The sequence below is a fragment of the Lutibaculum baratangense AMV1 genome, assembly GCF_000496075.1.
Classification (GTDB): domain Bacteria; phylum Pseudomonadota; class Alphaproteobacteria; order Rhizobiales; family Tepidamorphaceae; genus Lutibaculum; species Lutibaculum baratangense.
In genome coordinates this window covers 57,466-113,126 of sequence record NZ_AWXZ01000037.1, presented here as the reverse complement: position 1 = coordinate 113,126, position 55,661 = coordinate 57,466, and the positions used below count along the sequence as shown (strand labels likewise).

Genomic DNA, 55,661 nt, shown 5'->3' with positions numbered 1-55,661 from the left:
GGTCGGCGTTGACGAGCTCCAGCGCCTGCGCCCGGAGCGATGCCAGGTTGTCCGGCCTGCCGGCCTCGGAACCAGGCAGCGAAGCGAAGGAAATGCAGCCGCTCAGGAGCACCGCGAGCCCTCCGGCGGCCACGGCCTTGCCGGCCTCGCTTAGACGCCTCTGCGTTCGAGCCATCATGTCCTTGATCCCAGCTGCGAAGGTTCGGCGGCACCCGCATGGGCGGATCGCGAAACGCGCCCGCGATGCCGCGGCGAATCGGAAAATGAAAAGCGCCCGGTCTTGGGGGGGAAGACCGGGCGCTATCCGCAATGTTGCATGCGGTCCGCCGAGAGGGACTTCGGCGGGCGACGGCGACCCGGTGAGACGGGGGGCACGACCTGAAGGACGCCGTCGTCGATGACAGGCAAATGGGGAAGAGGCCGTTTCGGTTCAAGCCGGGCCGGACGTGTCACGCGAATGTGACTTGAATCCGCCTGCCGCCGCTCAGTTCTGGAGGATGATCTCCTCGACGATCCTGAACGCCTTGCGGTCGACCGAGGCGTTCGCGACGGTCTCCCCGAGCACCACGGTCGTCTTCAGGCCCTGGACGTCTGTGATGGTCCAGCGGTCGAGCTTCACCGCGAGCGGATCGAAGTTCAGCGCGAGCTCGCTCCGCGCGCCGGCCTGTCCGCCCTCGACGATGACGGTCGTGAGGTTGTCGCTCGCATAGACCGCCTTGATGTCGGCGTCGGCCAGAAGGTCGATCTTGTCGTCGAGAATGAGCTTCAGGGGCGTCGTCGAGAGAGGGTACTTCTCCGTCGTCTTCAGCTTGCGATCCTGCACCGCGAGCCAGAAGCCGTCGGCGATCACCTGGAGCTGCGAGGGCGGGGCGTATTCGAAGCGCAGGCGGCCGGGCTTCTCCAGGACGAAGCGCCCTTCCGTCACGCGGCCGTCGGGGCCCTCCTGTGTGAAGCTGCCCTGCAACGTGACGACGCCGCGCAGCCAGGTGTTGAGCTGCTCGATCGCGGCGAGCTGGGCCGGCGAGAACTGCGAGGCGTCGGTCCTGGCGAGGCCCGGCGCGGTGGCGGCCCAAGTGATCAGGACAGTCGCGGCGATCGTGGCGAAGAGACGCGGCATCGGCCTTGGCTCCGTATTGGTCGTCTCGGGGTTCTTGAAGATGCGGTGTCGTCGGATTCTCCGGCGAAACGATGTCCGCCGAAGCTCCCTCATTCGTCCTGCTCGGCGCCGGTGAGCACCTCACGCTGGCCCTTGGAGTTCGGCCGCGAGATGATGCCCTCGTCCTCCATGCGCTCGATGAGCGTCGCGGCGCGGTTGTAGCCGATCTGCAGCCGGCGCTGGACGTAGCTCGTCGACGCCTTGCCGTCGCGCACGACCACCTGCACCGCCTTCTGGAAGAGATCGTCGGCCTCGCCCGACTGGCCCATGCCCGTCATGTCGAAGACGGTCGAGCCGTCGTCGCCGCCGCCCTCCTCGTCGGTGATCGCCTCGAGATATTCTGGCGTTCCCTGCTCCTTGAGGTGGGCGACGATGTCCTCGACTTCCTCGTCGGAGACGAAGGGCCCGTGGACGCGCTGGATCCGCCCGCCGCCCATCATGTAGAGCATGTCGCCCTGCCCGAGGAGCTGCTCCGCGCCCTGTTCGCCGAGGATCGTGCGGCTGTCGATCTTCGAGGTGACCTGGAAGGAGATGCGGGTCGGGAAGTTCGCCTTGATCGTGCCGGTGATGACGTCGACGGAGGGGCGCTGCGTCGCGGTGATGATGTGGATGCCCGCCGCCCGCGCCATCTGCGCCAGCCGCTGGACGGCACCCTCGATGTCCTTGCCCGCGACCATCATCAGGTCGGCCATCTCGTCGACGATGACGACGAGATAAGGCATCGCCTCGAGGGGCATCTCCTCTTCCTCGTAGACGGGCTCGCCGGTCTCCCTGTCGAAGCCCGTCTGGACGGTGCGGACGATCGTCTCGCCCTTCTTCGCGGCCTCCGCGACACGGGCGTTGTAGCCGTCGATGTTGCGGACGCCGAGCTTCGACATCTTGCGGTAGCGGTCCTCCATCTCCCGGACCGTCCACTTGAGGGCCACCACCGCCTTGCGCGGGTCGGTCACGACGGGAGACAGGAGGTGCGGAATGCCGTCGTAGATCGACAGCTCGAGCATCTTGGGGTCGATCATGATGAGCTTGCAGGCCTCCGGCGGCAGCCGGTAGAGCAGCGACAGGATCATCGTGTTGACCGCCACCGACTTGCCCGACCCCGTCGTGCCGGCGATCAGCAGGTGGGGCATGCGGGCGAGGTCGGCGATCACGGGCTCGCCGCCGATCGTCTTGCCGAGGCACAGCGGCAGCTTCGCCTTGGAGCTCTCGAACGCCTCCGACGCCAGGAGCTCGCGGAGATAGACCATCTCGCGCGTCGAGTTCGGGAGCTCGATGCCGATCGCGTTCCGCCCCGGAACGACCGCGACGCGCGCCGAGATCGCGCTCATGGAGCGGGCGATGTCGTCGGCCAGCCCGATGACGCGGGACGATTTCGTGCCGGGCGCGGGCTCGAGCTCGTAGAGGGTGACCACGGGCCCGGGGCGGACCTGGATGATCTCGCCCTTCACGCCGAAATCGTCGAGGACCGTCTCGAGCATGCGGGCGTTCTGCTCGAGCGACTGGGAATCGCCGCCCGGCCGGTTGCGGGTGACCTTGGGCTGGGCGAGGAGTTGCAGCGGCGGCATCTCGTAACCCGGGCTCGGCAGGAGCGAGTGCTGCGCGCCGGCGGTCGCCCGTCTGCCCTGCTTGAGCCGCGCCTTCGACGTCTGCACGCGCGAAGGACGCTCGACGTCCCGTTCGACCTGCGGCTCGTCCTGCCAGTCCTCCTCGTCCTCCGCGCCAGGCTCGGCCGTGGCGGCGCGGCGACCGGAGGTGCGCCCCATCTGCGGCTCGACGCGGCCGGCATGCGAAGGCGTCTCCGCCTCGTCGATCGAGCGCAGCACGCGAGAGAGGCTCGGCCGCCTCTCGGTGCGCTGCGACCGGCGGCGCAGCGCAGCACGCAGCGACAGCCACCAGTGGGTGATGGCGCCGAGCGGCATGAACCGACCCTGCGGCTCTTCCGCGTCGTCCTCGTCCCATTCCTCATCGTCGCGGCCGCGGCCATGGAAGGCCGGTTCCACCTGGCGCCGGCCACCGTCGTGGCGGACCGGCGGGCGCCGCCGGAAGAGGCCCGTGACGGGCAGGTCGCAGGCATGCCCGACGAGAAGCACGGCACCGAGCGCCGCGACGAGGCCGGTGGCGATCTCGCCGAACGGGCCGAGGACCGGCGACAGGAAGTAGCCCGCGAGGAAGAGTTCGGCGTCGCCGACATAGCCGCCGAGCCCCGTCGGCAGCGGCCAGCCGGGGCTCGGCGGGACCGCGGCCATGGCGGCGGCCGCCAGGAAGGTGCCGCAGACCGCCGATAGAGCGCGCGTGCCCACGAGCGTCACCGGCCGGTCGCGCATCAGACCATAGGACCACACGAAGAGTGGGAAGAGCAGGATGGGCGCGGCGAGCCCGATCATCTGCATCAGGAAGTCGGAGACGACCGCGCCGGGAAATCCCAGCAGATTGGTCGGTTCGCGGTCGCTCGCATGGCTGTAGCTCGGATCGGCCACCGACCAGGTGGCGAGCGCCACTCCGGCTGCAGCCACGAAGCCCAGAAGCGCCGCCCCCAGCGCCTGCGTCGTGATCCGCTCCGCCACCTCGCCGAGCCGGCGGAGGAAGCTGCGTTCGTCTGGATATGCGTTTGTCGCGTCCATGGTCCATCCGTGCGGGCACACCCCCAAAAACCGGGCCCGCGACAGAGAACGCTAGTGAACTGAGGTTAAGAGGCCTTTAACCAAGATCCGGTGGTTGCGGCATGAAAAAAGGCCCGGGCGGAACCCGGGCCTCGAGTTGGCTCTGGGAGGTAGACGTGGTGGTCAGAAACGCTGGCTGCCGCTCGCGGCGAACTCCGGATAGGCCTCGACGCCGACTTCCACCCGGTCGAGGCCCAAGACCTCGTCCTCGCGGGAGACCCGGATGCCCATCGTCGCCTTCAAGACGCCCCACACGACGAGCGCAGCGACGAAGGTGAAGACGCCGTAGGCGAGGATGCCGACGATCTGGGTGCCGAAGCTCGCGTCCGCGTTCGAGAACGGGACGACGAGCGTGCCCCAGATGCCGGCCATGAGATGGACCGGGATCGCGCCGACGACGTCGTCGATCTTCAGCTTGTCGAGAAGCGGCACCGCGAAGACGACGATCGCGCCGCCCACGCCGCCGACGATGACGGCCCAGAGGATGCTCGGAGCGAGCGGTTCGGCCGTGATCGAGACGAGGCCGGCGAGCGCGCCGTTCAGCGCGAAGGTGAGGTCGACCTTGCCGTAGATCACCTGGCTCAGGATCATCGCGACGATCACGCCGGAGGCTGCCGCGGCGTTCGTGTTGACGAAGATGCGGGCGACGGAGGAGGCGTCCTCCATCGTGCCGAGGGCGAGCTGCGAGCCGCCGTTGAAGCCGAACCAGCCGAGCCAGAGGATGAACGTGCCGAGCGTGGCGAGCGGCATCGACGAGCCGGGGATCGGGTGGACCTTGCCGTCGACATACTTGCCGTGCCGGGCGCCGAGCAGGATCGCGCCGGCGAGCGCCGCCCAGCCGCCGACCGAGTGGACGATCGTCGAGCCCGCGAAGTCGGAGAAGCCCATCTCCGAGAGCCAGCCGCCGCCCCACTGCCAGGAGCCGGTGATCGGATACATGATGCCGGTCAGGATGGCGGTGAAGATCAGGAAGGGCCAGAGCTTCACGCGCTCGGCGACGGTGCCGGAGACGATCGACGCCGTGGCGGCGCAGAACACCATCTGGAAGAACCAGTCGGACGCCGCCGCATAATCGCCGGTGTCGGCCGCGGGATCGGGCGTGACCCACCAGGTGAAGCTGCCGAAATAGCCGCCGTCGACGCCGTCATAGAGGATGTTGTAGCCGACGAGCCAGAACATGAGGCCGGCGATCGAGTAGAGCGCGATGTTCTTCAGGCACTGCATCGACACGTTCTTGGAACGCACGAGGCCGACTTCGAGCATGCAGAACCCCGCGGCCATGAACATGACCAGGAAGCCGCCCATCAGGAACAGGATCGTGTTGAACACGAAGGCCGTGTCTGCCGCGGCCGCCATCGCCGGAGCAGCCTCCTCGGCCGTCTCGACCGCCTCGGCGGCCTCCTGTGCGAGGGCGGGCTCGATCAGCGCTGCGAGCGGCAGCGCCAGGAGCGCCCAGGTGAACTTACGAGCAAGCGTCATCTCGTTTTCCTTCTGCGAATTTTCTCGAAGCTGGCTCACAGGGCGTCGACGTCCGTCTCGCCCGTTCGGATACGGACGGCGCGGTCGATGCCGTGGACGAAGATCTTGCCGTCGCCGATCTGGCCCGTCCGGGCCGCGCTGGCGATGGCCTCGACGACCGTGTCCGCCTGCTCGGCAGCCACGACGACCTCGATCTTCAGCTTGGGAAGGAAACTGACGGCGTACTCGGCGCCGCGATAGATTTCCGTGTGCCCCTTCTGCCTGCCGAAGCCCTTCACTTCGGTCACGGTCAGCCCCTGCACCCCCACGGCCGTGAGGGCTTCCCGGACTTCGTCCAGCTTGAACGGCTTGATGACGGCCGAGACAATCTTCATGTCGGCTCCTTGTTCTGCGGCGAACCCCTCGCGAACGATCCCCCCTCGGGATCGCGGCGATGACCCGTGTTCACGGGCCGTCGGGCTCCACAGAGAACAAGTGCCGTGCCAACCGGCGGTGAAACCCCGCAACCCGTTGGTGCCATTTCTCTTTCTCGCCGCCTGCCGCTTGTTGAGGCAGTGCGGGCGAGATCGTGTGTGGCTAAATATTAGGCAGAAGGCGCGAGGCGCTCAGGAAATGGGCGTCATGATTCTTTTTTCGGCGCGACCGGCCGGATGAGGCCCTCCTGGGCCACGGAGGCCACCAGCGTTCCGTCGCGCCGGAAGATCATGCCCCGGCTGAAGCCGCGCGCACCGGCGGCATTCGTGGAATCCTGCGCGTAAAGCAGCCACTCGTCGCAGCGGAAAGGCCGGTGGAACCACAGGGCGTGGTCGAGGCTCGCGGCCATCATGTCGGGATCGAACACCGCCTTGCCGTGCGGCAGGAGCGAGGTGTCGAGCAGCGTCATGTCGGAGGCGTAGGCGAGGATGCAGCGGTGGATCTGTTCGTCCGCCGGCAGCTCGCTCACGGCGCGGAACCAGATGTTCTGGGCCGGCTGCAGCGGCTTGCGCGAGACGTAGCGCTCGAGGCTGACCGGCCGGTACTCGATCGGTCGCTCCTGGGTGAGATACATCCTCAGGGCGGCGGGCAGCCGGTCGCCCGCCATCTCGGCCGCCTGTTCCGGCGAGGGCAGGTCCTCGGGCGCGGGCACGTCCGGCATGGGGGCCTGGTGGTCGAGCCCCGCCTCCTCCTTGTGGAACGACACCGACATCGAGAAGATCGCCTGGCCGTGCTGGATCGCGACGACGCGGCGCGTGGTGAAGCTGCCACCGTCCCGGATCCGGTCGACGTCGTAGATGATCGGCGCCTTGGGGTCGCCGCCCAGCAGGAAATAGGCGTGCAGCGAGTGCGGCCGTCGTCCGTCGACGGTCCGGGAGGCCGCGACGAGGGCCTGGCCGATCACCTGTCCGCCATAGACCCGGGGCCATTTCGTCTCGGGGCTGTGGCCACGGAACAGGTTGTGCTCGAGCTGCTCGAGATCGAGTATGCGGAGAAGGCCTTGCAGGGTATTGCTCATCGCGCGAACTTCCGGGACGGGATTGCGGGCCTCGGCCCATGAACGAAACCCGTCTCCGTTCACGGTGACGGACCTAACGGACGCGGAAGGTGAAGGGCCCATGAGCGCCAAGTCAAGACAGGTGCCGCAAGCGGACGTGATGATCGCCGGAGCGGGCCTCGCCGGGCGGGTGCTGGCGCTCTGCCTCGCCGAGGCGGCCGGCCGCGATCTCGACATACGCCTGATCGACGGCGCGCCTGGCCCCGGCGGGCACGACGACATCCGCGCCTATGCGCTGACCCCCGGGGCGAGGCAGATGTTCGAGATGCTCGGCGTCTGGCAGCGCTTCGAGCACGAAGTTCAGCCCGCGCACGAGCTGCGCATCGGCGACTGCCGCGCCGAGGAGATCATCCGGCCGATCCTTCTCAATCTGCAGGGCGACACGGAGTGGGGCGAACCGATCGCCTACTTCGTCGAGGCGCGCCACCTGGTCCGGGCGGTCGAGCAGGCCTGCGACGAGGCCTCGATCCGCCCGGCCTACGGGCGGCGCATCCGCGGCCTCGAGAGGGGGCCGCAGTCGATCGGTCCCTTGGGAGAGCCGCAGGCCGCGCGCCTCCTCGTCGGTGCCGACGGCGCGCGCTCCGCCGTCCGCCGGGGCGCGGGCATCGGGGCGGTCGAATGGCCCTACGAGCAGAGTGCCGTCGTGGCGATCCTCAAGGCCGAGATGCCGCACGAGGGCGCCGCCGTCCAGCACTTCCTGCCGAGCGGGCCGTTCGCGATGCTGCCGCTGCCGGAGGACAGGACCGGCCTCGTCTGGACCTTGCCGACGAAGCGGGCCGAGGCGGTGATGAGGCTCGACGCCGAGGCGCGCCGGCAGGAGATCGAGCGTGCCGCCGGGCCGGAGTTCGGCGCGATCGAGGTGGTCGAGGGGCCGCTGTCTTTCCCGCTGTCGCTCGTGCTCGCCCGCCGCTACGCGGCCGAGCGCGTGGCGCTGATCGGCGATGCCGCCCACCGCCTGCATCCGCTCGCCGGCCTCGGCCTCAACGTGGGCCTGCGCGATGCGGCGGCGCTCGCCGAGGTGGTCGTGGAGGCGGCGCGGCGGGGGGAGGATTTCGGCAGTCTCCACGTGCTCGAGCGCTACGCCCGCTGGCGCCGGCCCGACGCGGTGGCGATCGCGGCGGCGACGGACGGGCTCAACCGGCTGTTCGCCGCCGATTGGGGCCCGCTGCGCACATTGCGGGACGTCGGCCTCTCCCTCGTGGAGCGCGCGCCGCGCATCAAGGCGAGGCTGACGCAGGACGCCGACGGACGGATCGTGACGCCGCCGCGGCTCTTCACGGGGCTGCCGATCTAGAGCGGGATGAGGAGACGTGGGACCGGTTTGCCGCCCGCATCCCGCTCTGAACCACTTGAATCGAAGAGTTCATGATGTCTGGTCGAATCGGCCAGACATCATCGTGATCCAGCCTCGCTCTCGGGCAGGAAGAGCACGAGCTTCAGCGCGTGGAGCTCGAGCCGCCCCTCCGACCACAGGCCGCCGATCTCGACGATCATCACGCCGATGTCGTCGCCGGCGGGACCGGGCACCTTGAAGAACGAGGGGATCGAGACCGGATCCGTCTCACTGGCCGAAGCGTCGACCAGCGGTGTGAGATCGGCCGACAGCAGGGCGCCGGAGGGCAGGCGCGCCTCGAAGCTGCCGCCGCTGAGCCGACCCGCGCCGGCCGGCTGCGGCTGCTCGGGCAGGCTTGTGGGACCGATCGCCACCGCGTAGCCGGTGAGGTCGAAGGGCGAGGGATCGCCGGACGCGACGATGCCCCGCGGCCTCGCCGGCAGGGCGTCAGCGTCGATGCCGAGCTCCCCGGAGAAGGCTTCCCGCAGGTTCCGGCCGGGACCGACGATGACCGTCAGCGCCTCCGGGTTGTCGAATCGTGCGGCGAGCATGTCGATGCCTTCGAGCTCGGCGATCTGGTTCAGGATCGAGCGCGCCCGCCAGACGGGGCTGTCGTCGCCGCGCAGCCGCGTGGCGGAGGCTGCGGCCCGCAGCGCCGCCTCGTCCAGCGTGCGTCCGTCCGCCCAGCCCGATTGCCGGGCGAGCGTCACGAACTCGTCGGCCTGCGAGCGCGCGCTCATCGCCATGCCGCCCCAGGGGCCGAACGACCCGAGGACGACGAGCACCGCGAGGATGCCCGGTATGAGCCTGACGTCGCGCTCGAACCTCGGCCTGGCGAACAGGAGCGCCATGGCGCCGAGCCAGATCGCGATGAGAACGAGCGCGTAGCGCGGCGGGGTCAGCCCGTATTCCGAGATCCGGACATAGGCGGCGAAGGCGAGCAGGACGACCGGGACGATCGTCGCAGCGAACCACCAGCGCGTGAAGAACTGGACGAAGCGGCCGCCGTGGTTCCGCTCTGGGTAGAGCAAGAGCACGGTGAGCGCGCCGGCGACGCCGAAGGCGGAGACCATCCACCCGACCTGCCCCTCCGGCAGCCGCCACAGGAGGAGGATCTGCACGGTGTAGGCGAAGAGGATCACCGTGTAGGTCGTCAGCAGGGGCACGAGGATGAAGCGCGCCAGCAGCCGCACCGCCCGGTCGAGGAAGCGGTCGGGCTCGAGCTCGGATGTCTCGCCGAGCCGCGGGATCGAAGCGAGCCACATCAGCGGCGCGAGCAGGCAGAAGGAGAATGGGAAGACGACGTTCGTGACGATCTCCTGGAAGTCGATCCCGAACAGGATGTCGAGGCTCCGCTCGATCGCGAAGATGCCGATCGCGAAGGCGCCGGCGGCGAGAACGGCGATCCCCGCCGACACCCAGACGTTCTCGTTGAAGCGCCAGAACCGGTCGAGCGAGCTTTGCGGCCCGACGAAGCCCGCGACTCCGACGAAGACGAGGAGGCCCGCGATCAGCCCCGGTGTGAAGGCGCCGTAGGGAAGGGGCAGGAGGAAGAGCGTCGCCACGGCGAGGACGGCAAGGCCGTCGGCCACCATCCGGCGGGTGCCCTGCCATGACCGCCCCTCCGACAGGAGGTCCGCGCCGAGCGCCGCGAGCCCGGCTGCCACGAGCACCGAAAAGATCCGCTCGTCGGCCCCGGACAGGAGGGCGGAATCGAACTGGTCGAGCGACACCAGCACCGCGAGCAGCGTGGCGAACAGGCAGGGCAGGGGAAATCGCCGCAGCCCCCGGCCGAGATCCGGCGACAGCAGCGAGGCCAGGAACGACGTCCGCGGTGGCGTGGTCATGGGGTCGCGGGCGGGGCGGCCGGAAGGGATCTCAGTCCTCCAGCGGCCGTGCCTCCTCGCGCAGCATGATGGGGATGCCGTCGCGGATCGGGTAGGCGAGCTTCGCGGCGCGGCTGACGAGCTCCTGCCGGTCGCGGTGGTACTCGAGCACCGTCTTCGTGACGGGGCAAACGAGGATCTCGAGGAGCTTCGGGTCGATCGCGCGGGAGGTGGTGTCGTCCATTGTCTCGCTGCCGCTTGCCGTTACTGGAGGGATGAGCCGCTGTCGTCGTCGCCGCGGGCGAGTGCCATCTCCGTGACCGCGATCAGCACTTCGGCGCGCGTCGACAGGTCCTGCGCCTCGAGCAGGGCCTGCTTCTCGCGCACCCCATAGGGGCTCATCATCGACAGGGCGTTGACGAGCGTCTCGGTCGAGGCGCGCTTGATGGCATCCCAGTCGGTCTCCAGGCCGTTCGCGTCGAGATAGGCGCGGAACGTCGACAGGAGGCGCGTCCGGTCGACACCCTCCTCGCCGTGGCGCGGCTCGAGGTCGTCCACGAAGTCGGCGATGGAGATCCGGCACTGGCGGTAGGGTGTGCCCGTGTCGACCTCCTCCTGGACGCGGAAGCGACAGACGCCCGTCAGCGTGATGAGGTATCGCCCGTCGTCCGTCTCCTGAAAGGAGGTGATCCGGCCAAGGCAGCCGACATCGCTCAGGCGCGGCGGGTCTGTCTCCTCGCCGGGGCGTGGCTGCACCATGCCGATCACCCGGTCTCCCGCGAGCGCATCGTCGACCATCGCGACGTAGCGAGGCTCGAAGATGCTGAGCGGCAGCTCGCCGCGCGGGAGCAGGAGCGCTTCCGGCAGCGGGAAGACGGGGATGACGTTCGGCACGTCGGCCGGTCGCCTGGGGGATCGGTTCACCGCCAAGGACATCTCACGAGAAGAGGACCGAGGAGAGCTTGCGGCGGCCCGACAGGGTCGCCGGATCCTTCGGGCCCCATGCCTCGAAGAACTGCAGAAGCTGCTTGCGCGCGCCGTCGTCGTTCCACGCCCGGTCGCGGCGCACGATCTCGATGAGGTGGTTCACGGCATCGCCGCGGTCGCCGTGGGCGTTGAGCGCGAGGGCAAGCTCGAAGCGCGCCTCGTGATCTTCGGGATTGGCCTCGATGCGGTTCGCGAGTTCCGACAGGTCGCCGAGCGAGGCCGCCTGCTCGGCGAGGTCGAGCTCCGCGCGGGCCGAGGCGATCGCCGCGTCGCCCTGCTTGTCGGCCGGCACCGTATCGAGGGTCTGGCGCGCCCGGTCGAGCTCGCCGGCCCGCACCAGCGTCTTCGCCAGCCCGCCGAGCGCGGCCAGGTTCTCCCGGTTCGCCTGGAGCACCGCGCCGTAGGCTGCGGCGGCCTGCTGCAGGTCGCCGGCTTCGAGCGCCGCATCCGCCATCTCGAGAGCCTGCGCCTCGGGATCCTCGGCGCCGCCGTCGGGGCCGGCGAGCCGGTCGATGAACTGCTTCAGCTGGCTCTCCGGCAGCGCCCCCATGAAGCCGTCGACGGGGCGCCCGTCGACGAAGGCGAACACGGCCGGGATGGACTGCACGCCCATCTGCTGCGCGACGGCCGGGTGCTCGTCGATGTTCATCTTGACGAGCTTCACCTTGCCCTTCGCCTCGCGGACCACCTTCTCGAGCAGCGGCGTCAGCTGCTTGCACGGGCCGCACCACGGCGCCCAGAAGTCGACGAGCACGGGGACCTGCTGGGAAGCCTCCACCACGTCGGCCATGAAGCCCTGCGTCGTCGTGTCCTTGATGAGGTCGCCGCCGGCCGGCGCCGCCGCCTGTCCCGTCGAGAAGAGCTCCATGTCACCCCGTCCTTGTCTCTAGTGGCTGCCGCGGCTTGGCCTGCCGCGGTCGAACTTTCGCTGCAAGATGGGGCGCGCGGGCCCATTCTGCAAATGCTCCGGGACGCGATCGTCGCTCCCGCTTCAGCCGGCGTCGACCGTCGGCAGCGTGGCGACGAGCGGCGCGTGGTTCTCGGCCTTCAGAAAGGCGACGAGGTCGTCGCGGCCGATCGTCGTCGTCATCGTGTTGACGAGGGGGTGGAAGTTCAGCACCTCGTGGCCGAGAAGCTCGTCGGAGAGGACGACGCTCACCCGGCCGCCGGTGTCGTTGATGATCGCGAAGGGCGTGACCGAGCCCGGCACCACGCCCAGCACCTCCTCCATCAGTTCGGCCTTGCCGAAGCTCAGCCGCGCCGAGCCGATGGCGTCGGGCAGGCGCTTCAGGTCGACGGCGGCGTCCTCCGGCGCGACGACGAGCCACAGCCGGTCCTTCTTGTCCTTGAGGAACAGGTTCTTCGTGTGTCCACCGGGGATCTCGCCGCGCAGGGCCTGCGATTCCTCCACCGTGAAGAGCGGCGCGTGCTGGCGCGTCTCGACCTCGATGCCGAGCTCGTCCAGGCGGGCGAAGAGATCGTCGGGCGTGGCGGGCATGGGGTCCTCGAAGCGGCATTGGCGGGTTCGGCTGCCTCTCCTAGCCCCGTCGCACGCCCGTCACAAGTTTCGCCGATCAAGCCCCTTGCAATGCCCGTCCCCGTCGTGCATATACGGCCTCGCTCCGGCCGACACGGCCCGGACGCGACGGATGCGGGCGTAGCTCAGGGGTAGAGCACAACCTTGCCAAGGTTGGGGTCGTGAGTTCGAATCTCATCGCCCGCTCCAGTTTTTCTCCTTCGACAGAGACCGGGTAGAGACGGCCGCGCTGTGCGTCGGCCGTCGGCGTGCTGTCGATATGCCCGTCTCCGCGCCCGGCCGGGCACGTCGCAGCGGGCGGCAATCTCTCCGTGAAGACGTCCGCCGCACGGCCGGGCACGGTGTTCCTGCCTCTCAGTCTTGCTCCTGCGGCTCGCCCGATTTCGGCCAGTAGGTGCCGAAGCACCAGACATTGCCTTCGGGGTCGCGGCAGATGAACTCGCGGCTGCCATAGTCGCGGTCCGTCAGGCCCTGCTCGATCGTGGCACCCGCCGCTCCGGCTCTGGCGAACATCGCATCGACATCGTCCACGGCGACATAGACGGACTTGCCGCCGCCCGAGCCCGGGTCCCCGACGAGCGCGCCGTAGGGATCTTCGCGTGCCTGCCCCACCATGATCAGCGAAGAGCCGAAGGCGAGTTCCGCGTGGGCGATGTTGCCGTTCTCGTCGGCATACTCCACCCTGGGCTCGAAGCCGAAGGCCTCCTTCAGCCAGGCGGTCATCGCGGAGCGCAGGACGGCGAACCGCCGCCTGCGTCGCCGCGGCTTTCGGCCCGCTGAACCAGCACCTTGTCGATGCGGCGGCCGTCGAGATCGACGACCTCGAACTCCCAGCCCTGCCACACGAAGCTCTCGCCCGCCTCGGGAATGCGCTCCATGCGCTCCAGCATGAGACCTGCCACCGTCACGTAGCTTGCGTCCGGGTCGACGGCGATGCCGATGATCCCCTCGAGGCGGTCGACAGGCATGCGTCCGTCGAGAAGCCAGGATCCGTCCTTGCGCTGAACCGCCTCGGGGGCGTCGTCCCCCGGGCGCTCGGGCAGGTCGCCCGCGATGGCCGTGAGGATATCGTTCGGCGTCACGACGCCCTCGAACGCCCCGTATTCGTCGACCACGACCGCCATGTGCACGCTCGAGCCGCGGAAACGGTCGAGCAGCTTCAGCACCGGCAGGTTCTCGCTGATGTAGAGCGGCGTCTTCACGACGCGCTCGATGTCGTCCGGGCTCGGATGCGGGGGCAGAGCGATCAGGTCTTTCGCGTGGACGACACCGAGGAGGTCGTCCATGCCGCCGCGGGTGATCGGGAAGCGGGAGTGTCCGCTGGCGCGGATCTCCTCGAGAACCGTCGCCACGGGATCCTCGAGCGACAGCCATACGGTTTCGGTGCGCGGCACCATGATCGAGCGGACCGGCCGGTCGGCGAGGCGCAGAACGGCATTGATCATGTCGCGTTCCGCCGGCACGAAGACGCCGGTCCTCGCGCCCTCCGCGATCAGCGCCTTCACCTCCTCCTCGGACACGTCGCTGCCTTCGCGCGGGCGGACGCGCATGAGGCGAAGCACGAGGTTCGTCGAGATGCGGAGGAAGAAGACGATCGGCGAGGCGAGGCGCGACACGAAGAGCATCGGTGCCGCCGCGAAGGAGGCGATGGCCTCCGCATGGCCGAGCGCGAGGCGCTTCGGGACGAGCTCGCCCACGATCAGCGACACGTAGGTGATCCCGGCGACGACGAGGCCGAACGCGATCTCGCTCGCAACCGTCGCCGGCACACCCACCCCCGCCAGATGTCGAGCGAGAGGCTCCGCGAAGGCCGTTCCGCCGTAGGCGCCGGCGAAGATGCCGACGAGCGTGATCCCGATCTGGACGCTCGACAGGAAGCCCGTGGGGTCGTTCGCGAGACGGAGCGCGGTTGCCGCACCGCGATTTCCGGTGGCCGCCATGCGCTCGAGCCGCACCTTCCGCGCGGACACGATCGCGAGCTCCGACATCGCGAAGAAGCCGTTGAGCAGGATGAGGGCCGCGACGATCAGCAACTGCCAGAGAAGCATCGAAAAAGAGCTCTTCCGCCGCCGGTCGCGTGGGCCCCTTCACGCTCGGCAGCGGGACGATGGTCTGCTGGGGGCGGCCGCCCGATCGGCGACCGCCGCAGCAAGATAGGTGGCCGCCAGCCGTGCGGCAATGGCGGCGAATGGCCCGATAGCCCTACCTGCCGGCGCGGACGGCGCCGGCGTCTCTTCCGGATCGGGGAAGCGGCGTCAGTCGGACGCGTCGGATCCGTTCGGCCCCGCGTCGCCCTCGGCCGCGGCCGAGCTCAGGAGGTCGCCGAGCTCCGATGCGTCTTCCGGTTCGAACACGAGCCCGATCTGCTGGCCCGCGTTGCGCACGATCACCGCCACCTTGCCGTCGGGCAGATGCGTCACGCCCTGCAACTCCTCGATGAGGACGCCCTGGATGCCTTCTTCCGCCATGTCTCGCTCCGGCTCTGGGGTAAGAAGGGCCACCCCTACACGTCGCCGTCCGCGTGGCGCAACCCTGCGGGGGAAATTAGGGTCCGGCGACGAAAGGTCGACCCGTGGCGTCGCATGCGGCCTGCGCCCCGAGCTCCGCCAGCCGCTCGCGTGCCGCGGAGGGCAGGGGCGGCGGGGGGCTCTCTTGCGCGGCCTCGAGGAGAAGCCGGTCGCTCGCCGCCTCGATCCGGCCCTCGAGGTCGGCGATGAAGTCCATCCGCTCGAGGCCCGGCGGGATCGGCGGCAGGAACTCGATCACCGCCGTGCCGGGGAAGCGCCACGGGCTGCGGCGGGGCCAGAACAGTCCGGTGTTCAGCGCCACGGGAAGGCACTCGACGCCGCAGCTTTCGTAGAGATGCGCGATGCCGATCTTGTATTGCGGCGGCGCGCCCGGAGACCGCCTCGTGCCCTCGGGGAATATGATGACCTGGCGGCCCGATCGTGCCGCGTCGCGTGCCACGCGCGTCATCTCCTTGAGCGCCGCCGAGCGCTTGCCGCGCCGCACGGCGATCATCCGCATCCTCGCCGACCACCACCCGAAGAGCGGGATCAGGTTCAGCTCGTGCTTCAGGATGAAGGCCGGGTCTTCGAAGAAGGCGATCAGCGCGAAGGTCTCGAACACCGACTGGTGCTTGGCGGCGACGAGTGCCGGGCCGCTCCGCCGCCGCGATTCGCCGCGAACCTCGAGCTTCACGCCCCCCACGACGCGCAGGAGCCACACGCAGCTCTTCGCCCAGTTCGTCACGATCTTCATGCCGACCCGCCGGGGCAGGAGGAGCGCCGGCATGAAGACGATCATCTGCACGAGAACGTTGAGGTAGAAGAGCAGGTTGAAGAGTATCGAACGCACGATGACGACCGCTCCGGGCCGCCGTGCCGTGGCTGGCGCTGGCACGATCAGCGGTCTCCGATCGGCGGGGCTTCGGCGGCCGTCGCGGGCCGCCCGAACCTCAGCTTCGTCACGGCCAGGAGGTACTTCGCGTACTCGGAGACGAGGAGCCGTGTTGCCTTCGGGTCCCTCCACCACCGGCTCAGTTGCAGATGGTCGGTGACCACGGGGTAGGGGATGAGCCAGACGTCCGGCAACTCCCGGCGGATCTCCGTCAGGCTCCGCGGCAGGTGATAGGCGCTCGTGACCACGATGAGCGAGCGGTAGCCCCTGTCACGGGTCCAGTTCCGCGTCTCCTCGGCGTTGCCTGCCGTGTTGAGCGCGCTGTAGCCGAGGTCGACGCAGCAGCCGAAGAGTTGGTCGCGGTGCGGCTCCACCCGCTTCAGTTCGTCCTGGGTCGTGTCGGGATTGACGCCGCTGATGAGCAGCCGCGTCGCGCGGCCCTCGTCGAGGAGCCGCAAGGCGTCACTTATCCGCGCCGCGCCGCCGGTCAGCGCGACGATCGCGTCCGCCCGCTCCGGCAGGGCCGGCTTCTGGAGATCGGTGACGGTGCTCACGAAGCTCGCGAATCCCATCACCAGGATGCACACGCCCCCGGCGAGGGCGAGCAGCAGCCACCGCATCACGCCTCCCTTCCGGCTGGTGCTGGACCTTCGAGCGGCAGGGCCGGCATTCCTGCCGCCCGCACGGGTCCACTCGCGATCGATATCGGCCATGTCGTCCTATGATACTAATTAATGCGGCAGCGGCACGGCAAGAACCGGATATCTAGGGTCATCGCGCGGCGTCGCCATTCCCTGGACATCAGTCGAAGACCTTGAGGAAGCCGAAGACCGCAAGTCTCGACGTCAGCGAGGTGAGAACGGCGACGAGCACCACGGTCGCGCCGATCGCCAGCACGGCGTCCCAGCCGAACGCGAAGGTGCCGAACATCGCGTCGAGCTGGCTCCCGGCCGCGGTCGAGCGGAACGTGGATCCCCACCATCGCAGGAGCCCGAAGCATGCGAGCGCGGCAAGGCCACCGCTCAGCCCGCCCTTCAGGCCGAGGCGCAGGAAGTGGCGCTCGAACTGGCGCGCGATGAAGCGCTCCTTCGCGCCGACGAGGTGGAGCACCTCGACGATGCCTCGATTCGTCGCCATGGCGCCTCGCGTCGCGAAGACGACCGAAAGGACGGTCGCCGTCAGCACGAGGGCCAGCACCACGAGGCCGGCGACGACCACCGCCCCCGCCATGGACGCCAGCCGGGCCTGCCAGAGATCGTGATCGTCGACGGAGGCGGAGGGCGCGGCCGTGGCGAGCTCTCGGCGGAGCGCCGGGATGTCGGGTGGTGCGCTGCGGTCGATCGTCGCGACGACGAGACGCGGGACGGGCAGCTCCTCGATGTCGAGGCCGCCGCCGAGCCACGGCTCGAGCAGGCGCGAGATCTCCTGGTCGCTCAACGCCCGCGCCGAGGTGACGCCGGCGGTGTCCTGGACGATCTCCAGTGCCGCGGCGACCTCTTCCGCCGTGCGCTCGCTCGGCCGCACCTGGACGGTGATCTCGCTGGCGATGTCGGAGCTCCACTCCGATGCGGCCCCCGCGATCATGACCACCGCGCCGACGGTCATGCAGGAAAGGAAAGTCATGATGGCGAGCACGGCGAAGAGCGCCCTGCTCGCCACGTTCCCGGCAGGCACGATCGGCCCCGTCGGCCGGAGAGCGGCTTCGGCGGCCTCCAGATCCTCGTCCCGTTCGGCTCCCAACGAAAGCGCCATCGGCTTCGGCCACCCGCTCAGTCGTAGATGTGCATGCGGCCCTCGTTCAGGACGAGGCGCCGTGCATCGTACTGGTCCATCAGGGCGATATCGTGAGTGGCCACCAGGACGGTGGTGCCGAGACGGTGCAGCTCCTGGAAGAGCCGCAGGAGGCGGCGTGCGAGCGTGGGGTCGACATTGCCCGTCGGCTCGTCGGCGAGCAGGAGCTCGGGCTGCCCGATGACCGCCCGCGCGATCGCCGCGCGCTGCTTCTCGCCGCCGGACAGGACCGGCGGATGCACGTGGAGCCGGTCGCCGAGCCCCACCCAGCCCAGAAGCTCCACCACGTCGGTGCGATAGTCGGCCTCGGCCTTCCCCATCACGCGCAGCGGCAGTGCGACGTTCTCGTAGGTCGTCAGGTGGTCGAGCAGGCGGAAGTCCTGGAAGACGACGCCGATGCGCCGGCGGAGCGTCGGCAACGTGCCGCGTGAGAGCGTCGTCACGTCGTGGCCGAACACCGTCATCAGCCCCCGCGTCGGCTTGAGCGACAGGAAGAGGAGCCGCATGAGCGACGTCTTGCCGGCGCCCGAAGGGCCGGTCAGGAACTGGAACGTGCCGCGGTCGATGCGGAAGGAGAGGTCGCGCAGCACCTCCGGGCCCATTCCGTATCGCAACCCGACATTCTCGAGACGGATCAAGCCATCTCCTCCGAAGCTGGACATACTGCTCATTCGCGGGCGGGCCGCCCGTGACGAGGAAGCCTCCGGGCGGCGGCGCGGTGCCGCTTCGAGGCCCGACAGGCGGCGCCGCAGGACGCTTCCCGGCCGGACGCGTGAACCCTAGCCCGCCGGCCTTAACGCCGCATTAATCATAATCGGGCCTGCTGTTGGAACCGGTAACCTCTCGCCGACCGAGCCCATGAAGATTACCTGTCCCAGCTGCGAGACCTCCTACGAGATCGCCGACGAGGCCATGCCGGCCGGCGGCCGCAAGGTGCGTTGCGCGCGCTGCGGGCACCGATGGCACGCGGGCGCCCCCGAGGAGGTGGTCGAGCGCGCGGAACCCGCAGGAGAGACGCCCGCTGCCGAGGGGCCGAAGGCCCAGCCGATCGTGTTGCGCGAGGGGGATCTCGTCGCGGCGGAAATGGTCGAGGACGACGATCTCCCGCAGGGCGCGGATGCAGCGATCGCCGAGAGAAGCCCGAACGACGAGGTCGCCGCCGCCCGTGCCGCGGCCCATGTGAGGGTTCGCCGACAGAAGGCGGGCAATGCGGGCGTGAGGGTCCTTTACGGCTTCATCATCGGCGCCACTCTGGCCATGACGGTGCTCGCTGTGCAATATCGCGAAGACGTGGTGCGCGCGGTGCCGCAGACGGCGAGGGTCTACGGGGCGGTCGGTCTGCCCGTCAACCTTCGTGGCCTGCGCTTCGAAGCGCTCGCGCCTCAGCGAATCGTCGAAGATGGAGTCCCGACCCTCGTCGTGGAAGGAAAGATACTGAACATTCGCGGCTCGGCCACGGAAGTGCCGGCGCTGCATTTCGTGCTGCGCAGCCCCTCGGGCGACGAGCTCTACAACTGGACGATCGAGCCCGTGCAGCGCACGCTCGAGCGCGGTGGAGAGCTGCCCTTCCGCACGCGGTTGGCCTCGCCTCCCGCAAGCGCGGAGACGGTCGAGCTGCGCTTCGTCGACCGCGCGTTGAAGCAGGTGGGCATGCGGCCGTGAGCGTCGTCGAAAGGCGGGGCCACCGGATTCGCGTGCTGTACTCCTGCGAGGACATCGCCGCGCGCAACGCCGCCATCGCAAGGGAGATCGCCGGCCTCGATCTCTCCAATCTCCTCATCGTCGCGATCCTCAAGGGGAGCTTCGTCTTCGCCTCCGACCTTCTGCGCGCGCTCTACGAGGCGGGCGTGTCGCCGGAGGTGGATTTCATGAGCCTGTCGAGCTATGGAGCGGGCACGACCTCGAGAGGGCAGGTGACGATCCTGCGCGATGTCGAGATGGACATGCACGGGCGCTCCGTCATCCTGGTGGACGACATTCTGGAGTCGGGGCGCACGCTTGCCTTCGCGAAGGACCTGATGGTCGCGCGGGGGGCCAGAAGCGTTCATTCCTGCGTGCTGCTCGACAAGCCGGGCCATCGCAGCGCCGATATCGAGGCCGACTTCGTCGGATTCGAGTGTCCGGACCTCTTCGTCGTGGGCTACGGGATGGACGTCGCCCACGCCTTCCGCGAGTTGCCGTTCGTCGGCATCGTGGAGGAAAGGTCCGACAGGAAGTAGGAATTGGGCGCGATGGCTGCGCTGCTTGTGGTCGAGGACGACGATTCCGTCCGCGCCTTCGTGCGCCGGGCGCTGGAACGTGCCGGGCATACGGTCCACGAGGCCGAGGACGGCGCGGAAGCGCTGGAGATGCTGAGGGGCGAGGCGGGGGAGGTCGACCTCGTCCTGTCCGACATCCAGATGCCCGTGATGGACGGCATCGCGCTCGCGCTCAACCTGGCGCGGGAGCGTCCGGACTTGCCGATCATGCTGATGACGGGCTACGCGCACCAGCGCGAGCGCGCGCACGGCCTCGAGGAGATCGTGCTCGACGTGGTCGAGAAGCCGTTCACGCTCGCCGAGATCACCGCGCGGGTGAACGCCGCCCTGGAGCAGCTGGCCGCCAGGGGCTGAGAGCCTTCATCCGCCGGTCCCGCCCCCCGGCGGCTGCCAACGGGGGCGCGGGCGACCCTGCGGAACCCCGTCGCATGCGGCACGTTCCTGCGGCCGACATGCGATGGAGCGACCCATGAGCAAGACCGGATTGCGCGGGCTCGTCGAAGGCCTCTTCGGCAAGGAGAGCGGCCGCAAGACGGAGACGCAGGACAGCCTCGAACGCGCGGCCGGCGTGACGCCGACGGAGCATCGCCCGCCGGGCGAGGACGCGCTGGACCATGGCGAGGTCCAGAAGCCCGGACGTCGAGAACCCGGCACCTGACGGAGGCTCCCGGCTCGGGCGGTGCTGCTCTTCGCGGCGCCGCTCCCGGACTGCCCGCCGCGCGGGCCTACTGGATCGTCCGGTGGCGACCGACCGGAATCGACCCGTTGCCGCGCTCGGGGGCCGCGTCGGGGCGCGAGGGCGCGACGGCGTCCGGAGCCTCGGCCGTCTCGTCCCGGCGACGCCAGAGCGACACGCACGGAATCTTGGAGCGGTCGCACCTGTCGGCATATTGCCGCGCGATGTCCTGAACCTCCTTCAGGAGGCCCTCCTGCAGGGTGATCGGCTCGAGACCGAGATGCAGGAAGCGGTCGTTGGCGACGTGGAGGTCGTTCTCCTCCGCCTCGTTGCGCGGGTTGCGGACATGCTCGACCGGCGTGCCCGTCAGCTTCGAGACCATGGCCGCGAGGTCCCGCAGCTTGTGGGTCTCGGTCATCTGGTTGAGGATGTTGACGCGCTCGCCCCGCTGCGGCGGGTTGTTCAGCGCGAGTTCGATGCAGCGGCACGTGTCCTTGATGTGGATGAAGGCGCGCGTCTGCCCGCCGGTGCCGTGCACGGTCAGCGGATAGCCGATGGCGGCCTGCATCAGGAAGCGGTTCAGCACCGTGCCGTAGTCGCCGTCATAGTCGAAGCGGTTGATGAGCCGCTCGTCGAGCTCCGTCTCTTCGGTCTGCGTGCCCCACACGATCCCCTGGTGGAGGTCGGTGATCTTCACGCCGTCGTTCTTGTTGTAGTAGTAGAAGAACAGCTGATCCTGGGTCTTCGTCATGTGGTAGATCGACCCGGGATTTGCGGGATAGAGGATCTCCTGCTCGACGTAGTGGCCCTTCTCCCCCTCGACCTTCACCTTCAGATAGCCTTCGGGGATCTGCATCCCCGCAGTGCCATAGCCGTAGACGCCCATCGTGCCGAGATGGACGAGGTGGACGTCGAGACCGGACTCCACGATCGCGGCCAGCACGTTGTTCGTGGCGTTGAGGTTGTTGGAGACGGTGTAGCGCTTGTGCCAGGACGACTTCATCGAGTACGGCGCCGCGCGCTGCTCGGCGAAGTGGATGATCGCGTCGGGCTTCTCGTCGCGGATGAGCGAGAGGAGCCGGTGGTAGTGCTGGTCGACGGAGAAGTTCACGAAGCGGATCTCCCGGCCCGTGAGCTCCCGCCAGGCCCGGAGCCGCTCGGAGATCGGCCTGATCGGCGTCAGCGACTCCACCTCGAGCTCGACGTCGATCTTGCGTCGCGACAGGTTGTCGACGATGACCACGTCATGACCGCGCCGTGACAGGTGCAGCGACGTCGGCCACCCGCAGAAGCCGTCTCCGCCCAGTACGATGACCTTCATAACTCATCCAGTTCAGCGAACTGCCGCCGGGACGAGCCGGCGAACGCAGGCCGGTGATTTACACCCGTCATCTGTGGATCACAAGGTGAGGCGGCAGGAACCCACCCCTCTGTCGTGCGGCGATCAGACTGAACGCTCCCGCTCAGCTCTCCCGAAGCGAGCGCCGGAAGGTCTTCCTGATCGGGTCCGTCAGGTAGGTGAGGAAGGTGCGCTCTTCCGTCGTGATGAAGACCTCGACCGGCTGCCCGGGCCCGATCGCGGCGGGATCGAAACCCTCGATCGGATCCACGGTGATCGCCAGGCGCACGAGATAGTAGGCCTCGCCCGTCTTGTCGTTCACGAACCGGTCGGCCGAGACGCGGTCGACCTCGCCCGGCACCGGCGGCACCTCGCGCTGGTCGAGCGCGGAGAAGGCGAGCCGCGCCTGCTGGCCCAGGCGCACCTCGTCGATGTCCTGCGGGCGCACATGGGCCTCGATGACGAGGCCGGAGCTCTCCGGCACGATCTCCATCAGGGGCTCGCCCGGCGAGATGACGGCTCCCGGGTTGTACTTCGTGAGCTGCATCACCGTGCCCGGCACGGGGGTGCGCACGACGAGACGGTCGAGTACGTCCTGCGCGGCGCGCAGCTGCTCGGTGAAGTCGGAGCGCTTCAGGCGCACGTCGCTCAGCCGGCTCACGGCCTCCTCCAGGCGGGCGATCCTGAGGCGCTGGATCTGCTGCTCCGCCTCCGTGATCGTCTGGCGGGCCTTGGCGATGGCGGCCGTCAGCTGTCCCTGGCGGCCGATCAGGTCGGCTTCCGCCCGGCGCAGCTCGAGCGCGCGCGTCTTGCGTGCGAGCCCCTTCTGCAGAAGGCTCTCGGTGTCGGCCTTTTCCTCCTGAATGAGCTCGAGCTGGATCTCGATCGCCTGCTTCTGGGCCTCGAGTCCGGTGATTTCCTCGTTGAGAGCGGCCATCTGCTGTCCGAGGATTCCGAGCTCCGCCTGGTGCTTCTCGAACCGCGCCTCGAACTCGGCACGCTGGTCGGCGACCACGCGAACGACCTCCGGCGTGTCCTTGGCGAGCAGGGCCTCGGGGAACGCGATCTCGTGGTCCCCGTCACGTTCCGCGACGGCGCGGGCCTCGAGGGCGTCGAGCACGTCGAGCTGGGCTTGGATGCGGTTGCGCCGCGCCTCGGGCTGCGTGGGGTCGAGCACGATCAGCGGCTGCCCGCCTTCGACGCGCTCTCCCTCCTTCACGAGGATCTCGCGGACGATGCCGCCCTCCAGGTGCTGGACGAGCTTGTTGCGCCCGAGCGTGACGACCGTGCCGGGCGCGACGACCGCGCCGGCCAGCGGGGCGACCGCGGCCCACGTGCCGAAGCCTCCGAAACCCAGAGCGAGGATCAGGATCCCGATGACGACGGGGCGCCCGATCCCGGTTGCGACGTTCTTGTGCCACTCGGCCATGACCGCCTCCTCAGTTCGCCCTGGCGGCCGGAGCGTTCGCCGGCCGCGGGGCCACCTGTCCCGCGGCGGCGGCGCCCTGGGCCCGCATCTGCCGCTGAAGCACCTCGTCCCTGGGCCCGTAATCCTCGATCCTGCCGTCGCGCAGCACCATGACCTTGGTGAGCGCGGGCACGATGCTCGTGCGCTGCGTGATGACGACGCAGGTGATGCCCGCCGCGTGGGCGTCCTTCAGCGCCTGGATGAGCGCCTGCTCGCCGTCATTGTCGAGAGAGGCGTTCGGCTCGTCCAGGACGACGAGGCGCGGCTGGCCGTAGAAGGCGCGCGCGAGGGCGATGCGCTGGCGCTGGCCGCCGGAGAGGGAGTGGCCGCCTGGACCGAGCAGCGTGTCGTAGCCCTTGGGCAGGCGCTGGATCAGTTCATGGCAATTGGCGAGCTTCGCCGCCTCGACGACCTTTGCGGCGTTGGGCTCGGGGCTCATCCGCGCGATGTTCTGGCCGACGGTCGCCGGGAAGAGCTCGACGTCCTGGGGAACGTAGCCGATGAAGGGGCCGAGCGCGGAGCTCGCCCACTGGTTCAGGTCGTCGCCGCCGATCCTGACCACGCCTTGCGTCGGGCGGATGGCCCCGACGAGGAGCCGCGCCAGCGTGGACTTGCCGGCGCCGCTCGGGCCGATGATCCCGACGACCTCCCCCGGCTCGATGAGGAAATTGAGGCCCTTGAGGATCGGGTCGCCGCCGGGGGCTGCGAAATAGACGAGCTTCTCGCCCTGCAGCGACGGCTTCGGCGCGGGCAGCGACATGCGCTCGTGCTCGATCCCGGCAGCGGCGAGCAACTCCTTCAGGCGCGCCCAGGACTGCGAGGCGGAGACGAAGCTGCGCCAGCCGCCGATCGCCTGGTCGATCGGTGCGAGCGCCCGCGACGAGATGATGGACGCAGCGAAGATGATGCCGCCGCTCAGCGTGTTGTGGGTCAGGACGAGATAGGCGCCGTAGCCGAGAATCGCGATCTGGAGGAGAAGCCGCAGAAAGCGCGTGAGGCCCGAGAGCACCGCGTTCGTCCGGCCCGCCCTGTCGGCTTCGACCATCCCCTTGGCATTGTCCTCGCCCCATGACGTCACGCAGTTCGACGACATGCCCATCGCCCGCACGAGCTCGGCGTTGCGCGCATGCGCCTGCGCCTTCTGCAGCGCGGCGATGGTGTGCTGGCCGGCCTGAGCCAGCGGTCTCGCGGTGAGGCGCTGGTTCAGGAGCGATACGAGGAGCAGCAGGATCGCGGCCGCGAGTGTGATCCACCCGAGGTCGGGGTGGATGATGAAGATGAGGGCGAGGTAGAGCGGCGCGACCGGCGCGTCGAAGAAGGCTCCGACCAGCGGCGACGATATGAACTGCCGGACCTGCTGGAGGTCGCGCAGCCCCTGCACGTCCGGCCCCCGCGTCTGCGCCAGCATCAGCGAGGATTCGTGGAGGCGCGAGCCGAGCGAGGTCTCGAGGCGCGCGCCGGTGCGCTGCAGGACGAACTGGCGCAGCGATTCCAGCATGCCCGCGATGACGAGGGCGCCGACCGCCACGATGGTCAGCGCGAGCAGCGTCTCTTCGCTCCGCGACGACAGGACCCGGTCGTAGACCGACGTCATGTAGAGGGGAACGGTGAGCATCAGCAGGTTGAGGGCGAGCGAGAAGGCCCCCACCGCCACCAGCGCGCGGCGGCAACTCGCGACGGCCGCTACGAAATCTCTGTCGACCCCCAGACGCTCCGCCACGCGCGGCCTCCTCAACGACGCTTCGACCGCTGCCCCGTGCGATCCGCGTCCAGATCTAAGCTTGAGGATTGCCGCAATTGTGGCGAGGTGTCGAGTCTCCGATACTCGCCCGCCTTGCCGACGACCGCTTCTGACAGGTCTTGACCGGATGACGACTGCCGGCAAAGGCAGCAACGCACCTGCCCGGGCGGAGACGGGCGCGCGGATCTCAGCCGGCGGCGGCGCGCCGCGGCTCCTCGCGCTGCCGCGGGTCGCAGGCGATCCAGAGGTCGAGGAAGCTCCCGAGCCAGCGCAGGATCGCCGGGTCGTAGATGCCGCGACCCTCGAAGTGCGCCCTGCGGCCCTGTGCGCCGGGAAGCTCCATGCGCTTCGCCCCCCGCGTGGTCCAGCGATGGAGCATGGCCAGCGTCAGCTCGGCATGGAACTGCACGCCGAAGGCTGCGGGCCCGACGCGAACGGCCTGGTTCTCGAACAGGTCACCCTTCGCCAGAAGCTCCACGCCGCTCGGCAGGTCCATTCCCTCGCGATGCCACTGATAGACCGTTTCCGGCCACTCCATGAGCGCCCGTCCCGCCGGAGTCGGCCGCAGCGGGTAGTAGCCCACCTCCGCGCAGCCGTCGGGGTGGGGCCTGATCTCGCCGCCGAGGTGCTTGATCAGCATCTGGGCGCCGAGGCACACGCCGAGAAACGGCGCCTCCTCTCTCAACGTCACGCCGATCCAGTCGATTTCGCGCCGCACGAACTCGTCGGTGTCGTTCGCGCTCATCGGTCCGCCGAAGATCACCGCGCCCGCGTGCTCCGCCATCGTGTCGGGCAAGGGATCGCCGAGCACGGGGCGCCTGATGTCCAGGGTGAAGCCGCGCCGCGAGAGAAGCTGGCCGATGCGTCCGGGCGACGAGGTGGGCTGATGGAGAACGATCAGAATCTGGTCGGTCATCTGGGCTCGGTCGGCGGGCGATGCTGGCGGCGGACTGTACGGCTCACCTCGCGCTGTTCGCAGCGAGATGGTTCTGCGGAAGGTGCGGCCGCGACGGCCGGCGACGGCGCACGCGACACGACGTGCGGAATCATAGGGTCGCGCTCGCTGCCATGCAACATGGATGCACGGATCGTGAGCTGCCTATTCGTCGGTCACCTGCTTTCGCAGCAGCATTCTATCCCGTGCCGAGACGCCGAGCAGCTCCGCGACGCGCCACACGAGATTGTCCTCGAACTCGTGCACCTGCCCGTCGGCATAGACGAGGCGCCAGAGCATCTCGACGATCTCGACCCGCTGCTCCTCGTCTAGGCTGCGCTTCAGGACGCTGGTGAAGGTGTAGAGGTCCACCGCCTCGAGATCCCGGCGACGCGCCTCCTTGATGAGCGCCTCCGTCTCCTCGTCGTCGAGGTGGTACTGCTCCGAGAGAACGGCACGCAACTTTCGACGCTCTTCCTCGTCCACCTCGCCGTCGATCGCGATGGCGTGAACGGCAAGGGCGGCGGCGGCGATCCGGGGATCGTCCTCCGCGAAGCTCTCCTCCGCCGGGGAGCCGCCGAGTTGGCGGAACATCTTCTGGATGGCGCCGAACATGGGGCCGGTTCCTACTGTTTTGAGGGTTGGTCTAGAGTGTGGATAGCGCGTGCCCCGGCGGCAAGGACCACACTTGCAACACATTGCCAGAAAACCCACATTGGCGGCCGGCGTGGTGCATTCGACGTCGCGCCGTTGCGCCGGCGCAATCGGCGACGGACGCGGTGGGATCGCCCAACGGGCCGTCGTGGTATATGCTTCCGCCCGCGACGCAACGATGGACCGGTTAGGCCAGGGAACAGCATGAGGCTCACCAAGCAGACCGGCTACGCGCTCCGTATCCTCATTCACTGCGGCCAGGCGCAGGGGAAGCTCGTGAAGGTGCCGGAGATCGCGCGAGCCTATCAGATCACCGAACACAACCTGTTCAAGATCATCCCGCTTCTCGTGCAGCGCGGGGTGCTGGAGACGGTGCGCGGTCGCGGTGGCGGCATCCGGCTCGCGCGGCCTGCGAAGGACATCCGCCTGGGCGAGGTCGTGAAGGCGACGGAGGAGACGCGCATCGAGGCGGACTGCCTCGGCGGCGACATCGGCGCCTGCCCGATCCGGCCGATCGCTCCGATCAACCGCATCCTCGACGAGGCGATCAGCGCCTTCATCGACGTTCTCGAGCAGTACACGCTGGAGGATCTGGTGACGGCACGCCCGAAGCCGCGGGCCGAGGCGATCGCCGCGCTCAGCGGCAAGGCGCCGACGATCCAGTAGGACCCGAGGGAAAGGGCCCGCGGCCCCACTGTCTCTCAGGGTGTGGCGGCGCGTTCCGGCAACACGAACGGCCGGCCGTTCGCGCCGTGGGCGAAGGCGAGTCGCACCCCGAACACGTCCTCGACGAGCCGTTGCGAGAGGACCTCGCCGGGTCTCCCGTCGGCCTTGAGCCCTCCCTCGCCGAGGACCAGCAGGCGGTCGGCGTAGAGGCTCGCGAGGTTGAGGTCGTGCAGGATGGCGACCGCCCCGCCGTCGCGGTGGGCATGGTTGCGAGCCTCGTCGAGGATCGCGAACTGGTGCCTGAGATCGAGGCTCGCGGTCGGCTCGTCGAGCATCAGCCAGGTCGGGCCCCGCCCGCGCCCTCTCGCCGGGAGCTGGCACAGCACCCTCGCGAACTGCACACGTTGTTGCTCCCCGCCCGAAAGCTGCTGGTAGAACCGGTGCGCGTAGTCCGCCAGGCCGGCGCGTGCGAGCGCGTCCTCTACCCGGCGGCGCCGGTCGGGCGCGGCGAGGCCCCGGCCGGCCGAGATCAGGCCCAGGCCGACGACCTCGAAGACGGTGAAGGGGAAGGCGAGCGTCGTGGCCTGGGGCAGGACCGCGCGCGCCGTGGCGAGCTCGGCCGGCGTCCAATCCGCGAGCCTGCGGCCGGCGAGCGCCACGTTTCCCCGATGTGGCACGAGCTCTCCGCTCATCACCCGCATGAGGGTCGACTTGCCCGCCCCGTTCGGCCCGACGACGACCGTCAGCTCGCCTGCCTCGAGCGTGAGGCGATCGACGCGCAGCACGCTCCTGCCGCCGAGACGCACGTCGATATCGGCGAATTCGATGCTCACAGGTCCACCAGCATGCGGCGTTTCAGGAGAAGCCACAGGAAGAGCGGCGCCCCGAAGAGCGCGGTGAGGATGCCGATCGGCAGCTCCGCCGGCGCCACGACGGTGCGGGCGACGGCGTCGGCGGCGAGGAGCAGGACCGCGCCCAGGAGTGCGCTCGCGGGCAGGAGGCCGCGATGTCGCGGTCCGATGGCGAGGCGCAGGACGTGCGGCACGACGATCCCGACGAAGGCGATGGGGCCGGCCGCCGCGACGGCGGCCCCGACGTACGCGGCGACGGCGGCGATGGCGACGCGCTTCAGGGTCTCGACGCCGATGCCGAGATGCCGGGCCGTCGCCTCGCCGAGGAGCAGCCCGTCGAGCCCGTCCGCCAGCAACGGGACGGCGATCATCGGCACGAGCAGGAACGGCGCGATCGCCGCGGCCTTCTCCCAGTTCGCGCCGCCGAGGCTGCCGAGGCTCCAGAAGGTGATGTCCCTGAGCTGCCGGTCGTCCGCCATGTAGATCAGGAGGCCGGTCATCGCGGCGACGAGGGCGGCGAGCGCGATGCCCGCGAGGAGCATCGTCGCGATGGAGGTTCGCCCCTCGCGGGTCGCGATGCGGTAGAGGACGAGCGTCGCGGCCAGTCCGCCGATCGCCGCGCTGATCGGCAGCCCGTAGATCGCGAGCGCATGCGGCAGGAGCGCGGCAAGCGGCGCGCCGATGACGAGGTAGGTCACGGCGCCGAGGCTCGCGCCGGCGGAGATGCCGACGAGGCCCGGATCGGCGAGCGGGTTGCGGAAGAGGCCCTGCATCACCGCGCCCGAGACGGCGAGCGCCGCGCCGACCATCGCTCCCACGAGCACCCTGGGCATGCGGATCTGCCAGAGGATGACGTCGGGCACGCCCCCCGGTGCCGGAGCCCGCCACGAGGCCGGACAGCACCTGGCCCGGCACGAAGCCCGTGGGCCCGACGGACAGGCACAGGAAGGCCGTCACGACGAGCAGCGCCGCGAGCCCGGCCGTGACCCCCAGGGTGCGCCCGGCCCGGTCGCCCGTCCGTCCGGCACCCGTTTCGGCGAGGGCCGTCATCCCCCGTTGCCGCCCGCGGCGGTCCACGGCCGCTCGGGGAGGTCCGGCAGGCCGAGGTCCGGATAGATGGCGTGCGCGAGGTCGCGCACCGCGTGGGCGGTGCGCGGGCCGAAGCCGAGGAGGTAGAGACCGTCCATCGTCACGAGGCGCCGCGCGCGGCCGGCCGGCGTGTCGGCGAGGGCGGGAAGGCTCAGGACCTCCTCGTTCGCCGGCATGTGAGGGCCGCCCGCCATCATCACGATCACGTCCGGCGCCGCGGCGAGAACCGCCTCGTCGTTGATCTGCTTGTAGCCTTCGAAGCCGCCGACGGCGTTCTCCGCACCGGCCAGCTCGATCATCGAGGCGGCGGCCGTGTTCGCACCCGAGGCCATGATCCGCCCGCCGGCCGCGCTCAGCACGAAGAGCACGCGCGCCCGCGGTTCGATCGCCCCCGTCGCGCCGAGTATCGTCTCCAGGTCCGCCTCGACCGTCTCGCGCAAGCCCGTTCCCGCCGCCTCGTCGCCGACCGCGCGGGCGACGAACAAGATCTTGTCGCCGAGCCCCTCCGCCGATGGCTCGTCGGGCGCCCGCCTGAAGGCGATCGACGCCTGCTCCAGCAGGGCCACGGCCTCTTGCGGCCCCGCATCGGCCTCCGCGAGGATCAGCGTCGGGCCGACGGAGAGCACGCCCTCCGCCGAGAGCGCCCTGAGGTAGCCGACATCGGGATGGGTCTCCGTGACGGCGGGCGGATACTGGCTCGTCGTGTCGACGGCCACGATCTCCCCCTCTCGACCGAGCGCGTAGAGGATCTCCGTGATCGAGCCGCCGAGGGAGACGATCCGTTCGGCCGCGGCCGCCCGGTCCGCGCCTGAAGTGAGCGTCGCCGCCAGGAGGATCCCGGCGAGGGCGGCGCGCCGCGCCTTGTGCTTCGGTCTCATCGGGCCACTCACTTGTTGAGGATCAGCTTGCCCTGCCGGGTCAGGCGCAGGACGTATTGCTCGTCGTTGTGGACGATCACGACCTGCCGGCAGCCACCGAGGAGGTCGTCCGAGCGCACGACCCGCGGTTCGCCCGTCCGTCCCTCGCCCGTCGCCTGTTCGGCATCTCCGGCCGCGTCCCTCGGCTTTCTCGGCAGCAATCTCGCACCCCCCGGATGGCGTGGCCAAAAAACTCGCGTCACATAACTTGACTGTAATAGTCATATTATCATAGATGGCAAGCCATGGGTTTGACGGGGGCCGCAGCGGCTCGCCGCGCAAACGAGAGCAAGCCAAAGGCATCGCCCGAGTAGCTAGCCGATCGGGGCTTCAGCTGTCTCTTTGGGGGGTGTCATGGCGCGCGTCGTCTTGCGCGGGGTATTGGTTGCGTCTGTCGCGGGCCTGGCTGTGCCGGCCCAGTCACAGGAAGAGGGCGTCGCGGATGTCGTGCATCTCGACGAGATCACGGTGATCGAAGCGCGGACCGAGCAGCGCTGGTCGGAGGCGCTGGCCGGCGTGTCGGTCGTCTCGAGCGAGGAGCTGAGGCTCCTGCAGCCGACGGATTCCGCCGATCTCTTCTTCGGCGTTCCCGGCGTCGCGGCCTCGCAGGACGCCAACCGCACCGCCTCGAGCATCAACATCCGCGGCCTGCAGGATTTCGGCCGCGTCGCCGTGATCCTCGACGGCGCGCGCAACAACTTCCAGCGCAACGACCACGGCAACCAGAGCCCGGTCTGGGTCGAGCCGGAGATGCTGCAGGAGGTGACCGTCGTGCGCGGTCCCGTCTCCAACATCTACGGCTCGGGCGCGATCGGCGGCGTCGTGGCCTTCGAGACGAAGGATGCCGCAGACTTCCTGAAGGAGGGCGAGCGGGCGGCGGCCTCGCTCAAGGCGCGCTACGAGACGAACGGCGAGGGCATCGTCCTCAGCGGCGTCGCGGCCGCCCGGCTGACCGACAAGGTCGACGTCATCGGCAACATCGTCTGGCGCGACTTCGGCGACTACACCGACGGGCGCGGCGACACGGTCGACAACTCCTCGTTCGACGTGCTGGCCGGCCTGGCGAAGGTCAGTTTCCGTCCCGCCGACTTCCACGAGATCGAGCTCGGCTGGGTCGGCAACTCCGAGGACTGGGAGGAGCCCGGCTCGGGGCAGTACCGGACGGACTTCACGCAGAACACCTATACCGCGCAGTGGGTCTTCGACGATCCCGCGCTTCCCCTCGTCGACCTTCACGTCTCGGGCTTCGTCAACCAGACGGAGATCTCCCAGTCGAGCGGCGTCGACGCCTTGGGCTACGACCAGGCGACGGGATTGCCCGTGCTCATCCCGGCCGGCAACCGCCGCGGGTTCGAGCTCGTCACCACCGGCTTCGACGTCTACAACGCCTCGCGCTTCTCCACCGGGACCCTCGACCACGCGGTCACGGTCGGCGGCGACTGGTTCCGCGACGACGTCGACACGTTCGACGATCTCGGCGGCGGCGACCTCTACAATCCGGGTGGGGAACGCACCGCCTATGGCGCCTATGTTCAGGACCGGATCGAGTACGCCGACTGGCTCCAGCTCATCGCGGCGGTCCGCTACGACGGCTTCTCGCTCGAAGGCGACAATGTCGACACCGACGGCGACCGCTTCTCGCCGCGCCTGACGGTCGGCGTGAAGCCGTTCGAGGGCACGGCGCTGCGGGGGCTCCAGCCCTATGTCACCTATGCGGAGGGCTATCGCGCCCCGACCGTCAACGAGACGCTGATCGAGGGGCTCCATCCCTCCGGCGTCGTCTTCCCCTTCCTGCCCAATCCCGGCCTCAGGCCGGAGACGTCGAAGATGTTCGAGGCGGGCGTGAACTTCGAGCGCGACGACGTCTTCGTGCCGGGCGACGGCGTCAGGGCGAAGCTGTCGTGGTTCAACAACGACGTCGACGACTATATCGACCTGGAGGAGCTGCCGCCGGCGGCCTTCGGCGGCGACCCGGACTGCCCCTACCTCGTCGGCCTGCCGCCGATCTGGGTGCCGGGCGGCTACTACGTGCCGGCCTGCTACCGCTACACCAACGTGTCGGAGGCGCGGATCCGCGGCGTGGAGCTCGAGCTCGCCTACGACGCGGGCTGGGTGTTCGGGGCCGGAAGCCTGGCGGTGCTCCACGGCGAGAACAGCACGGACGGCTCGGACCTCATCTCGGTCCCGCCGACCGTCGCGACGGGCCGGCTCGGTTTCCGGGCGCTCGACCGGCGCCTCACCTTCGGCGGCGAGGTCGAGCACGTGGCGGACGCGGAGCGCAACGGCACCAGCGTCGACGCCCACACTCTCGTCAACCTCTTCGCCTCCTATGAGCCGAACGACCGGTTGCGCTTCGACGTCCGCTTGAACAATCTCTTCGGCGAAGCCTACGTCAACTACTTCAACGCCGTCGCCGGAGGTGGCGCGGGCGTTCAGGAGGAAGGCTTCAACGCGAAGCTCGCCATCACCATGCGCTTCGGCGCGGATGGCTCGACACATAACGGGCTCGGTCTCAACTGAGCCGGAACAGGGATACGGGAGCTATGCAGCATATGCCGGGGAACTCGACACGTCCTCTACCGTCATCGGGGCGAGCGGCGCGGAGGATACGTCGAGCAAGGCATGCATGGCGCCCGTTGGCGGCCGTCGGGTCGGCGCTGGTCTCCTCTCTCCTCCTCCTGACCAGTGTCGGCTCGGCGGTTGCCGCCTCCAGCATATCAATCGAACTCAACCGGTTGCAAGAGATCGACAACGGTTGCCGCATGAACCTCGTGTTCACGAACCGGATGCAGGGCCCGATCGATCTTCTCACGGTGGAAACGGTGCTCTTCGACCGCGACGACCGCGTCGAGCGCTTCCTCCTGCTGCGCTCGCGCGACCTCCCGCCGGGCAAGATCCGCGTGCACCAGTTCGACGTGTCGGGCCTCGAATGCGCTGGGATCGGCCGGGTGCTCCTCAACGACGTGACGGAGTGCCAGGGCGAGGGGCTCGATCCCGCGGCGTGCCTCGCCGAGCTCGACCTGTCGAGCCGGGCCGACGCGCCGTTCGTGTCGTCGGTCTCGCCGGCCCAGGGCGCCGCAGACAACTGATTTCGGCCATCCCGAGTACTCGGCCACGGAGTGATTATGGAAGACGCATCGTCCGGCGGCGTGCTCGCCGGCCTGATCGGCATCATCGAGCTCGGCGGCCCGGTCGTCGCGCTCCTCGTGTTCCTGTCGGTGATCGGCCTCGCCGTCATCTTCGCGAAGATGTGGCAGTTCGCCCGCGTCGGCGGCCGCAACCGCCGGCGGGTGGAGCGGGCCGTCTACGCCTGGGACGAGGGGCGGTTCACGGAAGCCGCCCGCGCGCTCCGCACGGTCAACGGGCCGCTGGCGAACGTTGTCTCGACGGCGATGGACGGGGTTCTCGAGCGGCATGATCCGGCTCTCGTGCGCGAGCAGGTGGAGCAGGCGGCGCTCAACGAGCTCGCCTCCCTGCGCTCCTTCCTGCGCATTCTCGAGGCGATCGCGCAGGCAGCGCCCCTGTTGGGACTGCTCGGCACCGTGCTCGGCATGATCGAGGCGTTCCAGACGCTCGAATCCGCCGGCGCGCAGGTCGATCCCTCCGCGCTGGCCGGCGGCATCTGGGTCGCGCTTCTCACGACCGCCGTCGGCCTCTCGGTCGCCATTCCCGCCGCGCTGTCGCTCTACTGGTTCGACGGCTCCATCGAGCGCGAGAAGCGGCTCATGGAGTCGCTCTCCTCGCAGGTGATGACGGCGGCCGGTTCGCGGCCGCAGGTCCCGGGGCGCCAGGGGCAGGAGGCGACGCCGGCGCGGGCCGCGAGCTTCGCCCATGCACGTTAACGACGTCCGACCTCCGCGCCGGACGCTCAGCCTGACGCCGCTGATCGACGTCGTCTTCCTGCTCCTGATGTTCTTCATGCTGGCCTCGACCTTCGCGAAGTACTCGGTGGTCGAGGTCTCGCTGGCCGGATCGGGCGGCGGGCCCGTCCAGGAGGAGGCGCGACCGGTGCTCCTGAGCGTCGGCTCCGACGGGGCCTTCCGGCTGAACGGCGAGCCGGTCGCGGCAGACGATATCCGGGCGCGGCTCGTTGAGCTGGCCGCGGGACAGCCGACCTCCGTCATCGTCCGGCCCTCCGCCGAGGCGAGGTCGCAGGACATAGTCGCAGCTCTCGAGCGGGCGAAGGGCGCGGGCGTGGGCAACGTCGCGCTCGCCCGCTGACGAGGGACGAGAAACCCGAGGAGCCGTCATGCGCTTCGACGAGCCGCCTGCGCGGCGCCTGAGCGATGAAGGCGTCGTGCCGCTCATCAACGTCGTCTTCCTGCTGCTGATCTTCTTCCTGATCGCCGGCACGATGACGCCGCCGTCGCCGGTCGAGCTCGATCCCGTCACGACGCGGGAGAGCCCGGCGGCCCGGTCGCCGGCGGCCGTGCTGTTCGTCTCGGGCGACGGTCGCATGGCCTACCGCGCCCGGCCGGTCACGGTTTCGGAGCTGAGCGGCATCGTGCGCGCCGACGACGAGCGCGATCGCGGGCAGCCCCTGTCGGTGATGCTAGACCGCGAGCTGCCCTCGCGCGAGCTCGCCCTGATCCTCGACGCACTTGCCAGGGGCGGCGTCTCGAACCTGCGGCTCGTCACCCTCCGCGGTCGGGGCGAGTGACGATGCGCGGGCCCCATTTCGCCTTCGCGGTCGCGCTCTCCGTCGCCGTCCATCTCGCGGGCTTCGCCCTGTTCAGGGGCGAGGAGCAGGTGATGATGGAGCGCTCCGCCGGCCGGGAGACCGCCGTGTGGGGTGTCCCCGTGTCGTCGATGACCGAGGATCTCGAGACGGAGAACGAGACGACGGAGCTCGAAGAGGTCGACGTCGCGGAGGAGGCCGAACCCGTCGAGCCGACCGACGTCGTGCCCGCCGCCGAGGCCGAGCCCCTGGAGGCGCAGCGCCCCGACGAGGTGGCGGAGGCCGGGAGGCCCGAGCCGGCCGAGCCGGAGACGCCCGAGCCTTCCGTGCCGGAAACGCCCGAGGCTGAGCCGATCGAGGAGCCGGAGATGCCGGTCGAGCCCGAGAGCCGCGAGGCGGCGGAGCCGCTCGAGGCGCTGCCGGAGGAGCCCGAGGAACAGGCGGTCGTGGCCTACGCCACCGAGGCGGAGACGCCCGTCCTCCTGCCCGGGCGGACGCTCGAGGAGGAGCGGCCGGACGAGGAGGCCGTGCTGCCGCAGGCGGTGGAGGCCGAGGAGGTTGCCGAGGCGGAGCGCCCGGAGCCCGCCGAAACCGCCGTCGCCGAGCCGGAAACGCCGGATCCCGAGGTCCCGGAGGCGGAGACGCCGCCAGCGGAGGTCGTGGAGGCATCGCCGGTGGAGCCGGAGCCGACCGAGCCCGTTGCCGCCGAACCGGCCAAGCCCGAGCTCGTCGAGCCAGCCACCACCACTGCGGTCGAACCCGCCGAGGTCGAGGCCGTCGAGCCCGAGCAGGCCGAACTCGTCGAGCCGCAGGAGGTGGCCGAGGCGATCGAGGCCGAGGAGGCCGTGCCGATGCCGAGGGTCCGGCCGGACGACGTGCCGCGCGTCGAGCCGCCTCCGCGGCAGACGGTTCGCGAAGAGCCGCGGCGCCAGCGCCAGGAGACCCGGACGCAGACGCAGGCGCGTCCCGCCCCGCAGCAGTCTTCGCGCGGGCAGGCCCAGGAGCGCGCGAGCTCGTCGGCGGCCGCCGGGGGAGCGCGCGGCACGGGCGGCCGGCGCGACGCCGACGGCGGGCAGGCGGCGCTGTCGAACTATTCGGGGCAGGTCGTGGCGCGCCTCCAGCGGGCGAAGCGCTATCCGTCCGCCGCCCAGCGCCAGAGGATCGGCGGAACGGCGACCGTCCGGTTCACGCTCAATGCCGTCGGGCGCGTGACGAGCGTCAGCCTCGGCGGCAGCTCCGGCCATGCGATCCTCGACCAGGCAGCCGTCGACACGGTGAGGCGGGCCGAGCCGTTCCCGCCGATCCCGCCCTCGACGGGGCGGTCGAGCATGACCTTCACAGTCCCCATCCGCTTCAGCCCGCGCTAGCGGGCCAACCACAAGGAGGAGCAGCAATGTTTCTGGCGATGAACCGCTTCAAGGTTAAGCGTGGCAGCGAAGCCGATTTCGAGGAGGTCTGGCGGTCGCGCGACAGCCATCTCGAGAGCGTGCCGGGCTTCATCGAGTTCCGCCTGATGAAGGGGCCGGCGAACGACGAGTTCACGCTCTACGCCTCGCACACGATCTGGGCGTCGAAGTCGGCCTTCGAGGATTGGACGAAGTCGGAGGCGTTCCGCGCGGCGCACCGCAACGCGGGCGCCAACAAGCCGCTCTACATCGGCGGGCCGGAGTTCGAGGGCTTCGAGCCGGTGATCGAGCTCGTGCCGGGCCGCTGAACCTCACGGGCTCCACGGCGGCGGGGCCGGCCTCACGGCCGCTTCCGCCGCTCCGGCCGTCCGTCAGTCGAGCGGCGGTGCGTGCAGGGTCGGGGTCACGGTCGAGCCGCTCCGGCCCAGGCGGTCGAGGATGAGCGGGCCGCCGTCCGGCGACGGAGGCACGTCCTGCCAGACTTGGGCGTTGTCGACGACGGCGACGACCAGGCCCAGCTCCTGGGCGAGGTCGCGCGCGGTCGCGATCGCGCACTCGGGCGCCATCCCCTTGAAGCGCAGCGGGATGCCGTTGACGCTGGGTGCGAGCAGCGTCACCTCCACCCCGGCCGCACCGCGGGTGAACTCCAGCCCCAGCTCATGTTCGCGCGGCTTCCTCCGACGGATGAAGGTGGCCATGGACGACGTCATCGGATTGCGACTTGACCACAACCGGCGCGGCCGTGGATGGTTCCTCATCTGAGTGCCTCTTCCTTAATCAACCGCTAAGGAGCCGACCCGCCGAGGCTGCGGATTGTACGATCGTGCGTGTCGACGTCGCGCCGGCCGGCGGAACCGTTCACGGCGACGGGGCATTCCGACGGTCGAGCCGAAGAGGCGACGACGATGAGCACGATCGAAGGCGGCGGCGACGAGTTTCCGGGCGTTCGGGTGGCCGAGGTGGACAGGGTCGGCATCGCCGACCTCGCTTCCGTCCAGGACTACCGGGTGATGCACATGAACGAGATGACGGCCCACCAGATCGTCTTCCGAGACGGCGGGGGTGTGGTCGTATCGGTCAATGCCGACGGGCGCATCGGCGGGCTGTCCCGCGTCGGGGACGGCCGGCACCGGCTCGAGGGCCGCAACCTCGTCCTCGAGGGCTGAAGCCCAGGGGCCGGGCCGCCCGTCAGGTCAGGGCGTCGGCGAGCGCTGCGAAGGCTGCGAGGTTCAGCCGGTCGAGCGCATCGTCCTCCGCGTCGGGCTGAGAGGACAGCTTCACGATCACGAGGTCCGCCGGCGGGTCGATATAGAGCCACTGGCCGTGGATGCCGATGGCGCAGAAGCTGCCGCGCTCGGCGTCGGCGACGTACCACTGGCTCCGGTAGGGCCCTGTGATCGGCATGCCGGAATAGCTGCCCGCCGCCCAGGCGGCGACGTCGCCGCCCGACAGGATGTCGTCGACGCACCAGCCCGGCACGATCTGGCGCCCGTTCGCCGTGCCGCGGCGGCGCATCATCTCGCCGACGAGCGCTAGGTCGCGCGCCGTCGCGCAGATGCCCCCGGCGGTACGCGGCGCGCCGAGCCGGTCGACCGTGACATATGCGTCGCGCTCCGCCCCCAGCGGTTGCCAGATCTCCTCCGCGAAGCAATCGGCGAAGCGCCGCCCGGTCGCCCGCTCGAGGATCCAGCCCAGCATGTCGGAAGAGGGCGAGGCGTAGTGGAACACCTCGCCGTGCGGCCGTCGCCCCTTGCCGAGGCTGAGGAGGAAGCTCCTGAGGTCAGGCGGCTCTCCCTCCCGCGGGCCCGGGTTCCAGTTCATCGCCTGCCGGTAGCGGCTGAACGGCCCGTCGGCTGCGGGATAGTCCTCGTCGAACTCGAGCGAGACCGTCATGTCGAGCACGTGCTGCACGGTGCAGTCCCCGAAGGCGAAGCCTTCCGCCTCCGGCACGTAGCGCGTCACGGGCGCCTCGGGATCGAGGAGCCCGCGATCGGCGGCGATGCCAGCGAGGATGCCCGTCAGCGACTTCGACACGGAGAAGACGATGTGCGGCCGCCGCGGGTCGACCCCCGCATCGTACCATTCATGGACGATCCGGCCATGCCGCATCACGACGAAAGCATCGGTGCAGCCGGCCGGGAGGAGGTTCTCGAGGGTCCATTCCCGCCCATCCCCGTCCTCGAAGCCGACGGAGCGGACGCGGCCCTCATGATGGATCTCGACCGGGGTCAGCAGACGGGGCTCCGACGGGATCGACGCGGACGGGATGATCTCGTTCACATGGTGGAACGCCCAGCGGTTGAAGCCCGGTTGACGCCAGTTCGCCAGCGTCACCTGCTGCGCCATCTCGGGCGGGAAGCCGCGCATCACGGGGGTGGTCGTCATCGAGGTCCTCGGTGTCCGCCGGCATGATCGGCGGGCGGAGCGGTCGGGCGCCGTGGCGGCCACGGCCCAGCAGATGCGGACGGGCGGGGCCGCCGAGGCCCCGCCCGCGCACTCGTCACTTCTGGAGCTGGGTCCAGATCTGCGTGTACATCTGCTGCACCTCGGGCGGGCAGCTCGGGTTGAACGCGCCGGCCGACTGGAACTCCTCCGGCACGTCGATCTCCGGAGCTCCCTTCATGTCCTCGGCCATATACTGCTCGGAGCCGTCGATGCCGTTGGCGTAACGGGCGAAGTTGGAGATCATCGCCGCGTTCTCGGGATCCATGATGAAGTTCAGGAAGAGCTTCGCGTTCTCGGGGTTCTGCGCGTCGGCGAGCACGGCCGCGGAATCCATCCAGAGCGGGTAGCCCTCGCGCGGATAGCCGTAGACGATGTCCGGGTTCTGCATTCGCGCCCGGAGGGTCGAGCCGTTCCAGTTGACGCTCGCCACCATGTCCCCGGCCGCGAGCTTCTCCGTCGTGCCGTAATCCATGGACATCCACTTGTCGCGCGCGGCCATCATCGCGTCACGCGTCTTCCTGAGGACTTCCCTGTCGCTCGTGCAGGGCTCGCCGCCGACATAGCGGATGGCGAGGTTCATCACGTCGATCATCTCGGGCACGACGTTGACCTTGCCGACGAGCTCCTCGGGCGGATCCATGAAGATCGCCGAGGTGTTGGGGTCGCCGTCATAGACGGACGTGTTCACCGCCATGCCGGTCGTGCCCCACTGCCACGGCACGGAGAATCGGCGGCCGGGGTCCCAGTCCACGTCCTTCCAGCGGTCGGACATGTGCTCGAAGTTCTCCATCTGGTCGGGCCGCGACTCCAGAAGGAGGCCCTCGTTGATCCAGATCGGCATGTAGCTGTGCGAAGGCACGACGATGTCGAAGCCGTGGCCGCCGGCCTTCACCTTCGCGAGCGCCGTGTCGTTGGAGTCGTAGTCGGTGACGGTGACGTCGACGTCGTATTCCTTCTTGAACTTCTCGATCAGCTCGGGGCTCGTGTAGTTGCCCCAGTTGAAGATGTTGAGCTTGCCCTCCGCCGAGGCGAGGCCCGTCGAGGCGAGAAGCGCGGCTGCTGTCAGCCCGGCACCCGTTGTCCACTTCATGTCAGTACCCTCCGGTTCACTTTTTGGGGCTCCCAGGAGCCCGTCACTGCTTCTTCCCGCGACTGAGCAGGAAGAAGATCGTCACCAGCGCGATCGAGATCGCGAGGAAGACGGTGGAGATGGCGTTCATCTCGGGCGTCACGATGCGGCGGATCTGGCTGAGCATGTAGGTCGGCAGCGTGTCCTGCCCGCCCGACTTCACGAACTCGGTGATGACGACGTCGTCGAGCGAGATCACGAAGGCGAGCATGCCGCCGGCCAGGATCCCCGGCCAGAGGAGCGGCAACGTCACCCGGCGGAATGCCATCCACGGCGTCGCGTAGAGGTCGGCGGCGGCGGCCTCGAGGGTCGCGTCCATGCTCTCGAGGCGTGCGCGTATCGGCAGATAGGCGAAGGGGATGCAGAAGGCCGTGTGCGCGAGGATCAGGTAGCCGATCCCGGTGTAGCCGGTCCACACCTTGACCATCGCGAAGACGATCAGCAGCGCCACCCCCGTCACGATCTCCGGCACCATCAGCGGCTGGTTGATCAGGACATAGATCCCCGTCAGGCCCCGGTAGCGCCTCGTCCGGGTCGTGCCGAGCGCCGCGGCGGTGGCCACGGTGGTGGCGATCAGCGAGGCGCAGGTCGCGACGATGAGCGACAGGAGCGAGGCCTGCTGGACCCGCTCGTTCTCCCAGGCGGCGACGTACCATCGCCAGGAGAAGCCGCCCCACTGGCTCATCGACATCGACTCGTTGAAGGAGAACATCACGAGCGTGATGATCGGCGCGTAGAGGCAGACGAAGCAGATGAGCGCCATCGTCGGGAAGCCCGGCAGATGGCGGACGGCGAACGGCCTGATGCGGCGCGCCTCAGCCATGGGCGCCTCCCTGTCTGGAGGCGTTTCGCACGTAGATGAGCAGCGCGACCATCACGATCAGAAGGAGCGTGATCGACAGCGCCGCGCCGAGCGGCCAGTTGCGGCCCTGGCCGAACTGGAGCTCGATCAGGTTGCCGAGCATCAGTCTCTTGCCCCCGCCGAGCACGCGCGGCGTCACATAGGCGCCGAGGCAGGGCACGAAGACGAGGATCGAGCCGGCGATCAGGCCGGGCTTCACGAGCGGCAGGATGATCCGGCGCAGCGTGTTCATGCGGCTCGCATAGAGGTCGTAGGACGCCTCCACTAGGCGGAAGTCGAGCTTCTCCATCGATGCGTAGAGCGGCAGCACCATCAGCGGCAGGTAGACATAGGTCATGCCGAGCATGATGGCGAAGTCTGTGTAGAGCATCTGGATCGGCTGCGAGATCAGCCCCGCCTTCATGAGGGCCGTGTTCACGAGCCCTTCGTTCCGGATGACCTCCATGATCGCGTAGGTGCGGATCAGGAGGTTCGTCCAGAAGGGGATCGTGACGAGGAAGAGCCACAGCGAGCGCTGCTCCGGCGGCCTCGTCGCGATGAAGTAGGCGGTGGGGAAGCCGAAGATGACGCAGAGCACGGTCGTGATGAAGGCGAGCGACAGCGATCGCCAGAAGATCGAGAGATGCGCGTCGGCGAAGCCGATCGTGTCGTCGAACATGTCCCGCTGCAGGAAGACCTGGAACCAGCCCTGCGTCGAGAACTCCCATACGACGCCGCCATAGTCGCCGGCGGCGAGGAACGAGTAGATCAGCATGACGACGAGGGGGCCCGACGCTCCCACCACCAGGATGAGGAGGGCGGGCGAGACCAGCGCGAGGTTGTTGCGGCGCTCGCGGCGCATCGCGATGGCGGCGTAGTCCGTCCCGTGCGGCGCCATCGTCGGCGCGGCGACCTCCTCCGGCGCGGGGCTCGTGTCTTGCGCGGCCATCGTATCAGTCCTTCAGGACCTGCGGGGCCCCGTCGCCGATCTCGATGCCGACCTCGTCGCCGGTCTCGAAGCTCGCCTCGGAGCCGCGCTGGTTCTGCATGCGCACGATGAACTCGCCGTCCTGCGGCAGCTCGACGTGGTAGTGCGTGTCCGTGCCGAAATAGACGATGTTGGTGAGGCGGCCCCTGAGGGCGCCGGCCGCCGGATCTGCCACGACGCGCGCATGTTCGGGGCGCACGACGACGGTGACGCTACCTGCCGGCCGCATCCCCTCCGGCACCCCGGCCGTCAGCGTCGCGCCGGACGGCAGGCGGATCTCGGCGCCCGGATCGAGCGGCCGCACGACCTCCGCCTTCAGGAAGTTCGATTCGCCGATGAAGTCGGCGACGAAGCGCTGCGCCGGGTGGTCGTAGATCTCGCGCGGGCTGCCGATCTGCAGGATGTTGCCCTCGCTCATGACCGCGATGCGGTCCGACATGGTGAGGGCCTCTTCCTGGTCGTGCGTGACGAAGATGAAGGTGATGCCTGTCTCGCTCTGCAGCCGCTTCAGCTCGATCTGCATCTCCTTTCGCAGCTTGTAGTCGAGCGCCGACAGCGGCTCGTCGAGCAGCAGCACCTCGGGTTGCGGGGCCAGGGCGCGGGCGAGCGCGACGCGCTGTTGCTGGCCACCCGATATCTGGCTCGTGCGCCGGTTGGCGAGTTGCTCCATCCGGACGAGCTTGAGCATGCGGTCGACCGTCTCCTGCACCTCGCTCTTCGGCCGGCGCAGCATCTCGAGCCCGAAGGCGATGTTCTGCGCCACCGTCATGTGCGGGAAGAGGGCGTAGCTCTGGAAAACCGTGTTCACCGGCCGGTCGAACGGCGGCAGCGGCGAGATGTCCTTGCCCTTCAGGCGGATTTCCCCCGACGTCGGATGCTCGAACCCGGCGATGAGGCGAAGCAGGGTCGTCTTGCCGCAGCCCGACGGCCCGAGCAGCGTGAAGAACTCGTTCTGGCGGATATCGACCGAGACGTCGTCGACGGCCTTGAACGCATCGGCACCGCTGCCGAACACCTTGCTCACGCCCTTGAGAGCGATCGCAACGGCTCCTTGTCCCGTTCCGAGCCGCGCCGCGGCCCGCTCTCCCGGTTGCACCTGCGTGACTGTGGCCTGCAGCTTTCCCACTCCCTCGCATGCCCGGTACATGCTGCAGCCGAAGCGACGCTCCGGTCAATCTCGGGGCAGCCGAAAGCGGCGGCAGCGGGCGGCGCCGACCGATGCAGCGGCGGACGGAAGGACAGCCTGACGTCACCGGCGGGCCCGGCGGCGGGCACGACAAAGCCCCCGCCTGCGGGCGGGGGCTGCTCGATCTTCAGGCAAGGCGAACGTCGGGCGCACCGGCCGTCATGGCGCAGGTCGGGGCCCGCGCGCCGGACGTCAGGCCACCTGTCCCGGGTCGGGAGAGGTGAGGTAGAGCGCCGTGCTGTGCGAGTGCATCATCGTCTGGTAGCGCTCGTACTGCGCGAGGATGTCGCTGATGATCTGCTCGCGGGTGAAGCCCATCACGTCGTAGCCGCGGCTCCCGTCGCCGAAATAGGTCTTCGCCCACCAGACATGCGGCCGCTTCGTCTCGCCGCGGCTGACGTCGCCCGCCGTGAAGGCGGCCACGAGGTGGCGCTGCGGCTCCACCCCGTAGACGAAGCTCCTGACGTCCTGCGAGTTCACCGTCAGCGCCACGCCCTCGTCGCGGTCTTCGGCGACGAGAGCGTCGAGGCCCCGCTCGCGCATCTCGTGCGCCACCGCCTCGAGTGCCGGCTCCGCCGTCTGCTTGATGAAGCGGCCGACGTCCTGGCGCTGCGGCTGGTTCAGGATGAGGTTCAGCCGCGCCGTCCACGGCAGTTCGGTGACCGGGTGCGCCGCCACCGGCCCCAGCCTGGGCTGGAGCCGCGCCATGTCGGCGTTCATGCCCTTCAGGAGACCGTAGACGAGCAGGATCATGACGATCACGAAGGGCAGGGCCGAGATGAGCGTCATGGTCTGCAGCGCCGTCAGGCCGCCGGCGAGCAGCAGGAGAGCCGCGATCACGCCCTCGAGGACGGCCCAGTAGACGCGGGCCGCGACCGGCGCGTCTTCCCGGCCGCCTGCGGCCAGCGTCTCGACCACGAGCGAGCCCGAATCCGACGAGGTGACGAAGAACACGGTCACGAGCAGGATCGCGAGGCCGGACATGATCGTCGTGCCGGGCAGGTACTCGAAGAACTGGAACAGCGCGGTGGCGATGTCGGCGTTCACCTCCTCGGCGATCGCGCCGGCGGCCGCGCCCATGTCGAGCGCGATGCCGCTGTTGCCGAAGACGGTCATCCAGAAGAACGTGAAGAGCGGCGGGATGAACAGCACCGACAGCACGAATTCGCGCACGGTGCGCCCGCGCGAGATGCGGGCGATGAACATGCCGACGAAGGGCGACCAGGCGATCCACCACGACCAGTAGAAGAGCGTCCAGTCGCTGAGCCAGTCGTTCGGCTCGTAGGCGTACATCGTGAAGGTGCGCTCGAAGAAATGGCCGAGATAGTTGCCGAGATTCTGGGGGAACGCCCCGAGCAGGAAGACGGTCGGCCCGACGAACAGCACGAAGAACATCAGGAGCACGGCGAGGATCAGGTTGGTCTCCGACAGGCGGCGGATGCCGACGTCGAGCCCCGTCACGACCGACATGGTCGCCATGCCCGTGATGACGGCGATCAGGACGATCTGCATGAAGGTCGTGTTGGGCAGGCCGAAGAGATAGTTGAATCCTGCATTGATCTGCATGACGCCGAGGCCGAGCGAGGTGGCGACGCCGAACAGCGTCCCGACGATCGCGAAGATATCGACGGCGTCGCCGATCGGCCCGTAGATCCGGTTCTTGAAGATCGGGTAGAGGCCGGAGCGCACGGCGAGCGGCAGATTGTAGCGGTAGGCGAAATAGGCGAGCGACAGCCCGACCACCGCGTAGATGGCCCAGGCATGGAAGCCCCAGTGGAAGAACGTGTAGACCATGGCGTTGCGCGCCGCGTCCACCGTGCCCCCGTCGCCGACCGGCGGGGAGGAGTAGTGCATCACCGGCTCGGCGACGCCGTAGAACATCAGGCCGATGCCCATGCCGGCGGCGAACAGCATCGCGAGCCACGTCAGGTAGTTGTACTCCGGCTCGGCGTCGTCCGGCCCGAGCTTCAGCTGCCCGAAGCGGCTCAGGGCGACGTAGAGCATCGCCAGCACGAAGGCCCCGACGGCAAGTATGTAGAGCCAGCCGAAGCCGGAGATGATGCTCGACTGGATCGACGAGAAGATCGATTCCGCGCGGTCCGGAAACACGAGGCCGATGGCCAGGAAGAAGAAGATGATGGCGCTCGCGCCATAGAAGACGGGAGGATGGAAGTGGGCGGCGATCCCCTTCCCCGGTCGTGCAAAGCTTGGTTGATCGCTCAAGGTCTCTCTCGCTTGGCTGTGCTGGCCGGAGGGCAGGCCGGAGCTCTCACCCCTCTCGCGGTCGCATCCGCCGGCCGCGTCCCCGGAGACGGCGGTCGGAGTGACTGTGGCGGGAATGCGGCGCCGGTTCGGCAACGCCGCCTGCCGATGATGGTTCCGGAAGAGTTCTGGCGGCGAAGCGAGGGCCCTCCGGCGGGGAAGCCCGCCGGGAACGGGCGGAGACGGTGGGCGGCCCGGCCCCCCGACCGTCTCCGATCGGTCAGCCCCGCGGCTCGCTCGCGAGACCTTTGACGATGGCGTAGCACGCCAGGAGCAGCACCAAAGTGAAGGGCAGCCCAGTGGAGACGGCGGCCGCCTGCAGTGCCGTCAGGCCGCCACCGAGCAGGAGCGCGATCGCGACGAGCCCCTCGAAGGTCGCCCAGAACACGCGCTGGGGGACGGGGGCGTCGATCTTTCCGCCGGCCGTGATCGTGTCGATGACGAGCGAGCCGGAGTCCGACGAGGTGACGAAGAACACGATGACGAGGACGATCGCGATGAACGAGGTCAGCATCGCGAGCGGCAGTTCCTCCAGCATGAGGAAGAGCTTGAGCTCGAGCGGCGCGTCGGCGACCGCCTGGATGCCCTGCTGGACGATCTGCGTGATCGCCGTCCCGCCGAACGTCGTCATCCAGAACACGGAGACGATCGAGGGAATGATGAGGACGCAGGTCAGGAACTCGCGCACGGTTCGCCCCCGCGACACGCGCGCGATGAACATGCCGACGAAGGGCGACCAGGAGATCCACCAGGCCCAGTAGAAGGCCGTCCAGCCCTGCCGGAAGTTGTCGTCGGCGCGGCCGAACGGGTTCGACAGCTCGGGGAGGTAGACGACGTACTCCCACAGATTGGCGAAGAAGCCCGTGAGGATCGCGATCGTCGGCCCCACCAGCAGCACGAACAGGAGGAGAAGCGCCGCCAGGACCATGTTGATCTCCGACAGGCGCTTCACCCCCGCGTCGAGACCCGCGACCACCGAGACGAGCGCGACCGCGGTGATGGCCGTGATCAGGAGCACCTTCGAGGCGTTGTTCACGGGGAGGCCGAAGAGGTGGTTGAGGCCGGCATTCGCCTGCTCGGCCCCGAGGCCGAGGGAGGTGGCGAGCCCGAACAGCGTCGCGAAGACCGCCAGCGTGTCGATGACGTGGCCCGTCCACCCCCAGACGCGTTCGCCGAAGATCGGGTAGAAGACCGACCGCATCGTCAGCGGAAGGCCCTTGTTGTACGAGAACAGGGCGAGGGCGAGGGCCACCACGGCGTAGATCGCCCAGGGGTGAAGGCCCCAATGGAAGATCGTCGCCGCCATGCCGAGGCGGCGCGCCTCGAGTTCGTCCCCGGCCGCGCCGCCGAGGGGTGCCCAGCTGTCGGCACTCCCGGCATCCTCGGCGACCGAGGAGGAGAAGTGGGAGATCGGCTCGGACACGCCGTAGAACATGAGGCCGATGCCCATGCCGGCCGCGAACAGCATGGCGAACCAGCCGGCATAGCCGTAGTCGGGCGTCGCTTCCGTGCCGCCGAGCCGCACGCTGCCGTAGGGCGACACGATCAGGAACAGGCAGAGCAGGACGAACACGTTGGCTGCCAGGATGAAGAACCAGTCCAGGCTCGATGTCAGCCAGTCGCGCAGGCCCTCGAAGAAGGGCCCGGCCTCCTGCTGGAACGCCAGCGTGAAGATGACGAAGGCGACGATCGTCAGTCCCGAGATCATGAAGACCGGGTTGTGAATGTCGAGCCCGAACGGACCGATGCTGGTCGTGATGTTGTCCTGGCCGATCTCGTAGTCGGTCTCGATGATGTTCGCGGCACCTTCCGGGGTGGGTTCGCCCGTCTCGGACATGTCGAGGCTCCGTTCTTCTGACTGGCTTTTTGAGGTCGGGGCCTTTCCGGGTGCCTATCGCACCACGAAGACCGAGATGTCGGCATGCGAGGCGAGATAGCCCGCGTTCGACGCGAAGATGTGGTCGGGGAGGCCCGGCACGTGGGATGCCATCACGACGAGGTCGGCCTCGACGTCATGCGCGGCGCCGAGCAGCGTCTTGTCCAGGTCGACGGCGGGGTCGTGGCTGACATAGGCGCGGGCTTCGGCGGCGATGCTCCGGCGATCCGCCTCTGCCTGCGCGAATTCGCTGAGCTTCCGGCTGTACTCCTGGGGGTTGTGTCCCAACGGACCAGGCGCCGCGGACGTCACTCCCACGTAACAGATCGGTACGCCGTAATGCCTCGCCAGATCGGCCCCGGTATCGAGGGCCTTCTGCAGCCGGTCGATATGGGAAAGGTCCACCGGAACCATGATCTTCTTGTACATCCGAGCTGCCCTCCTGCTCGTGTGTCGGTAACGCCGGTGGGGCGCGGGTAGCTAGTCTGGTCCAACATGCTGCGGGTGTACAGGATCGGGTTGTGCTGCGCTGCGGCGGGAGAGACGCGGAAGGGGGCGGTCGCCTGCGATTCCGCGGGCTCAGTCCCGGACCGGCGGCAGGGCGCTGAAATAGGCGGCGAGGGCTGGAATATGCGTCTCGTCGAGCCCGCGGGCGGCGGCTTCCATCACGTGGGCGAAGTTCGTGCCGCCCCGCCTCTCGGCGTGCCAGAGCTTCAGCTGGAACTCGAGATACTCGCGCCGCTGGCCCGCGAGGCGCGGGATGATCTCCCGGCGCGGTCGCTCCGTGCCGTGGCAGGAGTGGCAGGCCGGGATCTTCTCCCGTGGCAGCCCCTCGGTCGCGATCTCCCTGCCGCGCTCCACGAGGTCCTCGTCGAGGAAGCTCGTGCCGGGATCGACGCTCCCCGCCTCCTGCTGCGAATAGTAGCGCGCCAGCTCGCGCATCTCGTGTTCGGACAGCCCACTCGCCTGAAGCTGCATCATGCCGCTCATGCGCGTGCCGCGGGCATACGCCCTGAGGGAGGCGAGGAGGTATTCCTCCGTCTGCAGGTCGAGGCGCGGAATGAGGGAGCTGCCGCGCCCGCGCCCGTCGAAGCCGTGGCAGCGCGCGCATGTCTGAAGGAGTGGGACGACCGGCTCCGACAGCCCCTGCAGCCGCGCCGACGCCTCGCCCGCTTCCCGTGCCACGGGTCCGAGCGCCAGGCGCTCGTATTCCCCGGCCGTCATGTCCGGCAGCCGCTGGAGGAAGGCGACCATGGCCTCGATCTCCCGGTCGTGCCACGCGCCGTATTCCCCTTCGCGCCGCCGGGTCGGCCAGGCCGGCATGCCGGTGAACTTCACGCCGTTCTTGACGATCCAGTAGAGTTCGTTCGGCTGCCAGTGAGGCACCTTCTCGTCGAGCGACGGGGGGTGGGGCGTCATCTCGAGGACGACGGGATTGCGCCGCTCCGCCGGAGAGCCGTGGCAGGGGGCGCAGCCGGCCTCGAAATGGCCGGCGCCCGCCTGCACGAGCCCCATGTCGTCGAGGTCGGCGAGCTCGATTCCCGAGGCGTGGAACTTCACGGACTGGCGCATCACCGTGTGCAGCACGACGTCGGTGACCGCCCAGTGGCCGGTGCTGGCGGCGACGTTGAAGAAGCCGATGAACAGGAACGCCACGCCGGCGAAGGCGACGAGAAAGGCGAGCAGGGCGAGCTTGATGATGTCGCGCCGGACGTTGCCGGTCTCCTGCCAGTCGCGGAAGGCGTCGCTGATCCTCATATGCGCGGCTCCGGTGCGGGGAGGACGAGGAGCCTGCGGGCGAGCGCGAGGCCGCCGGCGAGATAGGCGAGCCCGCCGACCGCCAGCATGATCGTGCCGCCGAGCTGCTGGTCCTCGAGCGCCGAGAGGCCGAGAAGCGCGTGCAGCTCCGTCGGCGGCGTGCACAGGACGCGCGGCGCGAGGAGGAAGAGCGCGCCCAGAAGCGTCATGTGCATCGAGGTGAGGAGCAGCGCCGCCACCCCGCCCGCCGCCCGCTGCCGGTCGCCGCTCCGGCCGCCGATCGCCGACAGCCACACGAGGAGCCCGGCCGCCAGGAACGAGGCCTGCTCCGCCGCGAAGCCCGCCCAGGAGACGCGCGCGGCGAGGTGCGGGCCCGGCGCGTGCCATCCCCAGACGACGAAGAACTCGACGACGAGCGCCGTCAGCGGCGCGAAGAGGACGCCGCCCCCGATCGTCGGGTCGAGCCGCGTGCCGGCGAGCGCCATCGCCAGAAGCGGCGCCACGACCGCCACGAGCGTCACGTGCAGGATCATGTGCGCCGTGAAGCTGCCCGCCGTCATGCCGGGCAGCGGCCCGCCCCAGGCGAGGGCGAGGAGCAGGATCGCGGCGGTCAGAGAAAGCGGGCGCATCGTCGTCACCGGCAGGTCGACAGGAAGAGGGCGGGGATCGCGTCGTAGACGGTCGCGACCGCGCTCAGCCCGCACAGGAGGAACGTCGCCCGGCTCAGGAAGGCGTGCCGCGCCGCCACCGTGTCCTCGTCGTGGCGCGGCTCCTCGCGAAGCGTGAAGCCCCACTGGCCGAACACGCGCAGCGCGACGAGGCCGATGCCGCCGAGCGCGACGACGGTCGCCGCCGCCACCACGAGCCGCGGCACCGCGAGGCCCGCGTCGGGCAGCTTCGCGCACCAGACCGCCGCGAAGACGTAGCAGACGAGGAAATGCGCAGCCCAGATCAGCGGCGCGATCGTCAGCCCGATCAGCTGGTCCCTGTGCCCGGGCCGCCGCCCGGTCGTCGTGTCCGCCATCTCACCCGCCTCCGCCGACATGGGGGAAACCGACGACCGTCGCGGTCGTGACAGCCACCGTCACCGCCACGAAGTGCCAGAACAGCGCGACGTTCCAGATGTCGATGTCGTAGGTCGCCGTCAGCCGCCGGGCCGCGAAGCGCGCGAGGCAGTAGAGCTGCATCACGATCCCCGCGCCGGCATGGACGGCGGTCCAGATCACGAGCACCCAAACGGTCGCGGGATAGACGTCGGCGGTGGGGTCGAGCCCCGCCGCCGCCGGCGCGTGGATCAGCGCCGCCGTCCCGCCTGCGGCCGCGAGGATCGCCGCGACGATCAGCATGGGGAACGCCGCCTCGTTTCCTGCGCTCAGGACCCTGCGCGCCGTCGTGGTGGCGAGCCAACTCGCGAGCAGGAGGCCGGCCCCCAGGAGGAACCATCCCGGCGCGTCGGCCCCGGCGCCCGCTGGCGGGAAGTCCGGATGCACCGTCCAGTAGAAGAAATACCCGAAGATCAGGCTGAAGAAAGCCGACATGTCGCCGAGCATGGTGATGAACATCGCCCACCAGCCGACCGAGCGCGGCCCGCTCATGTAGAGCGGCGCCGTCATGCCGAGCCCGATGTCCTTCTCCTCCTTCTCCGGCACGAGCGCCGTCCCCGTCCACAGCCAGGCGAGGATCGCGCAAAGGGCGAGAACACCGGAGACGACGGCCGCCGTCCACATGTGGAAGGTCGAGAAGACGAACACGCCGCCCGTGAACATCGCGGCCCAGAACGTCTTGAAGGTGGGCCCCGGCACGCGCAGGCACTGGATCGGCTCCGCGTCGATGATCGAGGTCACGAGCGTCTCGCGCCTCACCTCGTGCGCGTCCGGCAGGAAGAAGCGCCCCTCGTCGTAGTCCCGCATGAAGTTCTTCTGGTCCCAGAGCGGGTAGCGGCTCTGGACGAAGGGGATCGAGCGCACGCCCCACGGCTTGTCGGGCACCTCCGCCAGCCATTCGAGCGTCCCGGCGTTCCAGACGTTGCGCGGCGCGTAGGGCTGCCTCCCCTTGGGGCGCAGCGTGTCCCAGACGACGAAGAGGAAGCCCGTGGCGAAGACGAAGGCGCCGATCGTGGAGAGCATGTTCGGCAGCTCCCACCCGAAGCCCGCGGGATAGGTGAACACGCGGCGCGGCATCCCCCACATGCCGACGAAGTGCATCGGGAAGAAGCCGACATTGAAGCCGACGAACATCATCCAGAAGGCGGTCCGCCCGAGCCGCGGCGACAGCATCTTGCCCGCGACCATCGGGTAGAAATAGTAGAGGCCCGCCACCACGGGGAACAGCATGCCCCCGATCAGCACGTAGTGCAGGTGGGCGACGACGAAATACGTGTCGTGGGCCTGCCAGTCGAAGGGCGCGATCGCCACCATCACGCCGGTCAGCCCGCCGATCACGAAGATCGCCAGCGCGCCCGTCACGAACAGCATCGGCACGGAATAGACGACGCGGCCGGCGAGCAGCGCCGCGAGGAAGGCGAAGATCTGCACGCCCGTCGGGATCGCCACGGCTTCCGAGGCGGCGGAGAAGAAGCCGAGCGAGATCTGCGGCAGCCCCGTCGTGAACATGTGGTGCACCCACAGCCCGAACGAGATGAAGCCGGTCCCGATCGCCGCGAGCACGATCCAGGAATAGCCGAAGATCGGCCGCTGCGCGAAGGTCGGGACGATCATCGCGACGAGCGCGATCGCCGGCAGGAAGATGATGTAGACCTCCGGGTGCCCGAAGATCCAGAACAGGTGCTGCCACAGCAGCGGGTCGCCGCCGCGCGCGGGGTCGAAGAACGGCCAGTCGAGCATCCGCTCGAATTCGAACAGGATGTCGCCGGCGATCAGCGGCGGAAAGGCGAAGAGGATCATCACGCCGACGACGAGCACGTACCAGCCGTAGAGCGGCGTCAGGTTGATGCGCATGCCGGGCGGCCGGCACTTCAGGACGCCGACGATCAGCTCGACGGCGGCCGCGATCGCCGCGACCTCGATGAAGGAGAGGCCGAGGAGCCAGATGTCCGCGCCGATGCCCGACTGGCGGGTGTCGGTGGTGAGCGGGGGATACATGAACCAGCCGCCCTGCGGCGCGGCGTTGAAGAAGATCGAGCCGAGGACGAAGACGCCGCCGATCAGGAAGCTCCAGTAGCCGAAGGCCGACAGCCGCGGGAAGGGCAGGTCGCGCGCGCCGAGCATCTGGGGCAGGAGCAGGATCGCCACGGCCTCGAAGATCGGCACGGCGAAGAGGAACATCATCGCCGTGCCGTGCAGCGTGAAGGCCTGGTTGAAGAACTCCGCCGAGACGAGGTCGTTTTCGGGGACCGCGAGCTGCGCCCGGACGATGAGCGCGAGGACGCCCGCGAAGAGCATGAAGGCGAAGGCCGTGGCGGTGTACCAGAGCCCGACCTCCGAGTTGTTCACGGCCGACCAGTAGCGCCAGCCCGTCGGCGTCTCCCACGCCTTCATCAGGCGCTCCTCCTGCGCCTTTCGCAGCGCCGGATCGTCCTGTTGCCGGTTGTGCCGGGCGATGGCCTCTTGGTCGACCTTCATTTCAGGCTCGCGAGGTAGCCGGCGATGGTCGCGATCTCCGCCTCCGGCAGCATGTCGTAGGGCGGCATCCGCGCGTCGGGCTTCACCTCCCTGGTGTGCGTGATCCACTCCTCGAGCGCCGCCTGCGTCACCGGCAGGATGCCGGCGCCGAGGCTCTTGCGGCTCGCCACATGCGTCAGATCGGGGCCGACCCGGCCGTCGGCTTCCGTGCCTCGTATCGCGTGGCAGGCGCCGCATCCGTTCTCGAGGAACAGCGCCAAGCCCTCGTGCGCGCTTGAGGCGGAGGCGGGGCGGGCCTCTTCGGCGAGCCACGCCGCGAACGCGTCGGGCTCCATCACGACGACGGAGAAGGCCATGAGGGCATGCGACGTGCCGCAATATTCCGCGCACACCCCGCGATAGATGCCGGGCTTCGTCGGCTCGAGCACGAGCTCGTTCACCCGGCCCGGGATCATGTCCATCTTGCCGGCGATCGAGGGTATCCAGAACGAGTGGATCACGTCGGGGCTCGACAGCTCGAGCGTCACGGTCTCGCCCGCCGGCAGCCTGATCTCGTTGGCGCTGGCGACGGGGTTCCCGTCCGGCCCCTCGTAGGCGACCCGCCACCACCACTGCTCGCCGGACACTGCGACGCGCAGCCCCTGTTCGTCCGGCACCCGCAGGCCCGACATCGTCCACACCGTCCACGTCACGAGGCCGCCCAGGACGAGGGTCGGCAGGAAGACCCCGCCCGCCAGGATCATGACGTTCGCGACCCGGTCGTCGACGGGGCCGCGCGAGATGCCGGTGGCGTAGACGGCCGTTCCGAGGACGAGGATCCAGATGACGCCCGCCGCCCAGACGAGGAGCCAGAGCAGGCTCGCCATCTCCCCGGCCTCGCGGCCCGCCACGTGAAGTGTCGACTGCGGGCCCTGGCACCCGGCAAGGCTCGCGGCCACGGCGAGGGTTGCGACGGCGAAGGCCGTGCCCGTAGCGCTTCTGAAACGCCCCCTGCGACGCAATTCCCCCGTCCCCTCCTGAAGCCACGGCTTCTCCCGCACCAGCCGCTCAACGCGCGTGCCGACCAATTGTTCAGTCCGCGGTCGTCGGGGTGGCTGTCCGTGGCGCGCCGCCGTCGGCAGCAGCAGTCCAGGATGCGCCTGCGGCAGAACGCCCGGAAAATTAACCTTGCGTCGCGAATTCCAGAAATGATCCTTAATTAAGTGTAAACGTTATGAGAAAGTCTCGTTGGACGGACAGTGAGGCGCTGTTCGAGATGCTTGGGGCCAGTGATGTCGAGCGAGTTGCGTGTCGCCAGGTTCGGTACGAAGTTGCCTGAGGGGGAACGAGGCGATCAGGCAGGGCCGGGTCGCAGACCCCGAGGTTCGTCTCCGGACGCGGCCGACCGTCGACCGGCCTTCCTCGACATCGACTTCCGGGAGCTCGACGTCAGGTTCGACCCGGTGAAGAGGGCGGTCTGGTGCTACACGCACCCCTCGGGTCCACCCAGCATCACGCCGACGATGATCCGCGAACTGATCACCCTCCATCGCGCGATCCAGGCCTACGTCATCGAGAACCGTGGCGCGGGGGCGGCCGTCCGCTATTTCGTCCAGGGGTCGAGCCTGCCCGGCATCTACAACATGGGAGGCGATCTCGCCTTCTTCGCTTCCTGCGTTCGCCACGGCGACCGCGCGCGTCTCCGCCGCTACGCGTATGACTGCGTGGAGTCCGTTCATGCCGTCTCCGTCGGCCTCGACTGCAACGTCGTGACCGTGGCTCTCGTGCAGGGGGATGCGCTCGGCGGCGGCTTCGAGGGAGCCTTGAGCTGCAACGTGCTGATCGCTGAGCGGCAGGCGAAGCTCGGACTTCCGGAGATCCTGTTCAACTCCTTTCCGGGCATGGGCGCCTACAGCTTCCTCGCGAGGCGCCTCGGAACCGCGGGCGCGGAGCGAATGATCCTGAAGGGGCAGGTGCTCAGCGCCGACGAAATGTTCGAGATGGGACTCGTGGACCAGGTGGTCGACGAGGGGCAGGGCGCTGCGGCGGTGCAGGCCTTCCTTTCCGACAGCGATCGGGGATACGCCACGCGCGAGGCGCTCTACCGCATCCGGCAGCGGGTCAACCCGATCACGATCCAGGAGATGCGGGACATCACCGACATCTGGGTCGACACGATGATGTGTCTCTCCGACGCGGATCTGCGTCGTATGGAGCTTCTTCAGGCCGCGCAGACGCGCCGGCTGGCAAAGCGGAACGTGGACGACCTCGCCTGCGCGGCGGAATAGCGGGTCAGCCGACGGAGCTGCGGGCCTCCCGATCCGTCTCGAGGTGCCGCCGGAACAGGTCGCGGGCGACCTCGAGGTCGTTCCGCAGGATGGCGATACGCTCGTCACCGTTCGAGGCGACTTCGTCCGGTGTCGGCTGCCTCCACGCCAGGCAGTGCTCGTACATGGTTTGGACGCCGACATTCGCCGCTGCGCTGCGAAGCGCATGCGCGACCTCCGCGAACATGGCCGCGTCACCTCGCTCGACCGCGACGGCCAGCTCCTGCAGCAGCCTGGCGGCGTCGAGGAGGAACTGGTCGACCAGGTCTCGCACGAACTCCGTTCCGCCCAGGGACTCCAGATCGCGCAGGGTGCCCATCCGCAGCGCGTCTCCGGCGCGCGGGCCGAAGGCCGGATGCGCCTCGAGCGGAACGACGTCCTCGCCATCGGGGATCGGCGGCTCGTCCTCTGCCGTCATCTCCGCCACGAGCGCCAGAAGCTGGCGGGCCTCGATCGGCTTCGTCGCACAGGCGTCCATGCCCGCCTCCTCGCAACGGGCGCGGGTGGCCGCCGTGGCGTCCGCGGTCAGAGCGATGATCGGGATCCGCTTCTGGCCGAGCGCCGCGAATCGGTAGAGCTTCGCGGCCTCGATCCCGTTCATCACGGGCATGTTGACGTCCATGATCACGGCGTCGAACGCGCCTTCGCGCAGAAGATCGACGGCGATCTCGCCGTTGTCGGCCAGCGTGACCGCGTGCCCCGCCCTCTCCAGGATCTTCTGGATGACCATCTGGTTCGTCTTGTTGTCCTCGGCGACGAGGATGCGGAGGCTCCTGCGGACGCCTTCGCCGAGCGAAGGTCGCGTGTACGCAGCGCCGCTCGCAAGCGCGACGGCGGCGATCTCCAGGGCGGTTTGCAGCGACGCCTCGGAAGCCGGCAGCCGCAAGCGTCCCGCGATGCTCGGCGGCATCTCGCG

General features: G+C 69.1%; 57 protein-coding genes and 1 tRNA gene (2 of these 58 only partly in view). 16 read left to right on the top strand and 42 right to left on the bottom strand.

From position 1 onward, the window contains the following. The 6 genes from N177_RS20670 to tesB all read right to left on the bottom strand — a co-directional run. Positions 1 to 178: the beginning of a CAP domain-containing protein gene (locus N177_RS20670; RefSeq protein WP_051402393.1), read on the bottom strand. It extends 800 nt beyond the left edge of the window; only the first 178 of its 978 coding nucleotides appear in the window; it begins with the start codon at positions 176 to 178; its stop codon lies off the left edge, out of view. Positions 179 to 484: 306 nt separating this feature from the next. Next, on the bottom strand, positions 485 to 1,117 hold the full coding sequence (locus N177_RS13870; protein WP_023432991.1) for a LolA family protein: 633 nt from the start codon (positions 1,115 to 1,117) through the stop codon (positions 485 to 487). An 89-nt stretch (positions 1,118 to 1,206) separates the two neighbouring features. Then, positions 1,207 to 3,774, bottom strand: a complete 2,568-nt coding sequence (locus N177_RS13865) for a DNA translocase FtsK (protein WP_023432990.1) — start codon at positions 3,772 to 3,774, stop codon at positions 1,207 to 1,209. A gap of 162 nt (positions 3,775 to 3,936) precedes the next feature. After that, positions 3,937 to 5,292: an ammonium transporter family protein gene (locus tag N177_RS13860; protein WP_040485821.1), complete on the bottom strand. Its 1,356-nt coding sequence runs from the start codon at positions 5,290 to 5,292 to the stop codon at positions 3,937 to 3,939. Between the two features lie 35 nt (positions 5,293 to 5,327). After that, the gene (locus N177_RS13855; protein ID WP_023432988.1) at positions 5,328 to 5,666 is read right to left on the bottom strand and encodes a P-II family nitrogen regulator; all 339 of its coding nucleotides are present in this window, start codon (positions 5,664 to 5,666) and stop codon (positions 5,328 to 5,330) included. Positions 5,667 to 5,911: 245 nt separating this feature from the next. Then, complete coding sequence (tesB, locus tag N177_RS13850; protein WP_023432987.1) at positions 5,912 to 6,784, bottom strand: acyl-CoA thioesterase II; 873 nt, start codon at positions 6,782 to 6,784, stop codon at positions 5,912 to 5,914. 100 nt (positions 6,785 to 6,884) lie between these two features. On the opposite strand from tesB, the gene N177_RS13845 reads away from it, so the two are divergent. After that, positions 6,885 to 8,117: an FAD-dependent monooxygenase gene (locus N177_RS13845; protein ID WP_023432986.1), complete on the top strand. Its 1,233-nt coding sequence runs from the start codon at positions 6,885 to 6,887 to the stop codon at positions 8,115 to 8,117. A gap of 98 nt (positions 8,118 to 8,215) precedes the next feature. On the opposite strand, the gene N177_RS13840 is transcribed toward N177_RS13845, so the two are convergent. The 5 genes from N177_RS13840 to N177_RS13820 all read right to left on the bottom strand — a co-directional run bounded on the left by N177_RS13840 (position 8,216) and on the right by N177_RS13820 (position 12,467). Continuing rightward, a complete protein-coding gene (locus N177_RS13840; protein ID WP_023432985.1) occupies positions 8,216 to 10,003 on the bottom strand; it encodes a DUF4153 domain-containing protein in 1,788 nt (595 codons plus the stop codon). Between the two features lie 31 nt (positions 10,004 to 10,034). After that, positions 10,035 to 10,226 carry a Trm112 family protein gene (locus N177_RS13835; RefSeq protein WP_023432984.1) on the bottom strand — a complete coding sequence of 64 codons (192 nt, stop codon included), beginning with the start codon at positions 10,224 to 10,226 and terminating at the stop codon, positions 10,035 to 10,037. 20 nt (positions 10,227 to 10,246) lie between these two features. Next, on the bottom strand, positions 10,247 to 10,912 hold the full coding sequence (locus tag N177_RS13830) for an LON peptidase substrate-binding domain-containing protein (protein WP_040485820.1): 666 nt from the start codon (positions 10,910 to 10,912) through the stop codon (positions 10,247 to 10,249). Between the two features lie 7 nt (positions 10,913 to 10,919). Then, a complete protein-coding gene (gene trxA / locus N177_RS13825) occupies positions 10,920 to 11,837 on the bottom strand; it encodes a thioredoxin (RefSeq protein WP_023432982.1) in 918 nt (305 codons plus the stop codon). Between the two features lie 123 nt (positions 11,838 to 11,960). Beyond that, the gene (locus N177_RS13820; protein WP_023432981.1) at positions 11,961 to 12,467 is read right to left on the bottom strand and encodes a prolyl-tRNA synthetase associated domain-containing protein; all 507 of its coding nucleotides are present in this window, start codon (positions 12,465 to 12,467) and stop codon (positions 11,961 to 11,963) included. Positions 12,468 to 12,620: 153 nt separating this feature from the next. On the opposite strand from N177_RS13820, the gene N177_RS13815 reads away from it, so the two are divergent. Next, positions 12,621 to 12,695, top strand: a tRNA-Gly gene (locus tag N177_RS13815). Between the two features lie 165 nt (positions 12,696 to 12,860). Here N177_RS13815 and N177_RS13810 read toward each other — a convergent pair. The 7 genes from N177_RS13810 to ftsE form a co-directional block, all read right to left on the bottom strand. Continuing rightward, positions 12,861 to 13,229 (bottom strand): VOC family protein, encoded by a 369-nt coding sequence (locus N177_RS13810; RefSeq protein ID WP_023432980.1) that lies wholly within the window; start codon positions 13,227 to 13,229, stop codon positions 12,861 to 12,863. Then, positions 13,226 to 14,554, bottom strand: coding sequence for a hemolysin family protein (locus N177_RS13805; RefSeq protein WP_023432979.1), 1,329 nt, complete (start codon positions 14,552 to 14,554; stop codon positions 13,226 to 13,228). Before N177_RS13805 ends, N177_RS13810 begins: the two co-directional genes overlap by 4 nt. Positions 14,555 to 14,761: 207 nt before the next feature. After that, positions 14,762 to 14,974 carry a hypothetical protein gene (locus N177_RS13800; protein ID WP_023432978.1) on the bottom strand — a complete coding sequence of 71 codons (213 nt, stop codon included), beginning with the start codon at positions 14,972 to 14,974 and terminating at the stop codon, positions 14,762 to 14,764. Positions 14,975 to 15,050: 76 nt separating this feature from the next. Further along, positions 15,051 to 15,908: a lysophospholipid acyltransferase family protein gene (locus tag N177_RS13795; RefSeq protein WP_244444284.1), complete on the bottom strand. Its 858-nt coding sequence runs from the start codon at positions 15,906 to 15,908 to the stop codon at positions 15,051 to 15,053. A gap of 2 nt (positions 15,909 to 15,910) precedes the next feature. Then, the gene (locus N177_RS13790) at positions 15,911 to 16,525 is read right to left on the bottom strand and encodes a YdcF family protein (protein WP_023432976.1); all 615 of its coding nucleotides are present in this window, start codon (positions 16,523 to 16,525) and stop codon (positions 15,911 to 15,913) included. A gap of 181 nt (positions 16,526 to 16,706) precedes the next feature. Then, positions 16,707 to 17,657, bottom strand: a complete 951-nt coding sequence (locus tag N177_RS13785; RefSeq protein ID WP_023432975.1) for a cell division protein FtsX — start codon at positions 17,655 to 17,657, stop codon at positions 16,707 to 16,709. Positions 17,658 to 17,674: 17 nt separating this feature from the next. Continuing rightward, positions 17,675 to 18,334, bottom strand: coding sequence for a cell division ATP-binding protein FtsE (ftsE, locus tag N177_RS13780; protein WP_040485819.1), 660 nt, complete (start codon positions 18,332 to 18,334; stop codon positions 17,675 to 17,677). Positions 18,335 to 18,554: 220 nt separating this feature from the next. Here ftsE and N177_RS22085 point away from each other — a divergent pair, with 220 nt between their 5' ends. The 4 genes from N177_RS22085 to N177_RS13760 all read left to right on the top strand — a co-directional run bounded on the left by N177_RS22085 (position 18,555) and on the right by N177_RS13760 (position 20,612). Continuing rightward, the gene (locus tag N177_RS22085) at positions 18,555 to 19,358 is read left to right on the top strand and encodes a zinc-ribbon domain-containing protein (RefSeq protein WP_023432973.1); all 804 of its coding nucleotides are present in this window, start codon (positions 18,555 to 18,557) and stop codon (positions 19,356 to 19,358) included. Next, a complete protein-coding gene (gene hpt / locus N177_RS22080; protein ID WP_040485818.1) occupies positions 19,355 to 19,915 on the top strand; it encodes a hypoxanthine phosphoribosyltransferase in 561 nt (186 codons plus the stop codon). Before N177_RS22085 ends, hpt begins: the two co-directional genes overlap by 4 nt. Positions 19,916 to 19,927: 12 nt before the next feature. Next, positions 19,928 to 20,308 carry a response regulator gene (locus N177_RS13765; RefSeq protein ID WP_040485817.1) on the top strand — a complete coding sequence of 127 codons (381 nt, stop codon included), beginning with the start codon at positions 19,928 to 19,930 and terminating at the stop codon, positions 20,306 to 20,308. A gap of 115 nt (positions 20,309 to 20,423) precedes the next feature. Continuing rightward, complete coding sequence (locus tag N177_RS13760) at positions 20,424 to 20,612, top strand: hypothetical protein (RefSeq protein WP_023432970.1); 189 nt, start codon at positions 20,424 to 20,426, stop codon at positions 20,610 to 20,612. A gap of 67 nt (positions 20,613 to 20,679) precedes the next feature. On the opposite strand, the gene N177_RS13755 is transcribed toward N177_RS13760, so the two are convergent. The 5 genes from N177_RS13755 to N177_RS13735 form a co-directional block, all read right to left on the bottom strand. Continuing rightward, on the bottom strand, positions 20,680 to 21,951 hold the full coding sequence (locus tag N177_RS13755) for an NAD-dependent epimerase/dehydratase family protein (protein ID WP_023432969.1): 1,272 nt from the start codon (positions 21,949 to 21,951) through the stop codon (positions 20,680 to 20,682). 142 nt (positions 21,952 to 22,093) lie between these two features. Continuing rightward, the gene (locus N177_RS13750) at positions 22,094 to 23,398 is read right to left on the bottom strand and encodes an HlyD family type I secretion periplasmic adaptor subunit (protein ID WP_023432968.1); all 1,305 of its coding nucleotides are present in this window, start codon (positions 23,396 to 23,398) and stop codon (positions 22,094 to 22,096) included. A 10-nt stretch (positions 23,399 to 23,408) separates the two neighbouring features. Then, entirely contained in the window at positions 23,409 to 25,157 is a 1,749-nt protein-coding gene (locus N177_RS13745) for a type I secretion system permease/ATPase (protein WP_023432967.1), read from the bottom strand. Positions 25,158 to 25,365: 208 nt separating this feature from the next. Beyond that, entirely contained in the window at positions 25,366 to 26,094 is a 729-nt protein-coding gene (locus N177_RS13740) for a glutamine amidotransferase (protein WP_023432966.1), read from the bottom strand. Positions 26,095 to 26,277: 183 nt separating this feature from the next. Then, on the bottom strand, positions 26,278 to 26,727 hold the full coding sequence (locus N177_RS13735; protein WP_023432965.1) for a tellurite resistance TerB family protein: 450 nt from the start codon (positions 26,725 to 26,727) through the stop codon (positions 26,278 to 26,280). A gap of 243 nt (positions 26,728 to 26,970) precedes the next feature. On the opposite strand from N177_RS13735, the gene N177_RS13730 reads away from it, so the two are divergent. Beyond that, a complete protein-coding gene (locus N177_RS13730; RefSeq protein ID WP_023432964.1) occupies positions 26,971 to 27,432 on the top strand; it encodes an Rrf2 family transcriptional regulator in 462 nt (153 codons plus the stop codon). A 35-nt stretch (positions 27,433 to 27,467) separates the two neighbouring features. On the opposite strand, the gene N177_RS13725 is transcribed toward N177_RS13730, so the two are convergent. The 4 genes from N177_RS13725 to hemP all read right to left on the bottom strand — a co-directional run bounded on the left by N177_RS13725 (position 27,468) and on the right by hemP (position 30,450). Then, the gene (locus tag N177_RS13725; protein ID WP_023432963.1) at positions 27,468 to 28,265 is read right to left on the bottom strand and encodes a heme ABC transporter ATP-binding protein; all 798 of its coding nucleotides are present in this window, start codon (positions 28,263 to 28,265) and stop codon (positions 27,468 to 27,470) included. Beyond that, the gene (locus tag N177_RS13720) at positions 28,262 to 29,146 is read right to left on the bottom strand and encodes a FecCD family ABC transporter permease (protein ID WP_023432962.1); all 885 of its coding nucleotides are present in this window, start codon (positions 29,144 to 29,146) and stop codon (positions 28,262 to 28,264) included. The genes N177_RS13725 and N177_RS13720 overlap by 4 nt, the downstream gene beginning before the upstream one ends. A gap of 183 nt (positions 29,147 to 29,329) precedes the next feature. After that, a complete protein-coding gene (locus N177_RS13715; protein ID WP_023432961.1) occupies positions 29,330 to 30,250 on the bottom strand; it encodes a heme/hemin ABC transporter substrate-binding protein in 921 nt (306 codons plus the stop codon). Positions 30,251 to 30,258: 8 nt separating this feature from the next. Then, a complete protein-coding gene (gene hemP / locus N177_RS13710) occupies positions 30,259 to 30,450 on the bottom strand; it encodes a hemin uptake protein HemP (RefSeq protein WP_023432960.1) in 192 nt (63 codons plus the stop codon). 247 nt (positions 30,451 to 30,697) lie between these two features. Between hemP and N177_RS13705 the strand changes: the two genes are divergently transcribed. The 7 genes from N177_RS13705 (at position 30,698) to hmuQ (ending at position 36,681) form a co-directional block, all read left to right on the top strand. Beyond that, positions 30,698 to 32,809, top strand: a complete 2,112-nt coding sequence (locus N177_RS13705) for a TonB-dependent hemoglobin/transferrin/lactoferrin family receptor (RefSeq protein WP_023432959.1) — start codon at positions 30,698 to 30,700, stop codon at positions 32,807 to 32,809. Between the two features lie 242 nt (positions 32,810 to 33,051). Next, complete coding sequence (locus N177_RS13700) at positions 33,052 to 33,378, top strand: hypothetical protein (protein ID WP_023432958.1); 327 nt, start codon at positions 33,052 to 33,054, stop codon at positions 33,376 to 33,378. A gap of 36 nt (positions 33,379 to 33,414) precedes the next feature. Beyond that, complete coding sequence (locus tag N177_RS13695; RefSeq protein WP_023432957.1) at positions 33,415 to 34,131, top strand: MotA/TolQ/ExbB proton channel family protein; 717 nt, start codon at positions 33,415 to 33,417, stop codon at positions 34,129 to 34,131. Continuing rightward, positions 34,121 to 34,510, top strand: a complete 390-nt coding sequence (locus tag N177_RS13690) for an ExbD/TolR family protein (protein ID WP_023432956.1) — start codon at positions 34,121 to 34,123, stop codon at positions 34,508 to 34,510. Before N177_RS13695 ends, N177_RS13690 begins: the two co-directional genes overlap by 11 nt. 28 nt (positions 34,511 to 34,538) lie before the next feature. Continuing rightward, positions 34,539 to 34,949, top strand: coding sequence for an ExbD/TolR family protein (locus tag N177_RS13685; protein ID WP_023432955.1), 411 nt, complete (start codon positions 34,539 to 34,541; stop codon positions 34,947 to 34,949). Between the two features lie 2 nt (positions 34,950 to 34,951). Further along, a complete protein-coding gene (locus N177_RS20665) occupies positions 34,952 to 36,334 on the top strand; it encodes an energy transducer TonB family protein (RefSeq protein WP_023432954.1) in 1,383 nt (460 codons plus the stop codon). A gap of 26 nt (positions 36,335 to 36,360) precedes the next feature. Next, a complete protein-coding gene (gene hmuQ / locus N177_RS13675) occupies positions 36,361 to 36,681 on the top strand; it encodes a heme-degrading protein HmuQ (protein ID WP_023432953.1) in 321 nt (106 codons plus the stop codon). Positions 36,682 to 36,744: 63 nt separating this feature from the next. Here hmuQ and N177_RS13670 read toward each other — a convergent pair whose 3' ends face one another. Then, complete coding sequence (locus N177_RS13670; protein ID WP_023432952.1) at positions 36,745 to 37,071, bottom strand: hypothetical protein; 327 nt, start codon at positions 37,069 to 37,071, stop codon at positions 36,745 to 36,747. A gap of 207 nt (positions 37,072 to 37,278) precedes the next feature. Between N177_RS13670 and N177_RS13665 the strand changes: the two genes are divergently transcribed. Then, a complete protein-coding gene (locus N177_RS13665; RefSeq protein ID WP_152527928.1) occupies positions 37,279 to 37,539 on the top strand; it encodes a hypothetical protein in 261 nt (86 codons plus the stop codon). Between the two features lie 22 nt (positions 37,540 to 37,561). On the opposite strand, the gene N177_RS13660 is transcribed toward N177_RS13665, so the two are convergent. The 13 genes from N177_RS13660 to coxB form a co-directional block, all read right to left on the bottom strand. Next, a complete protein-coding gene (locus N177_RS13660) occupies positions 37,562 to 38,758 on the bottom strand; it encodes a serine hydrolase domain-containing protein (RefSeq protein WP_023432950.1) in 1,197 nt (398 codons plus the stop codon). A 115-nt stretch (positions 38,759 to 38,873) separates the two neighbouring features. After that, positions 38,874 to 39,908, bottom strand: coding sequence for an extracellular solute-binding protein (locus tag N177_RS13655; protein WP_023432949.1), 1,035 nt, complete (start codon positions 39,906 to 39,908; stop codon positions 38,874 to 38,876). 43 nt (positions 39,909 to 39,951) lie between these two features. After that, positions 39,952 to 40,770, bottom strand: coding sequence for an ABC transporter permease (locus N177_RS13650; protein ID WP_023432948.1), 819 nt, complete (start codon positions 40,768 to 40,770; stop codon positions 39,952 to 39,954). Next, on the bottom strand, positions 40,763 to 41,686 hold the full coding sequence (locus N177_RS13645; RefSeq protein WP_040485841.1) for an ABC transporter permease: 924 nt from the start codon (positions 41,684 to 41,686) through the stop codon (positions 40,763 to 40,765). The genes N177_RS13650 and N177_RS13645 overlap by 8 nt, the downstream gene beginning before the upstream one ends. A 55-nt stretch (positions 41,687 to 41,741) precedes the next feature. Then, positions 41,742 to 42,800: an ABC transporter ATP-binding protein gene (locus N177_RS13640; protein WP_425280799.1), complete on the bottom strand. Its 1,059-nt coding sequence runs from the start codon at positions 42,798 to 42,800 to the stop codon at positions 41,742 to 41,744. A 354-nt stretch (positions 42,801 to 43,154) separates the two neighbouring features. Then, positions 43,155 to 45,185 carry a BCCT family transporter gene (locus N177_RS13635; RefSeq protein WP_023432945.1) on the bottom strand — a complete coding sequence of 677 codons (2,031 nt, stop codon included), beginning with the start codon at positions 45,183 to 45,185 and terminating at the stop codon, positions 43,155 to 43,157. Positions 45,186 to 45,444: 259 nt separating this feature from the next. Then, positions 45,445 to 47,061 carry a BCCT family transporter gene (locus N177_RS13630; protein ID WP_023432943.1) on the bottom strand — a complete coding sequence of 539 codons (1,617 nt, stop codon included), beginning with the start codon at positions 47,059 to 47,061 and terminating at the stop codon, positions 45,445 to 45,447. Positions 47,062 to 47,115: 54 nt separating this feature from the next. After that, on the bottom strand, positions 47,116 to 47,529 hold the full coding sequence (locus N177_RS13625; RefSeq protein ID WP_023432942.1) for a universal stress protein: 414 nt from the start codon (positions 47,527 to 47,529) through the stop codon (positions 47,116 to 47,118). A 150-nt stretch (positions 47,530 to 47,679) separates the two neighbouring features. After that, the gene (locus tag N177_RS13620) at positions 47,680 to 48,858 is read right to left on the bottom strand and encodes a c-type cytochrome (RefSeq protein ID WP_023432941.1); all 1,179 of its coding nucleotides are present in this window, start codon (positions 48,856 to 48,858) and stop codon (positions 47,680 to 47,682) included. Continuing rightward, complete coding sequence (locus N177_RS13615; protein ID WP_040485837.1) at positions 48,855 to 49,487, bottom strand: cytochrome c oxidase assembly protein; 633 nt, start codon at positions 49,485 to 49,487, stop codon at positions 48,855 to 48,857. The genes N177_RS13620 and N177_RS13615 overlap by 4 nt, the downstream gene beginning before the upstream one ends. 5 nt (positions 49,488 to 49,492) lie before the next feature. Next, positions 49,493 to 49,882, bottom strand: coding sequence for a hypothetical protein (locus N177_RS13610; protein ID WP_023432939.1), 390 nt, complete (start codon positions 49,880 to 49,882; stop codon positions 49,493 to 49,495). A 1-nt stretch (position 49,883) separates the two neighbouring features. Continuing rightward, positions 49,884 to 52,439, bottom strand: coding sequence for a cytochrome c oxidase subunit I (gene ctaD, locus N177_RS13605; protein WP_023432938.1), 2,556 nt, complete (start codon positions 52,437 to 52,439; stop codon positions 49,884 to 49,886). Continuing rightward, a complete protein-coding gene (gene coxB, locus N177_RS13600) occupies positions 52,436 to 53,305 on the bottom strand; it encodes a cytochrome c oxidase subunit II (RefSeq protein WP_081718545.1) in 870 nt (289 codons plus the stop codon). Before coxB ends, ctaD begins: the two co-directional genes overlap by 4 nt. A gap of 405 nt (positions 53,306 to 53,710) precedes the next feature. On the opposite strand from coxB, the gene N177_RS13595 reads away from it, so the two are divergent. Further along, entirely contained in the window at positions 53,711 to 54,706 is a 996-nt protein-coding gene (locus N177_RS13595) for a crotonase/enoyl-CoA hydratase family protein (protein ID WP_051402389.1), read from the top strand. Between the two features lie 4 nt (positions 54,707 to 54,710). Here N177_RS13595 and N177_RS13590 read toward each other — a convergent pair whose 3' ends face one another. Next, positions 54,711 to 55,661, bottom strand: partial view of an ATP-binding protein gene (locus N177_RS13590; protein ID WP_160170932.1) — the 3' end only. It continues 1,503 nt past the right edge of the window; only the last 951 of its 2,454 coding nucleotides appear in the window; its start codon lies off the right edge, out of view; its stop codon occupies positions 54,711 to 54,713.

Coding starts and splice junctions, on each gene's coding strand:
- N177_RS20665 (WP_023432954.1), top strand. CDS start 34,952: ATGCGCGGGCCCCATTTCGCCTTCGCGGTCGCGCTCTCCGTCGCCGTC.
- N177_RS13840 (WP_023432985.1), bottom strand. CDS start 10,003: ATGACCACGCCACCGCGGACGTCGTTCCTGGCCTCGCTGCTGTCGCCG.
- N177_RS13610 (WP_023432939.1), bottom strand. CDS start 49,882: ATGGCGGACACGACGACCGGGCGGCGGCCCGGGCACAGGGACCAGCTG.
- N177_RS13655 (WP_023432949.1), bottom strand. CDS start 39,908: ATGAAGTGGACAACGGGTGCCGGGCTGACAGCAGCCGCGCTTCTCGCC.
- N177_RS13685 (WP_023432955.1), top strand. CDS start 34,539: ATGCGCTTCGACGAGCCGCCTGCGCGGCGCCTGAGCGATGAAGGCGTC.
- N177_RS13670 (WP_023432952.1), bottom strand. CDS start 37,071: ATGGCCACCTTCATCCGTCGGAGGAAGCCGCGCGAACATGAGCTGGGG.
- N177_RS13800 (WP_023432978.1), bottom strand. CDS start 14,974: ATGGCGGAAGAAGGCATCCAGGGCGTCCTCATCGAGGAGTTGCAGGGC.
- N177_RS13750 (WP_023432968.1), bottom strand. CDS start 23,398: ATGGCCGAGTGGCACAAGAACGTCGCAACCGGGATCGGGCGCCCCGTC.
- N177_RS13625 (WP_023432942.1), bottom strand. CDS start 47,529: ATGTACAAGAAGATCATGGTTCCGGTGGACCTTTCCCATATCGACCGG.
- N177_RS13755 (WP_023432969.1), bottom strand. CDS start 21,951: ATGAAGGTCATCGTACTGGGCGGAGACGGCTTCTGCGGGTGGCCGACG.
- N177_RS13730 (WP_023432964.1), top strand. CDS start 26,971: ATGAGGCTCACCAAGCAGACCGGCTACGCGCTCCGTATCCTCATTCAC.
- N177_RS13700 (WP_023432958.1), top strand. CDS start 33,052: ATGAACCTCGTGTTCACGAACCGGATGCAGGGCCCGATCGATCTTCTC.
- N177_RS22085 (WP_023432973.1), top strand. CDS start 18,555: ATGAAGATTACCTGTCCCAGCTGCGAGACCTCCTACGAGATCGCCGAC.
- N177_RS13845 (WP_023432986.1), top strand. CDS start 6,885: ATGAGCGCCAAGTCAAGACAGGTGCCGCAAGCGGACGTGATGATCGCC.
- N177_RS13615 (WP_040485837.1), bottom strand. CDS start 49,487: ATGCGCCCGCTTTCTCTGACCGCCGCGATCCTGCTCCTCGCCCTCGCC.
- trxA (WP_023432982.1), bottom strand. CDS start 11,837: ATGGAGCTCTTCTCGACGGGACAGGCGGCGGCGCCGGCCGGCGGCGAC.
- N177_RS13630 (WP_023432943.1), bottom strand. CDS start 47,061: ATGTCCGAGACGGGCGAACCCACCCCGGAAGGTGCCGCGAACATCATC.
- N177_RS13660 (WP_023432950.1), bottom strand. CDS start 38,758: ATGACGACCACCCCCGTGATGCGCGGCTTCCCGCCCGAGATGGCGCAG.
- N177_RS13735 (WP_023432965.1), bottom strand. CDS start 26,727: ATGTTCGGCGCCATCCAGAAGATGTTCCGCCAACTCGGCGGCTCCCCG.
- N177_RS13870 (WP_023432991.1), bottom strand. CDS start 1,117: ATGCCGCGTCTCTTCGCCACGATCGCCGCGACTGTCCTGATCACTTGG.
- N177_RS13650 (WP_023432948.1), bottom strand. CDS start 40,770: ATGGCTGAGGCGCGCCGCATCAGGCCGTTCGCCGTCCGCCATCTGCCG.
- N177_RS13690 (WP_023432956.1), top strand. CDS start 34,121: ATGCACGTTAACGACGTCCGACCTCCGCGCCGGACGCTCAGCCTGACG.
- N177_RS13820 (WP_023432981.1), bottom strand. CDS start 12,467: ATGCCCGCCACGCCCGACGATCTCTTCGCCCGCCTGGACGAGCTCGGC.
- N177_RS13865 (WP_023432990.1), bottom strand. CDS start 3,774: ATGGACGCGACAAACGCATATCCAGACGAACGCAGCTTCCTCCGCCGG.
- hmuQ (WP_023432953.1), top strand. CDS start 36,361: ATGTTTCTGGCGATGAACCGCTTCAAGGTTAAGCGTGGCAGCGAAGCC.
- N177_RS13695 (WP_023432957.1), top strand. CDS start 33,415: ATGGAAGACGCATCGTCCGGCGGCGTGCTCGCCGGCCTGATCGGCATC.
- N177_RS13620 (WP_023432941.1), bottom strand. CDS start 48,858: ATGAGGATCAGCGACGCCTTCCGCGACTGGCAGGAGACCGGCAACGTC.
- N177_RS13805 (WP_023432979.1), bottom strand. CDS start 14,554: ATGCTTCTCTGGCAGTTGCTGATCGTCGCGGCCCTCATCCTGCTCAAC.
- coxB (WP_081718545.1), bottom strand. CDS start 53,305: ATGGCGAGCCTGCTCTGGCTCCTCGTCTGGGCGGCGGGCGTCATCTGG.
- N177_RS13790 (WP_023432976.1), bottom strand. CDS start 16,525: ATGCGGTGGCTGCTGCTCGCCCTCGCCGGGGGCGTGTGCATCCTGGTG.
- N177_RS13810 (WP_023432980.1), bottom strand. CDS start 13,229: ATGACCGCCTGGCTGAAGGAGGCCTTCGGCTTCGAGCCCAGGGTGGAG.
- tesB (WP_023432987.1), bottom strand. CDS start 6,784: ATGAGCAATACCCTGCAAGGCCTTCTCCGCATACTCGATCTCGAGCAG.
- N177_RS13715 (WP_023432961.1), bottom strand. CDS start 30,250: ATGAGACCGAAGCACAAGGCGCGGCGCGCCGCCCTCGCCGGGATCCTC.
- N177_RS13595 (WP_051402389.1), top strand. CDS start 53,711: ATGTCGAGCGAGTTGCGTGTCGCCAGGTTCGGTACGAAGTTGCCTGAG.
- N177_RS13760 (WP_023432970.1), top strand. CDS start 20,424: ATGAGCAAGACCGGATTGCGCGGGCTCGTCGAAGGCCTCTTCGGCAAG.
- ctaD (WP_023432938.1), bottom strand. CDS start 52,439: ATGAAGGTCGACCAAGAGGCCATCGCCCGGCACAACCGGCAACAGGAC.
- N177_RS13835 (WP_023432984.1), bottom strand. CDS start 10,226: ATGGACGACACCACCTCCCGCGCGATCGACCCGAAGCTCCTCGAGATC.
- N177_RS13785 (WP_023432975.1), bottom strand. CDS start 17,657: ATGGCGCTTTCGTTGGGAGCCGAACGGGACGAGGATCTGGAGGCCGCC.
- N177_RS13740 (WP_023432966.1), bottom strand. CDS start 26,094: ATGACCGACCAGATTCTGATCGTTCTCCATCAGCCCACCTCGTCGCCC.
- N177_RS13860 (WP_040485821.1), bottom strand. CDS start 5,292: ATGACGCTTGCTCGTAAGTTCACCTGGGCGCTCCTGGCGCTGCCGCTC.
- N177_RS13645 (WP_040485841.1), bottom strand. CDS start 41,686: ATGGCGCCGCACGGGACGGACTACGCCGCCATCGCGATGCGCCGCGAG.
- N177_RS13665 (WP_152527928.1), top strand. CDS start 37,279: ATGAGCACGATCGAAGGCGGCGGCGACGAGTTTCCGGGCGTTCGGGTG.
- N177_RS13765 (WP_040485817.1), top strand. CDS start 19,928: ATGGCTGCGCTGCTTGTGGTCGAGGACGACGATTCCGTCCGCGCCTTC.
- N177_RS13855 (WP_023432988.1), bottom strand. CDS start 5,666: ATGAAGATTGTCTCGGCCGTCATCAAGCCGTTCAAGCTGGACGAAGTC.